The organism is Streptomyces sp. NPDC002144 (genome assembly GCF_053593695.1).
The window spans coordinates 1-57371 of the sequence record NZ_JBSFDB010000045.1 but is presented as its reverse complement, the minus strand read 5'-3'; the positions used below and the strand labels follow the sequence as shown (position 1 = coordinate 57371).

Here is a 57371-nt window from a genome sequence, read left to right as displayed (position 1 = left end):
GAGCCAGGGCCGTTCCGCGCAGAACCCGGGCAGGCCGATGTGCCTTTCATTTGCCTCGGATCAGTCGAATCGCGACGGCAGCGTGCCGGTGTGCGTCTGGGGCGACAACAGCACTCTGGGTGTCGTGATGCACGTCGAAACGGCGAGAGCGACGCTCGGCATGCCCGCCAACATGGAGTACGCGGCAGAGCAGACCGCCAGGTTCCGCAAGGACGTCCGCGTCAAGTCTGAGACCGAGCAGGGAGGAGCTCCTGCCCGACCTCGAAAGCCGCTACCCCAACGATCCGCACACCGAGCGAGCGCGGCACGTACTCGAAGCACACCACGCAGGCATGCAATCGCACCCCCAGCGGAGCGCCGCCTCGACTTGAGACATCAAGGAGGGGCTTCGGATCTCAACCGGTAGTGGCCGGCACGGTTCAGTCGGCCGCCGACCCAGCCGAGCAGGTGACGGCTGGGGACGTGGGTATTCGAGCCCTGGCCGACACGATCATCCCCGCCCGGGCTCATCAGGGCGATCTGGGCTCCGCCCCGCTCCGGGTCTGGTTCCTTCGATTATTTGTCGATGACCGCGCTCCGGTCGGCCACGGTACGTGGCCATCGACATGTCGACCACCTACCGGGCCGCGATCCGCACCGGCCTGCCGAACGCCGTTGTCGTGGTCGACTCTCGATGAGCACCCCCAGCTCAATCGCTCCCCAGGACGTAAGGGCGACCAGGTGCACAGCCGGTCAGAAGGTCGCGCGTGCGGGCGGTTTCGTGGGCTCGGGCGCGTCGTCCATGGTGCGGTTGGCGTTCAGTCCGACGGCGACTGTGAAGGAGATCCCGCAGCCGATCAGCATGTACATAGCGACCAGGTACCAGCCGCCGTCGGCCCACAGCACGAGGACGCCGGCGATGAGCGGAGTGAGGCCCCCGCCGATGGCGCTGGCGAGTTGATAGCCGACGCCTGCACCGCTGTAGCGGTATTCGGCGCCGAACATGTCGGTGAACAAGGACTGCTGGACCGAGACGGCCATGTCGTGCGCACCGTTGACCAGCAGAATCGAGGCCACCAGGATCAGGACCATGGAGCCGGACTGCAGTGCCGCGAAGAAGGGGAGGGAGCCCAGAACACCCAGCCCGGCGCCCCACGCGTATATGGTGCCGCGGCCGTAGCGGTCGGCGAGGTAGGCGAAGACGGGAATGGTGACGATGGCCGCTGCGCCCACCACGAGGTTGATGTTGAGCATGCTGTCGCGGTTCAGACCGAATTCCGCGGTGCCATAGCTCACGCCGAACGTGGTCACACCGTAGAAGGTGAAGAGTTCGACGAACCGCAGGCCGATGATGGCGAGGAATCCGCCGGGGTTGACCTTGATGGCCGCGAGCAGTGGCAGCCGCAGAGGTTGGTCTTTGGATCGGGCGGCGATCTGCTCGGTGAAGACGGTGGATTCCTCGACCGTGATACGCACGATCAGCCCGACGATGACGAGGGCCGCGCTGAAGACGAACGGGACGCGCCAGCCCCATTGCTGGAAGTCCGCTTCGGGCAGGCGTCCGGAAACGATTTTGATGGCCGCGGTAGCCAGCAAAAGCCCCACCGAGGCACCGACCTGGACGCCGCTGCCGTAGAGGCTGCGCCACTTTCGAGGAGCGCTCTCGACCGCCATCAGAGCTGCGCCGCCCCACTCACCGCCGACGGCGAAGCCCTGGACGGCACGTAGAGCGACGAGCAGGACCGGGGCCCAGATGCCCACTTCACCGTAGGTGGGCAGGACACCGATCAGGGTGGAGGCGAGCCCCATGATCACCATGGTGAGGACGAGCATCTTCTTGCGGCCCACCCGGTCGCCGAAGTGGCCGAAGACAATGCCGCCCAAGGGTCTGAAGAGGAATCCGACACCGAAGGTGGCCCATGCGGCGAGGGTTCCGAGGGTGGGACTCACTTCGGGGAAGAAGAGATCGTTGAACAGGAGCCCGGCCACGATGCCGTAAAGGAAGAAGTCGTACCAGTCGACGACCGCCCCCATCAAGCCGGCGACAGCCGCGCGCTTTGCATGAGGTGATGTCCGGCTCATTTCAACGTCCAGGTGTTGATGAGGAGGAGACGGCCGAAGGCCGTCTGTGGGGTTGATGATGGGAGAACTCGGGCAGCGCGCTGCCCGGTCTGGGGAACACGCAATGCCCCGAGCACAGGCCGTGAGTGCGTGATGGATCGTTTTGGCACTCCGTGAGCCGTTCAGCGGTCCGATGAGACCACTTGGTGACAAGGCGTTCCGACAAACACGGGCAATGGTCCGTGTGGCGGACCCGTAGATCCGCTGCGCAGAAGTTACGCCTCTCCAGGGATGCCAGCAAGGGGAGTCGTCGAATTGATCCCCACCGGTTCGTTCGCCACGTCTGCCGCGACGATGCCCGAGGTGGCAACTGCGATCACGGGCCTGCGATCGGCGTCCCGCGGCGAGGAGTGGTCGACGAGTCCGAGTGTTCGGGTGATGGCTTCACACCGTGCGTTCCCCCAACTCCCAGGTGATGTGGCCGAACGCTGGTCGCCGACCGCGGTCTCCGCGCTGGTGCGCGTCGCCGCGCGGATCGCGCTGGTGGACACCCCGAGGGCCGGGGCGCCCGTGTGAAGCGCGTTGGACGGACAGAAGCGGCCCCGGCCTCGACGCGACGGTCTGCAAGGCGTGCCCGTCCCCGCGCTGCTCGCCACGACCGAACAGCGATGCAGGGGCCGTGCCCCCGACTGCCGACAGGGCTTGAAACACAACTCGGACGAGGGTTGTGCAAAACGTTTTGGATCCTTAGCGTCCGGATTGAACGGAAGGGATTCCAGGATGCGGCGACTGATCGTGACGTCCTGCTCGGTGCTTGTGGTGCCCGAGCAGGGCCCGTGCCGGGTGGAAACGGACCAGGACATCCTGGTCGAGGACGGGGTGATCGTGTGGCTGGGTCCCGCGGGCACCCGGCCGGAGGCCGCCCGGGACGCGAGCTTCTCCGGAGCTGAGACGGTCGACGGGACCGGGCTGTTGGCCATGCCAGGGTTGGTGAACTCCCATACGCACAGCCCGATGGTGTTGATGCGGGGTGCCGCCGAGGACGTCAGTGTCGAGGCGTGGTTCAACGAGCGGGTGTGGCCGATGGAGGTCAACCTGACACCCGCCGACATCGGCCTCGGTGCCGAACTCGCCTGTGCGGAGATGCTGCTCAGCGGGGTGACCGCGTTCGCCGACCACTACTTCCACGCCGAACGGATCACCGAGACCGTGGTACGGACCGGGATCCGCGCCGACATCGCGCCCACATACTTCAGCAGCCGTGGCGGCAGGGCGCTGGAGGAGAGCATCGAGACCGCCGGAGCGCTGCACGGCGCGGGCGGCGGGCGGGTCACCGCGTCGCTCGGGCCGCACGCGCCGTACACCGTGGACGACGAGGACCTGGCCCGGATCGCGGAACGGGCCCGTGCCATGGGCGTACGGATCCACATCCACGCCGCCGAGCACCTGGAGCAGACGGAATCGAGTCTCGCGCGGCGCGGCATCACCCCCATCGGGGTGCTGGAGCGGACCGGCGTTCTGGACGCCGGGGCGTTGATCGCCCACGGATGCGGGATCACGGAACCGGATCTCGAGGTGCTGTCGCGGTACCGCGACCGGACGGCAGTGGCGTGCTGCCCGAAGGTGTACCTGAAGCACGCCCTGCACCCGCTCACCCCGGTACGGGGCCTGCTCGGAGCCGGGGTGACCGTCGCGGCGGGAACGGACGGTGCCGCCGGACACAACACACTCGACGTGTGGGAGGCCATGCGGCTGGTGGCACTGACCCAGAAGCAGGCGGAGCGGGACGCCACCTGGATGACGGTCTCCGACACCATTCGGCTGGCCACGCGCCGCGGGGCACTGGCGCTGGGGCTGGGCGACCGGATCGGTGCCCTGGAACCCGGCCGCCGGGCGGACATCGTGCTGGTCGATCTGTCCGGCCTCCACTGCCGGCCGCTGCACGACCCGGTGGCGGCTCTGGTCTACAGCACCCGGGCGAGTGATGTGCGCACGGTGGTCGTGGACGGGCGGGTCGTGGTGCGCGACGGGCGCCTGCTGACCGTGGACGTGCCTGGGCTGCTGGCCGAGATCGAGGCGCGGGTGCCCGCGCTGCTGGACACCTCGCACGGCAGGGTGGTTCAGCGCTATGACCCCTGACACAGACGCCGACGAGGGCAGACGCCGGGTGCGGCGGCCCGCGTCGATCAAGGACGTCGCGGCCGCTGCGCGGGTGAGCCCGACCACGGTCTCGCACGTGCTGAGCGGCAACCGGCCGGTCGCCCAGGAGACCGCGGACCGGGTGCGCGCGGTGGTCGCCAGGCTCGGCTTCGTGCCGGCCTCGACCGCCCGCAACCTGCAGGCGGGTTCCACGAACGTCATCGGCCTACTCGTTCCCGACATCACCAACCAGTTCTTCGCGGAGCTGGCCAAGGGCGTCGAGGACGCCGCCCACGACCTGGGTTACGGGGTCATCCTGTGCAACACCGAGTTCGACCCCGAGCGCGAGGACCGCTACCTGGAGCTGCTGCGGGGCCGGTTCATCGACGGGATGGTCTACGCGTCGGGTTCACCACCCTCCCGCGACCGGCTGGCATCGCTGCTCGGCCGCTTCCCCATAGCCCTGGCCGACGAGGTGGTCCCTGGGCTACTGGAGCAGACGATCCTCGTCACCGCCGACCACCGCGCGGGCGGCCGGCTGGTCGGGCAGCACCTGCGGGAGCTGGGCCACCGCAGGGCGCTGGCGGTGAGCGGCCCGGGGGACCTGGTCAGCAGTGTCGAGCGGATCGCGGGATTCCGGGAGGCGTTCGGCGACGAGGGCGTCACCGAGGTCGAGGGCGCCTTCGTCGAGCGGTCCGGTTACGACATGGTGGCCGCGGCTCTCAACGGGGGCGGCCCGCGCCGCTTCACCGCGGTGTTCGCGGCCAACGACCTCATGGCGCTCGGCGCGGTCGCCGCCCTGGAGGACGCGGGGCTGAGCGTCCCGCACGACGTGTCGGTAGCGGGCTTCGACGACATCATGCTCGCCGCCCGCGTCCACCCGTCGCTCACCACCGTCCACCAGCCCGCGTACGACATCGGCCGCACGGCCGCCGCCCAGTTGCTGCAGTACGTCCACCGGGGCGAGGTACCCCCCGCCTCACGTCACATCCTCCCGGTCCGGCTGAAAGCCCGCGCCAGCACGGCAGCCCCGCGCTGACACCGCCCGTAACCCAGAAGTCCCGTAACCCCATAACCCGAACTGAAAGGCACGGCGAAGCGATGACGCATGTCCTCGTCGTGGGTGAGTCCTGGTTCACCCACTCCATCCACCACAAGGGGTTCGACTCCTTCCACACCTCCGAGTACGTCGAGGGGGCGGGCGCCTTCCTGGGCGCGCTGCGCGATCGCGGCCACGAGGTGACGTACGTACCGGCGCACGAGATACCCCACCGGCTGCCCTCCTCGGTCGAGGGATTCGCCGCGTACGACGTGGTGGTGATCAGCGACGTCGGGGCCAACAGCTTCCAGCTCCCGCCGGAGACCTTCGCCCGCTCCGTTCCCGCGCCGGATCGCCCCGAACTGCTGCGGGCGTACGTCGAGGGCGGCGGTGGCCTGCTGATGGTCGGCGGCTACCTCACCTTCACCGGCATCGACGCCAAGGCCCGCTGGGGGCGCACCCCGCTGGCCGCCGCACTGCCGGTCGCTCTGCATGACCGCGACGACCGGGTGGAGCTGCCCGCCGGTGCCTCGCCCCGGGTCGTCGCCCGGCACCGGGTGGTCGACGGGCTGGGCGCGACCTGGCCGTCTCTGCTCGGTCTCAACGAGGTGCGGGTACGGGACGGGGCCGAGCTGCTCGCCGAGTGCGGCGGTCACCCGCTGCTGGTGGTCGGTGGGTACGGCGCCGGGCGGTCGGCGGCCTTCACCTCCGACCTCGCGCCGCACTGGGCGCCGCCGGACTTCCTCGCGTGGAAGGGATACCCGGAGCTCTGGGACCGACTGGTCTGCTGGCTGGCGGCGGCCGACACTGCTGCGGCAACCGACCCGGCAGGGGAGGAAGCCTGATGGTCACTCCGCACATTTCCGCCGCACCCGGCGACTTCGCCCCGGATGTGCTGATGCCCGGCGACCCACGCCGGGCCCGACGGATCGCTGAAACCTTCCTGCAAGACGCCCGCCTGGTCACCGAAGTACGCGGCATCGAGGGCTGGACAGGCTCCTACCGGGGCAGACCGCTGTCCGTCCTGGCCTCCGGCATGGGCATGCCGTCCGTGACCATCTACGCCACCGAGCTCTTCCGCTTCTACGGAGTACGCAGCATCGTCCGCGTCGGCACCGCCGGCGGGATACCACAGGCGGTGGGTCTGCGCGACGTCGTGGTGGCCACCGCCGCCCACACCGACTCGGCGATGAGCGACCATCGCGTCGACGGCGTGCATCTGAGTCACGCCGCATCGTTCGACCTGGCCAAAGCTGCCGCGGAGGCAGCGGCAGAGGCCGCCGAGACGGGTGCGCGTGACGGGCCGGGTGTGCACATCGGGCCGGTCTTCACCAGCGACCACTTCTACCTCGCCCGCCCCGGCCTGTTCGAGCAGCTGGAGGCCCACGGCACGCTGGCCGTCGAGATGGAGGCCGCCGGCCTGTACGCCACCGCCGCCGCCGAGGGCGGCCGGGCGCTGGCCGTGCTGACGGTCAGCGACCACATACGCCTGGCCCAGGCGCTCACGCCGGCCGAGCGCGAGGCCGATTTCGAGCGAGCCGTCACCATCGCAGCCACCACACTGGAAACAAGTTCCTAACACAAAGGCGTACGAAGACGTATGGCCAAAACGTTTTGCATTGCATAGCTTTCGGCCAACGCGAAGGAGAAAAGAACGATGAACAAGATCAAGACCCTCGGGGCCATAACAGCACTCTCCGCACTGCTCGCCGGATGTGGATCAGCAACGGGCTCTTCCGGATCCTCAAGCTCTTCCGGCTCTTCGGCCGGAAAACTGAGAATCAAGTTCGTGGTCAACGGAAACCTCGGCGATCGTTCGTTCTTCGACTCCGCCTACGCGGGCCTGAAGAAGACGGAAAAGGACCTCGGCTACAGCCTCAAGGTCGTCGAGCTGGGCGGCGACCGCACGAAGTGGCAGTCCGGCTTCGAGGACGCGGCCTCGGGCGACGACTACGACGTGCTCGCGGCGGGCACCGTGGACACCGCTGCCTTCATCTCCAAGCTGGCGCCCGAATACCCGAAGAAGAAGTTCTGGCTTTTCGACTCCACCGTCGACTACACGGGCAAGACCGGCTGTTCCAACAAGTGCGCCAATGTGTACTCCGTCACCTTCAAGCAGAACGAGGCCGCCTATCTGGCAGGATTCCTCGCCGACAAACTGGTCGCAGCCAATTCCCTCCCCGGCGCCTCCGGCAGCAAGAAGGTGGGCCTGATGGGCGGGGTGAAGATCCCGGTGATCGAGGACTTCGTCGTCGGATTCAAGGCCGGATTCAAGGCGGCCGGCGGAAATCCGTCGTCCGGTGTCCTCGTACAGTACGTGGGCGGCGACAACCCCTTCGGCGACCCCGCGAAGGGCAAGGAGATCGCCTCGTCCATGTACTCGCAGGGGGCGGCCCTGGTGTGGCCGGTGGCGGGCTCCTCCGGCCTCGGCGTGTTCGAGTCGGCCGTCACCGCCAAGCGCTACGCCTTCGGCGTCGACTCCGACCAGTACAAGACCCTGGGCGACCCCGCCCAGCAGCAGACCGTGGTCACCTCCATCCTCAAGAACGCCGGCAACGCCCTCTATCTGGCAGCCAAGGAGAACAAGGCCGGCACCCTGGCCTACGGCAAGTCCTCCGCGGTCGGCCTCGCCGAGGACGGCGTGGGCTACGTCGACAACACCAACTTCGACAAGCTCGTGCCTGCTGCCGTACGCGCCGAACTCAAGTCACAGGCGGCGAAGATCGCGTCCGGCGAGGTCCAGGTCCCGTCCGCCTTCTGACCTGCGGCCCTGGTACGGAAGGAGCCCCCGTGGACCAGCATCCCCCACCCCGCCCCGCCCTCGCCCTGCAGGTCACCGGCCTGGGGAAGACGTACCCCAACGGCACCCGCGCCGTCAGCGACGTCGACCTCGAGGTACCCGGCGGCGAGATCCGGGCGATCGTCGGACAGAACGGCGCCGGCAAGTCGACGCTGATGAAGCTGATGTACGGCCTGGAGCAGCCGTCCGCCGGACAGATCCGTGTCCAGGGCGAGACGGTCAGGCTCTCCGGACCCCAGGACGCCATCGCCCTCGGGGTGGGCATGGTCCACCAGAACCTCATGCTGGTGCCGTCCTTCACCATCGCCGAGAACGTCGTCCTCGGCGTGGAACCCGGCCCTGCCGCCCGGGTCGACCGGGCCGCCGCCGTCGAGCGCACCGCCGCGCTGGCAAAGGAGGCGGGCCTGGCCGTCGACCCGCAGGCCAGGGTCAGCGACGTCTCCGTGGGGATGCGGCAGCGAGCAGAGATCCTCAAGGCACTGCACCGCGGCGCCCGCATCCTCATCCTGGACGAGCCCACCGCCGTCCTCACCCCACAGGAGACCACCGACCTCTTCGAAGCCGTACGCGGACTCCGCGACCAGGGCATGACCGTGCTGTTCATCTCCCACAAGCTCAAAGAGGTGCGGGCGATCAGCGACCGCGTCACCGTCATGCGTGCCGGGTCCGTGGTCGGCACCGTACGCACCGAGGACGCGTCCCCCGCGCAGCTGGCGTCCATGATGGTCGGTCGGGAGATGTCCCTGGACGTCCCGAGGTCCCCCGCGCACCCCGGTGCGACCGTGCTCAAGGTGCGGAACCTGGCCTCCGGGGCGGACGCGGGACAACCCCTGCACGGTGTCTCCCTCGACATCGCCGCCGGGGAGATCATCGGCCTGGCGGGCATCGAAGGAAACGGCCAGACGGAACTGGTGGAGCTCCTCGCCGGGCTGCGCCGCCCGGCCGCCGGCTCCGTCACCGTCGACGGCACCGATGTCACCCACCTGGATGCGGCGGCGCACCGCGCGGCCGGTATCGCCCACGTCCCAGAGGACCGGCTGTCCAACGGGGCGGCCCTGGACCAGTCCATCGCCGACAACCTGATCGTCGACCGCTTCTCCAGGCCCCCGCTCGCCCGGCGCGGCGCGCTGCACATCCGCCGCATACGGGAGCTGGCCGAGGACCTGATCCGCCGTTACGCGATCCGGGCCCCGCACCCCGCCGTACCGGCCGGAGCGCTGTCCGGCGGCAACCTGCAGAAGGTCGTCGTCGCCCGCGAGCTGTCCTCCCAGCCGTGCCTGTTGCTGGCCGCCCAGCTCACCCGGGGCGTCGACATCGGCGCCATGCACTTCATGTACGAGCGACTCGTCGAAGCCCGCGACGCGGGCGCGGCAATCCTTCTGGTCTCCGCGGACCTCGGCGAACTGCTCGCGCTCTCCGACCGGCTTCTGGTGATCAAGGACGGCCGGCTGGTCGGTCGCTTCGACGATCCGGCCGGACTCACGGAGGAAGAGACCGGGCTGTACATGCTCGGCGTCGAACAGCACTCACAACAGCGGATCACGGCAGGTGCACGATGACGACCACCGTCGAGCTGGAAGGCCGCCGCGAGTTCCTCGCCGCCAGGCGCCAGTCCACCGCCGTCGAGCTGACGATGACCGTGCTCACCGTCGCCGTCGCCGTCCTCATCGCCTTCCTGGTGATCCTGGCGACCGGCAAAGACGCCCCCGGCGCCCTGAACGCGCTCCTCACCGGCCCCCTCGACCGCACCCCGCGCATCGGCCGCTGGCTCGCCGACGCCACGACGCTCTCCCTGCTCGGCCTGTCCGTCGCCATCCCCTTCCGGGCCCGGCAGATCAGCCTCGGCGCGGAAGGCCAGGTGTACGCGGGTGCCCTGGCGGGCGCGCTGGTGGCGATCAACGTCCCCCTGCCACCGGTCGCCGCCATGGTCGCACCACTGGGCGCAGCCGCTCTGGCGGGCGGCGCGCTGGGCGCGGTGCCCGGGGTGATGAAGGCCCGCCTCGGGGCCAACGAGATCGTCGCCACGCTCATGCTCAACGCCATCGTCGTACGGGTCTTCGACTGGCTGCTCACCGACCACCTCAAGGCCCCCGCCAGCGCCGCCGTGCAGTCGGCTCCCATCCGGCCCGACTCGGCGCTCCCGCTGCTCTCGGACTTCTTCGGCGTCCCCCTGGACCAGGCCAACATCGGACTGTTCGGCATGCTCGCGGTGACCGCCGCCGTGTGGTTCCTGCTCGCAAGGACGCCCCTGGGCTACCGCATCCGCATGACCGGCTCCAACCCCGAATTCGCCCGGTACGGCGGCATCGACGTGCCCCGCACCATCGAGTGGAGCTTCGTCATCGGCGGCGCGCTGGCCGGACTGGCCGGCGCTCACCTCGCCCTCGGCGTGTACGGCGGGCTCCAGCCCGACATGGCCGGCGGCCTCGCCTTCGAGGGCATCGTGGTCGCCCTGCTGGCCCGCAACAACCCGGTCGCCGTGGTCGCCGCCGCGCTCCTCTACTCGTACCTGCGCGTCGGCGGTGACGTGATGGAGCAGCAGACGGACGTCGGTTCCGAGGCCGTGACCATCATCCAGGCGGTCATCGTGCTGCTGGTGACGGCCCGGACGCTGCCCGAACTCGTCAAGCGCCAGCTCGCCAGAAGGCTTGCCCGAAGGGAGGCCCGCTGATGGGCCCCGTCCTCGACGTCGTGCTCAGCGCCGGCTTCCTCGCCGCGATCCTGCGGGTGTCGACCCCCTATGTCCTCGCCGCCCTCGGCGGACTGCTCGCCGAACGGGCCGGCGTGCCGAACATCGCCCTGGAGGGATCGATGCTGGCCGCCGCGTGCACCGGGGCCCTGGTCGCCGGATACAGCGGCTCGGTAGTGGCCGGGGCCGTCTGCGGGATCGCCGCCGGCGCGCTGCTCACCCTGCTGCTGGGCGTACTCCACCTGTACCTGGGCGCCGACGCGATCATCGCGGGCATCGGCCTCAACCTGCTGGCGTCCGGCGTGACCGCGTACGCCGTGTACGCCCTGCTCGGCGACAAGGGCGGCACCAGCCGACTGCACAGCGGAGCCCTCCCCGAGGTCCGCCTTCCGCTGATCGAGGACATCCCGGGCCTCGGCACAGTGGTGAGCGGGCAGAACCTGATGACCTGGCTCGCCCTCGCCGCGGCCCCGGCGGTCGCCTGGCTGCTGCACCGGACCCGGTTCGGCTTCCACCTGCGCGCCGTTGGCGAGTTCCCCGACGCGGCCCGCTCGGTCGGCATCCCCGTCCGCCGGGTCCAGTTCGCCACCCTGGCACTCAGCGGCGCGCTGGCCGGCGGAGCCGGGGTCTTCCTCAGCATGGGCGCCGTCTCCTTCTTCGTCACCGGTATGACGGCCGGCCGCGGCTACATCGCCCTGGCCGCCGTCTTTCTGGGCGCGCTGCGCCCCTGGGGCGTCTTCCTGGCAGCGCTCGGCTTCGGCGCGGCCGAGGCCCTGGCGGTGCAACTCGGCAACCTGAGCATCCCGTCACAGCTGGTCTCCGCCATTCCGTACGCCCTCACCCTGCTGGCCCTGGCGTTTTTCGCCCGGCGCCGCCGTCGCCCGGCCCGCCCGACTTCCCCGGTCTCCGGCGTGGCCGCGGATCCGACGACCAACTGAACCTCGCCCCCTGTTTCTTCGCCGTCCCGCCCTTGTTCCCTCCCGCATGCCCTGTCCCGCATGCCCTGCCAAGGAGCCTCCATGAGCATCCGTGCCACCCGCGCCCGGATCATCGCTTCTGCCATCGCCCTCGCGTCCGTGACGGCCGTCTCCGGCGCCTCACCGGCTGCCGGGCACGACAGCGCCGTACAACTGGACTTCATCGGCGAGCAAGAACTGCCGAACGCCATGGCGTTCCAGGGCACCACCGTCGGCGGGCTCTCCGCCATCAGCTACGACATCCGGACGGGTTTGTACTACCTGATCAGCGACGACCGGTCGCAGACCGGCCCGGCCCGCTTCTACAGCGCCCGTGTCACCTTCGGCGGCGGCCACCTCACCGGCGCCGAACTCATAGGCACCCACTCATGGTTGCGGCCGGACGGCACCACCTACCCGCCCACTTCCACCCCCGCCGGGCAGACCGCCACGGTGGCCCCGGATCCGGAGGGGATCGCCGTCGACCCGTCCGACGGCAGTCTGGTCTGGACGAGCGAGGGCGAGCGCATCGTGCCGTCCGACGGCCCCGCGGTTCTCGGTGACCCCTGGATCCGGCGTGCCACCACCACCGGCGAGTACAGCGGACAGCTCCCGCTGCCCCCACAGCTGCACATGAACTCCCAGGCCATCGGCCCCCGCCGGAACCAGACCCTGGAAGGCGTCACCTTCACCCCCGACGGCCGCCAACTCGTCACCGCCATGGAGGACCCCCTCTACCAGGACGGCGACGACCCCACCCCCGACCACGGCGCCCTCACCCGCATCACCGTCCACGACGCACGCACCGGTCTGCCCAGGGCGCAGTACGCGTACCTGCTGGAACCGCTGTTCTCCACGCCTCCCGCAGGCAGCACGGACACCAACGGCGTCAGCGACCTGGTCGCCCTCGGCGACGACCGCTTCCTGGTCCTCGAACGCGCCTCCGTCTTCAGCACCAACACCTGGAAGGCCCGCCTCTACCTGGTCGACCTCCACGGCGCCACCAACGTCCTCGGCCGCGACTCCCTGGCCGACGGCCCCGTCCGGCCGGTCCACAAGACACTCGTGTCGGACCTGTCCGACGTTCCCGGGCTGCCCAGGGTGGACAACGTCGAAGGCATCACCCTCGGCCCGCGCCTGCCCGACGGCCGTCGCACGGTCGTACTCGTCTCGGACGACAACTTCGCTTCACGGCAGGTGACCCAGTTCATCGCCTTCGCCGCCGACGGCATCTGAGGCCCGGTCGGCGGGTGGACCGGAGATTGATCGGTCAGCGTGCGCGCCGTTCCGGTCCTGCCAGGCCCCGCCGCGACACGACACACATGGGGCCCGGCGCAGAGGCCTGCTGGCAGCTGCACGGCCGTCCGGGCCGCCCGGCGGCGGTGGATCTCACTGTCCGCCCTGCCGTGGAACCCGACTGCGGCGCCTGCCGGTCCGTGGTGGAACCGCTCGCCCGGGCCGCCGACGTCGTCCAAAGGCCGGCGGCGAGGACCTGGGCGGGCCGGGGATGGCCGGTGCCCCGGGTCAGTGGGCCTGGCTGAGGGGGTGGTCGAAGCCCTGGGCCGAGAGGAGGGCGGCAGCTTCGGCGAGGTCGGTGGCGAAATGCTCGACGGCCTCGTACGGGAAACGGTGGCTGGGCCCGCTCAGGGAGAGGGAGGCGACGGCCTTGCCAGTGCGGCCGATGATGGGTACCGCCACGGCGGTCAGGCCCTCGTCGAACTCGCTGCTGCTGACGGCGTAGCCGCGCTCTGCCGCCTCCGCCGCCCAGGCCCGCAGGCGCTTGACGTGGGCCTCGCCGTGGGGCGAGGCGAGAGCGACTCGGCGAAGGAGCGCGTCGGAGGCGTCACGCAGCAGGATCTTGGAGGAGGCGCCGGCCCACAGTGGCTGCTCGTCGCCGACATCGACGACGTGGCGCAGTGGGCGGGGGCTTTCTTCGTGGGCGACGCAGATCCGGTAGAGGTCCCGGGCGACGAAGAGGTTGACGGTCTCCCCGAGCCGGTCGGCGAGGTCGCGCATGACCTTGCGGGTCTCCTGCGGCAGCTCCCATTGGCTGCGGGCGAGGTAGGCCCAGCGCCACAGGCCGGGTCCAGCTGCGTATCCGGAGGGGTGGGACCGCAGCAGGCCGGTCTCCTCCAGCGTCTGCAGCAGGCGCAGCACGGTGGTCTTCGCCAGACCAGTGCCCTCGGTGATTTCGCGCAGGGTGATGACGGGACGCTCCTCGCTGAGGAGGTTGAGGATCTCGAACGCCCGTCGCACGCTGCGCACGCCGGTGCCGTGCTGCTCCCGCTCGACTTCCTTTTGCGGTTCTCCGTCGCTCACCTGCTACCTCCCCGTCGTGACGGCCATGCCCAGTCCGCCGCGCTTGTCCGTCTGTGGCACCTCGACCATAGTCCGCTAGGCGGACCAAGGGAACTGTAATGCTGAAGCAATCTCGGAGTAACCCTTGATGCGGCTAATCCGCCCCCCTATGGTGCCGTCCATCGGTCTTTTTGATCCGCATTGTGGACCAAGTGATCGAGGGTCGCCGCCCGCACCTCCGTGGCGATGGCCCGGTACGCACGAGACGTGTGCTCGCACCCCAGGGCCCCTCGCCGTCGCGTCGCGTCTGTCCCCACCGCAGCCATCCCGGCGGTCCCGCCCCGCGTGACTCTCACGTGGCCAGCGGCCACCGGTCCAGCCCATACAACGGAGTGTGTGAGATGAGCAGTACCCAGCAGGCGACCCAGGCCGGCGGCGCCGGCCTGGCGAAGAGGGCGGCGATCGCGAGCTTCATGGGAGCCGTGGTCGACTGGTACGACTTCTTCCTCTACGGCATCGTCGCGGGCCTCCTCTTCCCCGACCTGTTCTTCCCCGGTTCCTCCCCGGCCGTGGGCACCCTGGCGGCCTGGGCCACCTTCGGCGTCGGCTTCCTCTTCCGTCCGCTGGGCGGCATCGTCTTCGGCCACTTCGGGGACCGGCTCGGCCGCAAGCGGATGCTGGTCCTCACCATGCTGATCATGGGTACGGCCAGCACCCTGATCGGCGTCCTGCCCACCTACGCGCAGGCCGGGGTCTGGGCGCCCGCGCTGCTCGTGCTGCTGCGCGCCACGCAGGGCTTCGCGGTCGGCGGCGAGTGGGGCGGCGCCGCGCTCATGGCGGTGGAGAACGCGCCCCGCAAGTGGCGCTCCCTCTACAGCAGCGGAGTCCAGGTCGGCGCGTCCGTCGGCCTGCTGCTCGCCACGCTGATCACCAAGGTCATGTCGGGCACTGTCTCGGACGCCGCCTTCCGCTCCTGGGGCTGGCGGGTGCCCTTCCTGGTCAGTGCCGCCCTGGTGATCGTCGGCCTGATCGTCCGGGCGAGGGTCGAGGAGTCCCCGGTCTTCACCGAGCGGGTCGCCACGATGGCAAAGACCGCGCGACCGCGCGTCCCGCTGCTCAGCGCGGTCCGCTCCAATCCGACCGGCTTCTTCGCCATCATCGGCCTGCGCCTCGTTGAGCTGTTCACCTTTTACGGCGTGACCACCTTCGGCATCGCCTACGGCACCGGCGAACTCGGCCTGAACCGAGACAGCCTGCTCAACGTCAACCTGGCCGTCGGCGGTCTGGCTGTCCTCACCATCCCGGCCTTCGCCTACCTCGCCGACCGTTTCGGCCGCCGCCGGGTGTACTGCTGGGGCGCGCTGATCGGCGCGTTGAGCGTGCTGCCGTACTTCTGGGCGATGGAGTCCGGCTCGATCGTGCTGATCATCCCCTGCGCGGTGCTGCTCGTGAACGGCGCGCACGACATGGCCGTGTCCGTCCAGCAGTCCCTGTTCACCGACATGTTTGGCCCCGAGTACCGCTACAGCGGCGCCGGCGTCGGCTACCAGCTCGCCAGCGCGATCGGCGGCGGCTTCACCCCGCTCATCGCCGCCTCCCTGGTCATCTGGGCGGGTGGCGGCTGGACGCTGGTCGCCGCGTACATGGCGCTGGGCTGCGCGGTCTCCTTCCTCGTAGCGCTGCGCATGCGGGGCGACGACGTGACGGCCGGTGCGCCGGAGGGCGTACGAGACCACGCGGCGGCGGACGCGACCGCCTGACCGTCAAAGGTGCCCCCAACTCTTGTTGGGGGCACCTTTCGCGCCGTACGCTGACCGCACAGTGGAATTCTTGAACCGTCTAGTGGACCGCTTGGAGTTCTGGTGAAAGCAGCTGTCCTCACGGCACCGGGCCGTATGGAGATCGTCTACGACCAGCCGGAGCCCCGCTGCGGACCGTACGACGTCGTCGTGGACATGGACGGTGTCGGGCTGTGCGGTACCGACCTCGCCGTCTTCCACGGCAGGCGGCGGCCGCCCGCGATGCCATGGGTCATGGGCCACGAGGGCTTCGGCCGAATCGCCGCCGTGGGCAGCGAAGTGCGGGACCGTCAGGTGGGCCAGAGCGTGGTCATCGAACCCAACTACGCCTGTCTGAAGTGCGCCGACTGCCTCACCGGCCTGACCTCGGCCTGCCCGCACCGGGCCATCGTCGGGCTGAACACCCCGGGCGTCCTCGCAGAACGCGTGGCCCTGCCCGCGCACTTCTCCCACCCCGTCCCCGACGGTCTGACCGGCGCCGACCTCGCCGCGACCGAACCGTACTCGGTGGCCCGGGCCGCTGTACGGCGCAGCGGCGTCACGGCAGCGGACCGCTGCCTAATCGTCGGCGCCGGCGCCCAGGGGCTGCTGGTCTGCCTGATCCTGTCCCGCCTGGGCATCGAGCCGGTCGTCACCGAACCGCATCCGCAACGGCTCGCCCGCGCCGAGCGGTTGGGCGCGACACACGACGACGGCCGCACCGGGTTCACCTATGTCTTCGAGACCTCCGGCCACGGATCCGCGCTGGGCCCGGCCGTGGAACGCGCCGCCCCCGGTGCCACCGTCGTCCTGATCGGTCTCAATGCCCAGCAGCTGCCGCTGACCACCGACGACGTGGTCCGCCGGCAGCTGGTGATCCAGGGGTCGATGATCTACGACCACCCTGGCGACTTCACCACCGCGATCGCCGAGCTGTCCGTGGCCCGGCCCGGAGCCGTCGTCGAGGCGTGCTTCCCCCTCGACGAGGCCCACCAGGCGTTCGCCGGCGCCGCCGAACGCGCCGGGAAGACGTGGATCACGATCAGGGGCGACCAGGATGCGTAAGTCCATCGCGACCGTCTGTCTGAACGGTTCGCTGACCGAGAAGCTGACCGCGGCCGCCCGCGCGGGCTTCGACGGCGTCGAGATCTTCGAGAACGACCTGCTGGCGAGCCCGCTTAGGCCCGAGGAGGTCCGCGCCCGCACCGCGGACCTGGGACTGGGCATCGACCTCTACCAGCCGATGCGGGACGTCGAGGCCGTTCCCGAGGAGGACTTCGTACGGAACCTGCGCCGCGCCGAGCGCAAGTTCGACGTGATGCGCAGGCTCGGGACCGACACGCTCTTGGTGTGCTCCAACGTCTCCCCGCATGCTCTGGACGACGACACCCTGGCGGCCGAGCAGCTTGGCCGACTGGCCGATCTGGCCCAGGAGTTCGGCGTCCGGGTCGCCTACGAGGCGCTCGCCTGGGGACGGCACGTCAGCACGTACGACCACGCCTGGCGCATCGTCGAACAGGCGGACCACCTCTCGCTCGGTGTCTGCCTGGACAGCTTCCACATCCTCTCCCGCGGCTCGGAACCGAAGGATCTCGAAGGGGTCGAGGACATCCCCGGCGAGAAGATCTTCTTCCTCCAGCTCGCCGACGCCCCGCTGATGGCCATGGACGTTTTGCAGTGGAGCCGCCACTACCGCTGCTTCCCCGGCCAGGGTGGCCTCGACGTGACCTCCCTCGTCCGCCATGTCGTGAACGCCGGGTACCGCGGCCCGCTCTCGCTGGAGGTCTTCAACGACGTGTTCCGCCAGGCGGACGCGGGCAGCACCGCCGTCGACGCGCTGCGCTCGCTGATCGCCCTGGAGGAGAGCGCGGGCATTTCCCCCCTCCCCGCCCTCGTCGTCCCGTCCGGCGTCGCCTTCGCCGAACTCGCCACCGCCGACCCGCAACCGGTGACCGAACTGCTGGCCGGGCTGGGCTTCCGACGGACCGGACGGGGCCTGCCGGGACTGGGACGCGGGCGATGTCGACCGGCGCGACTTGCGGCCGGTATCCGTTGCGGAGCTGCACGGCATGGGGCGGTGGATGTACGACCTCGCAGTCCGTGACGGCCAGGACCGACTGGCTGAGGGGATCACGTATCTCATGGGCCGCGCAGAGTGCCCACGTTGTGCCAGTGTGTTCCACGTGGCGGACGAGTACGCAGCCGCCAACCTCCCCCCAATGCTTTCTGTTTGACTTGTCCGTTCCAAGACCGGTTGAGAGACGGCTTCTCAAGAAGGTGGCAGCTCAGTGTTGAGCCTGTTGGCAGGCACTCGCTCGATGCGGGTCCAGCCGCTCCAGCCACGCTCCTTCAGAATCGACAACACCAGTTCGGCGCCCGGTGCGGACTCAAGCATGGTTGAGTCCATCAGGGCGACGAACTGATCGTCGAAGCCGTCGGCACCCACCTCGCCGGCCTCCACAGCGCGAATCATCAGGCGCTCCAGGATGTCGGCGACCTCGACGATCCGTGGATCGCCGGCCCGCCAGTCGGGCGCCCCGGTGAAGAAGCTGTAGAGCCTCACCATGTCGGGGTCGTCCAGCTCCTCGTGCTTCTTGGCGATCACGGAGTCGATCAGGTCCGGCACCTGCGCAGCGATCATGATCCAGGCATCCCGCTCCAGCTCGATGTACCGCTCCCCGACGCCGAGACCGCGCAACCGGTCGAGGTAGCCCACGACGCTCTGCGGGAGCGCCAGGTGCTCTCCAGCGGCGAGCCGGTCGAGTCGTCTGCGGGTCTCCTGCAGCCGCCGGATCTCAGCGCGCAGATCCTTGTCGATCTCCTGGACACCACCGGCGAACTCCTCCGGGCCGGCGTCGAGGAGTTCCTGCACCCTGGCCAGCGGCACGCCGGCATCAGCCAGGGTGCGGATCCGGATCAGTCGCACGACCGCGGCGGCATCGTAGGTCCGGTACCCGGACCGGTCGCGCTCAGGCTCGGGCAGCAGCCCGATCTTGTGGTAGTGGCGTACCGCCCGTACCGTCACCCCGGCGTACGTCGCCAGCTGGCTGATGGTGAGCATGGGTCCCAGCCTGCCTCAGGCGATCTTCCGGCGATAGGCGGCCATCGCGAAGACGTACGCCACGACGAGGATGCCCACACACCACGCGAGCGCGATCCAGATGTCGTCGCCGACCGGCTGCCCCGTGAACAGAGCACGGATCGTGTTGACGATCGACGTCACCGGCTGATGCTCGGCGAACCAGCGCACCGGGCCAGGCATCGTCTTTGTGGGCACGAACGCCGAGCTGACGAACGGCAGGAAGATGAGCGGGTAGGCGAACGCGCCCGCTCCCTCGACCGACGACGCGGAGAGCCCGGGGATCACGGCGAGCCAGGTCAGCGCCAGGGTGAACAAGAGCAGGATGCCAGCGACCGCGAGCCATGCCGACACTCCTGCCCCTGAGCGAAAGCCCATGAGCACAGCGACGCCCACCACCAGCACGAGCGCGATCAGGTTGGCAACCAGAGAGGTGACGACGTGAGCCCACAGCACACCCGACCTCGCGATCGGCATGGACTGGAATCGCTCGAAGATCCCGCTCTTCACATCGGTGAACAGCCGGTACGCGGTGTAGGAGATGCCCGATGCGATGGTCATGAGCAGGATGCCGGGCAGCATGTAGTTCACGTACGACACCGACCCTGCATCAATGGCGCCGCCGAACACGTAGACGAACATCAGCATCATGGCGACCGGCGTGATGGCGGTCGTGATGATGGTGTCCATGCTGCGTGTGACGTGGCGCAGGGTCCGCCCCGTGAGTGCGGCAGTGTCGCTGAAGAAGTACGCGGTCATCGTTGTCCCCCAGTTGTCGTGCCGGTGGCGTCGCTCTTGTCGCCGCCGCCGATGACCGCGAGGAAGATCTCCTCCAGGGTCGGCTGCTTCTCGACGTACTCAACCTTGGCGGGCGGCAAGAGCTGCTTGAGCTCGGCGAGGGTGCCGTTCACGATGATCCGACCCTGGCGGAGGATCGCGATCCGGTCGGCCAGCTGCTCGGCCTCGTCCAGATACTGCGTGGTGAGCAGCACCGTCGTCCCGTGGCCGGCGAGCTCCTTGACCGCATCCCACACCTCGATGCGCGCCTCGGGGTCGAGCCCGGCCGTCGGCTCGTCCAGGAAAATCACCGGCGAATTCCCGATGAGGCTCATCGCGATGTCCAGCCGACGGCGCATCCCACCCGAGTACGTGGACACTCGCCGCGCGCCCGCCTCGCTCAGCGAGAAACGCCTCAGCAGGTCATCCGCGATCGCGCCCGGGTCCTTGAGGTGGCGCAGCCTGGCGACGAGAACGAGGTTCTCCCGACCGCTGAGGATCTCGTCGACGGCCGCGAACTGCCCGGTGAGACTGATGGACTCCCGCACGTTCGCCGGTTGCGTGGCGACGTCGAAGCCATTGACGCTCACCATCCCCGCGTCGGCCTCAAGGAGCGTGGCGAGGATCCTCACGGTCGTGGTCTTGCCCGACCCGTTGGAGCCGAGCAGGGCGAAGATGCTGCCCCGCGCCACGTCGAAGTCCACACCGCGCAGTACTTCGAGCTTCCCGTACGACTTCTCCAGACCCCGCACGCGCATCGCCGGACCGGCGATCGTTTGGGCCGTCATGGTGATCTGCCTCCTTTGTGGAGCTGTTCCACGCGTCTGCGAGAACACCCCTGCCGGAAGCATGGAGGGTTGACCCAGCGTCAAGGTCAAGCCCGCTCCGACCACGGCATCCAGGTCTTGCCGGAGACGAACTCCTTGCGGCCCGGGCGGCCTGCACGCGGGCGGCGGACTTGCACCTCGGTGCCGTCGAGCCGCAGCTTCACGCCTTCGGCGTCGGCGTAGGCAAACAGGTCTTTCAGCGTGCGCTGAGTACGTCCCGGACGCTTACGCGACGCGTTGCTCCAGGTCAGCGTCAATGCCGCCGGTCTCCCGTTCGGAAATCAGGACCACGACGTGCTGATGCTGTTCGACGACTCCCTCGATGGCATCGAGCGGCCTGACAACGAGATCCACCGGTCACTGGGCATGGTCAATCTCGCTCCGCACGAATGGTTCGCCGCCTTCGACCCCGATCAGGCCCGCGACCCCGACCGCGGCTTCCATCACCTCTGACCACGGACCACGGCCGGATGTCCGGCGCACCTCACGCCGATGCGGCGCCGGACGCGTCCACGGGAGGCGGCAGGGTGCGCAGGCGTTCACGCAGATCGGCGACGTACTCGGCGGGGCGGGCGGCGAGCAGACCCTCCAGGCGCTCAAGCCGGGTGCGGGCGGTGGCACGCAGGCGGCTGGGTGGCACCCGGTCGAGGACGTCCAGGGCGCGCTGCGCGGCATCGGACGGCGTCTCGGAGGCCTCAGCCTGCGCGAGAACGAGGGTGGCGGCGGCCCATCCGGGGGTGCCGGTGGTGCAGGCGGCCGCGGAGGCCTCGGCGCGGGTGCGGGCCTGCTCGGTGCGGCCCAGCGTGAGGTGGGCTTCGGCCTGGTGCAGGGCGAGTTCGGGCTCGTCGAAGCCGAAACGCCCGGGCGCTTGGCCGGCCGGGTCTGCTTCGAGTTCGGTCAGGGCCACGTCGAGGGCGGCGGCCGCCTCCCGGTCGCGGCCCTGCTGGGCGAGGGTGGGCAGCAGCGCCCAGGCGTGGAGTTGGGCGCGGACCAGGCCGGCGGGGGCGGCGGCCGCGCCGCGTTCGGCGTACGTGTACGCGGCGGTCAGGTTGCCGGTGTGGCGGGCCACCATGCTCTGCGCCCCGTACGCCCAGGCCGCCAGCGCCGTGTCACCGCACCGGTTGGCGTAGGAGACGGCGGTACCCAGGTGGGTGCGCGCGCCGACCGGATCGTCGAGGTGAAAGGCCAGGTTGCCCAGCAGTCCGGAGAGACGGCCGAGCTGGCGGTGCAGTTCGGTGCCTTCCGTGCCGGCGGGGAGCACCCCGGCCAGCAGGGTGCGCGCGGCGCGGACCTCCCGAAACAGCACGGGGACGGGGTGCTTGCTGTAGTTGAGGTGGTAGTGGTCGGCGGCGGCTTCGGCGAGTTCGTCAACCAGCGGGCTGCCCTCGCCTTCTGCCAGGAGCGCAAGCTGGAGGGACTCTCTGACCGAGGGGAGCCCAGCGTCGGTGGTCATCGGATCCGCCCCTTCCTGCTATGCGGCAGCGAGCTGGAGGAGTTCCGGAACGCCCTGGGCGTCCTGATAGTGATGGAAGCGGGGGAGCAGGTCGTTGACCAGGCTGACGCAGCGGGGTGCGCCGATACGGCGGGCCAAGAGCAGGGACTGGGTGGCCGCGGTCGCGGCGGGCTCGGGTTCCTTCTGATCGAGGTAACTGGCCGCGCGATAGGCGAGGAACACGCCCTTCGTCTTGTCCCGGGCTGCAGGCAGCAGGCGCTCGCCGTCGGTGATGAGCTGATGGGCGCGTGCGGTGTCGCCGAGGTCGAGAAGAGCCTGCCCGGAGTCGACGGCGAGGTCGGCTTCGGACACCCAGGCGCACCAGGCGGGCCGGTCGGCTCCGGCGTCGGTGAGGTGTTTCTCGGCCGCTGCGAGGGCGCGCAGCACGGAGCGCCGTTCCCCGAGGTCGCCTCGCGCCGCGAGGGTCCGGGCGAGGCGCAGTTGGAGAAGGCAGCGGGCGGCGGGGTTGCGGGCGCGGGTCAGGGCGTGGTTGAGGATGCTGGCCGCGGTGGTGTGATCCCCCTGCCAGGCGGCCTGGTAGGCGAGGTCGCCCAGGAGCCCGGCCCCCATGTCGTGGTCGCCGGCGGCGTGGGCGTTGTGCAGGGCGGCGACCCAGTTCTGGCTGGCGTGGGTGTGGTTGCCCAGGTCGAAGCGGTGCCAGGCCACGGTCTGGGACAGGGAAGCGGCCAGGGTGTGCAGACGCAGCCCGACGGCCGGGCTGTAGCGGCCGTGTTCGAGCAGCTCGGTCACCGTGGACAGGTGGGCATCCAGCAGCACCGTCGTGTGCTGTCGCTGCTCGGTGGGGAGCGTGGCGAGGTGCTGGGCGGAGTCCTCGAGGAAGGCGACGAAGTCGTCGCCGATCGGTTTGCCGCCGTGGGCCCGGGCGAGGGCAGTGGAGGGGCCGACGGCCCAGTCCGCGGCCAGGCCGGACAGGGCGGCCCCGGAAATCGTGAAAAACGCGCGGCGGTCCATCGCTGTTCTCAGAGCCTCTCTCAGGGCGGACACAGAACTGTGGGGTCCGAGCGGGACCACGCCGTCGGCGGTGAGCGGCAGCCAGTTCGGCCAGTCGTCGGCGCGGACGATGTCTGCGGGCCAGCCGAGTGCTTCGGCGATGTAGATCTGGGATTCCTCGTTGGGCTTGACGCCCTTCTGCCATTTACGCACCCGCGCCTCGTCGGTGCCGGAACGCAGACCGCGCCGGGCGGCTGCGGCACGGATGCCGGAGACGAGCTCCTCCATCGTCATTCCGCACGCGAGACGTGCCACAACCAGGGGGTGACGGGTGGTGTCTTCCACACCTCCATCCAATCACTCAGTGCACCCGCCCGGTGACTTCTTCGCGGTACGGGACCCCCTCGGGACCCCCTCCAACCGGTCGACGAAGTCGAACAGTTGAGCCCATCCTCAGGAAGTCGCAGCAGACGGGGCAGCAGCAGACCACAGGAGGCGGCATGCAGTGTTCCCCATCTCTCCCCATCAGCAGTCAGAGTGCGCCCAACCGCGACCACAGCACCTGGCTGGTCACCCCGGCGTCCACTCCCGGCCGCTTCGAAGCAGCCGCCGGCTCGGGCGCGGACGTCGCCCTGCTGGACCTGGAGGACTCGGTCCCGGCTGACCGTAAGACCGCGGCCCGGGCGGCAGTGATCGGCCGTCTGTCCCCGAGCGCGGAGAGCGTTGGCTCCGGCCACACGGTGCTGGGGGTGCGGATCAACGCTCCGGGAACGGTGCACGGCCTGAAGGACCTGGTGGCGATAGCCGAGTCCGGTGTGCGGCCCTCCGTGCTGCTGGTGCCCAAGGTCGAGTCCGCACGGGACGTGGACATGGTCTCGAAGATCATCGGCGCCGAGGACGGGCAGCGTCGCGTCTGGGCACTGATCGAGACGCCCCTGGGCATCCGGCGTCTGAGCGCCATCCTGCAGGCCCCGGCGCTGGCGGGGGTGTTGTTCGGGGCCGCCGACTACGCGGCCGCCGCCCACTGCCGTCTCAACAGCCGGGCCCTGTGGCACCCTCGGTCCGTTCTTTCCGCTGAGGCCGCGGCCGCGGGCCTGCCCGCGATCGATTCGCCGTACTTCGACCTGCGTGATCCCGACGGGCTCAGGCGCGAGGCCGAAGAAGCCGTGGAACTCGGGTACCTCGGCAAGGTCGCCATACACCCTCGCCAACTCCCCGTCATTCAGGACGCGTTCCGGCCGACCATCCAGGAACTCGCCGCAGCGCAGGCGGTGGTGGCCGCTGCTGACGCCGCCCACGGACAGATCACCACCGTTGACGGTCACATGGTGGGCCCGCCGCTCGTCGCCGCGGCCCGCGCCGTGACCGCCCGGGCGGGCGCCGTCCCCGCAGCCGTCACGAAGGCGGAGGCACGCAGTGAGTAGGCTCCCGCAGGGCTTTCGCCGCATCAGCGAGAACCGGATCCGTGAATCGGTCGGTCTCGGTCTTGAGGACTTCGCCGGCATGGTGGGCACGGTCATCGAGCACCGGCCGGCCCGGACGGTGACGGAGACGGAACACGTCCAGATCCTCGCGCTCACCGGGAACGAGGCACCGGTCCATTCCGACATCGAGTTCTGCAACAGGACCGGCCGTGACCGGGTGCTGGTCTGCGGGATCCTCACCATGAACATCGTTTTGGGTCTCACCGTCCGCACCACGAGCGCTCTGACGACCGCGAACCTTGCCCTGGACGAGGTGCACTTCGAGCAGCCCGTGCACGTCGGCGACACCCTCCGCGCGCAGAGCGAGGTCCTCACCGCCCGCCGCTCCAAGAGCCATCCGGAAAACGGGATCGTCTCCTGCCGGATCTCCGGCTACAACCAGCACGACCAACGGGTCTTCAGCTGCACCCGCACCTTCCTCGTCCCCGCCGAAGCGAACGTCGTGCGCGACACGACCAACTACTGAGAGGAGGTGCACGGCATGACCACTGCGGCACTGGACATCGTGGAAGCTGACGACGAGCAGTGGCGGATGTACGACATGCTGGCCCGGCGCGCGTACGGCCACCCGGTGGAGGACATCCTGCGCCTTGGCGCGCACGCCGACCGCCGTGTCGCGGTCCGCGACGGGAAGGTTGTCGCCGGCGGCCTGGGACTGCTGATCCCGCAGTTTTTCGGTGGCCGGCCGGTGTCCGGGGCCAGCATGGTCTGCGGATGCGTGGCCCCGGAGGAACGCGGTGGCCGGATCGCGGGCGAACTGGTCGCCGAGCGGCTGCGGCCCCTGCAGGAGCAGGGCGCGGTGGTGGCCACCCTGTGGACCGCCTCCACCGGATACGTCCGCCGCCTGGGGTGGGAGGCGCCGGCCCAGGTGTACTCGTGGACCGTCCCCACCGACGAACTGCGGCGCAGCTTCCGCGAATCCGGTTTCGAGATCACTCACGGAACAGACGAACAGGTCCGCCTGCTGTGCAACGAGCTGGCCGCGCGGTGGAACGGACCGTGGGAGCGTCCGGCCTGGTGGGAGGCCTGGCAGCAGCGACAGCACCACGACCTCGCCACCTACCGGTTCAACCGGCCCGGCCAGGCGCCGACCGGGGTGCTGTCCGTGGGCAGCGAGCGACATCCGTCCGAGGGGCGGCGCCTGGTGGTCTACGACTTCTGGGCGGGCGACCAGGCGGCGGCCGCCGCCATGTTCGCCTTCCTCGGCCGGCACAACAGCCGTATCCCCAGCGTCTTCTTCCAGCGGACAGGGCTGCCGCCCACACCCGTGCTGCTGCACCACCTGCACCGCTCCAGCTCTCTCGCGGCACGTGCCTGGCATCCGTGGATGTTGCGCGTCCTGGATCCGGTGCAGGCCGTGCAGCTGCGTGGCTGGCCCGACGGGCTGGATCTCGCCCTGCCGATCGAGGTCGTCACCGAGGACGGCAACGCCACACAGCGGTTCGTCCTGCGGATCACCGGCGGCGAGGGGCAACTGGAACCCACCGCTCGGACAGGACAGCTCACCCTGACCAGGGGACAGCTCGCAGTCTGGTACGCCGGGGGATACCGCAGCGTGGCCGCCGCGGAGATCGCCGGAGTGCGCGGAGACCCGCGGGCGCTCGCCCAACTGCTGACGGCAACCGCAGAGCGCGAACCGTGGCTGGCGGACTACTTCTGACCCCCCACCGCGCCACCACCCCGCCCCTGCGGTGGATCAGGCGGCCCCGGACTCCATGCCCGCCTGATCACCAAGACGAGTGAACACGACCCTCGAGAGGAGAACAGCGTTGCCCAGTACGCAGCCCCCGGCACTGGCGACCCAGCCGGCACCGAGCCGGGTTCCCGAGGTCTCCGCCCTTCGGGCGACGCCTCGCCGGACCCGCCCGCCTATCGCGGGTGGGTACAGTCAAGGCGTCGCCGCGGCCACCACGCAGCTCACCCAGCCCTTGCGGGCTGCCGCTGCTCCCACGCGATCCGGAGAAGAACCCTTCATGACCCAGAACGCTCCTATCCCCTCTGACCTGCGGCGATGGGTATCCAGTCACCTGCCCGGCGCGGCGCAGGTCACGGACGTGTCCTGGCCCCGGGGCAGCTCCAGGGTCTGGCGGGTGGCGGTGGGTGCGGACTCCGTCTTCGTGAAGGTGAGCCCGAGCACGAGGGACTACGAGCGGGAGGTCCGCGGCTACGCGTACGCGGCGCGTGCACTCGCCGCCCACGAGGCACCCCGCCTCCTGGCCTCGGACCCCGACCTCCACGTGCTCATGACGTCGCGGCAGCCGGGCAACGTGGTACGGGGTCTGCCCCTGGACGTGGGGGAGGAGCGGCACGTGTATGAACTCGCCGGGCACCTGCTCCGGCGCTGGCACGATCACTCCCACCCCGCTTCGGACCAGGTCCGTGAGGACATCAGGACGTCCATGGCCAACCAGGCCGAGGAAGCCGCCGCCTGCCTGGAGAGCACCGCCGGACACCTCGACAACCAGCAGCGCGATCTGGTGCGGTGCGTGTCCCAAGAGCTGCCGGAGCTGGCCGAGGAACTTCCAGCCGTGGAAAGACACGGTGACTACGCCACCCGCAACTGGATGTGGCACCCGGAACACGGCCACGGAGTGATCGACTTCGAGATGTTCGCCCCCGGCATCGCGGTCGAGGAGTTCGTGTGGCTGTGCGGCGCGGTCTGGGCCGTGCGCCCCGACCTCAAGGCCGCCTACTTCTCCGGCTACGGCCGCCCGCTGTCCGACAGCGAGGAGCGAGTCCTGCGCCTGCTGACTGTGAGGCTCGGCGTTTCCTACCTGGACTCCGGCCTCACCAAGCAGCAGCCGGAGCTCGTCGAGCGCGGCCACCTCATCCTCACGCGCATGACGCACGAGTACCAGTAGCCGTCCCAGCCGGACACCCGTAACCGGGCTACAGACGTAGGGCGCCGGCCCGGCCCAACCCCCGTGATCTACGCGTCGACGTCATCCGTGTGACGCGCTCCGTCGGCGTACCCGCCGGCCCCTCGCGCATACCCGTGCGCATCCCCCTTCTCCACGACAGGAGAGCAGCATGCCCCTGCAACGCGGCATCATCCACACCCCCACCCCGCACTCGCGCGCAGGGCGGCCGAACCCACCCTGCGCAGCCCTCACGGACGTGTCGGCTCCCTTCGTTCCCCGGCGCCCGCAGGGAGAGCGCCGGTGAGAGTGACCATCGGATCCCTGCGTGACCTCATGGGCGAGGCCTGCCGGGCAGCATCCGTTCCCCGCGACAAGTCCGCGTTCGTCGTCGAGCACTACCTGGCCGGGGAGCTGCAGGGCAGGGCAGCGCACGGCGTCGCGAAATTCTGCTTCGAAGCCCAGTTCTTCCCGCAGCGCGAGGGCTCCCCGCAGATCGTGCGGGAGCACGGGGCACTGGCTGTCATCGACGCCCACCGGGAGATCGGACCGCTCAGCGCGGCCTACGCCGCCGAGGTCGCGGTGGGCAAAGCCGCAGACTTCGGCGCCGGAATCGCGGGAATGATCAACACGCAGCGGTACGGCATCCTCGCGCAGTGGAGCGAGCAGATCGCCGAACACGGCTACCTCGGCATCGTAATGAACACCTCCCGGGCCGAGGCGACGATCCACGGCGGCCAAAGCCCCGTTCTCGGGGTGAACCCGCTCTCCTTCGCCATCCCCACACTCAACGAGCCCCTCGTCGCAGACATGTCCACCACCCTGGCGCCCATGGGCACCCTGTGGGAGGCCCGGCGTAACGGCCGCCCGCTCCCGCACGGCTGCTTCGTGGACGACCGCGGGAACCCGACCGACGATCCCGACGCCGCAACCTCGGCGGTGGTGTTCGGCGAGCACCGCGGCTTCGCCCTCTCCCTGCTCGTGCAAATCCTCACCGGATCGCTCTTCGCCTTCCCCATGGGCGCGGACGTGGACTCCACCTGGAGCACCGGCTACACGTTCCTCGCCCTGGACCCGTCCTTCGGCGGGCACCTCGCGGGATTCCCCGAAAGGAACACCCCGCTCCTCGACGCCATGAGCAGCGCTGTGACACGGGACGGCACCCCCTTGCGCCTGCCCGGCCAGGTGAGCAGACAGCGGGCGGACCACACCCTCGCCACCGGCACCGTCGAGCTGGACGACGCCGTCTACCGCCGGCTGCAAGCACGCGCTGCCGGCGACTTCGCCTCCGACTGACTGCCCCGCACCACCTCCTGGACGGAGTACGGCATGCAGATCCACTGGTTCCTTCCCACCGCCGCCGACGGCCGGTCCCTGACCGTGGGCACCCGCGGAACGCACGGCCCGGAAAGCGAAGCCGCCGCATCCTTCGCCCCCACGGCGGACCGGTTCCGGGCGCCGACCATCCGCTACATGACGCAGGTCGCCAGGGCCGCCGAAGAGGCCGGTTTCGACGCCGTGCTCACCCCGACCGGCACCTGGTGCGAGGACGCCTGGCTGACCTGCGCCGCGCTCGCGCAGGAGACCGAGCGGCTGAAGTTCCTGGTCGCCTTCCGGCCGGGCTTCATCTCGCCGACCCTCGCCGCGCAGCAGGCCAGCACCTTCCAGCGGCTGTCCGGCGGCCGGCTGCTCCTCAACGTGGTCACCGGCGGCGAACGCGACGAGCAGGCCCGCTTCGGCGACCACCTGGCCAAGGCCGAACGCTACGCCCGCACCGACGAGTTCCTCACCGTGCTGCGCGGCGCCTTAAGCGGCGAGCCCTACGACTTCCACGGCGCGCACTACGACGTCCGCGGCGCGACCGTGCTCGCCCCGCCCGCCCCCCTGCCCCGGCTGTACTTCGGCGGATCCTCCCCGCAGGCGGGCCCGGTCGCCGCCCGCCACGTGGACACGTACCTCACCTGGGGCGAGCCGCCCGACCAGGTCGCGCAGAAACTCGCCTGGATACGCCGCCTTGCCCATGAGCACGGACGGCAGATGCGGTTCGGGATCCGCTTCCACGTTGTGGCCCGGGACACAACCGCAGAAGCCTGGGCGGCGGCCGAACGCCTCATCAAGGGCATCGATCCGGCCCATGTCAGCAAGGTCCACCGTGTCCTGGCGGCCAGCGAATCGACGGGACAGGCCCGGATGAGCGCGCTGAACGAACGCTTCCGCGACGGCTGGAAACCCACCGATCTGGAGGTCTACCCCAACGTCTGGGCCGGGGTGGGCCTGCTGCGCGGCGGCGCCGGCACCGCGCTCGTCGGCAGCCACACCGACGTCGCCGACCGCATCGCCGAGTACGCGGACCTGGGCATCGACGAGTTCATCCTGTCCGGATTCCCGCACCTGGAAGAGGCGTACATGGTCGGCGAAGGCGTTCTGCCCGAACTACGCCGACGCGGCCTGACAGCCGCCGAACGCCACTGACTGCGTCAACCACCGCGCGCCCGGTCCCGCCTGCACGAGAGGACGAATCTATGAACAACTTCCTGGTGGTCGGCGTTGGCCCCCACGCCCGCAGGAGTCACCTGCCGGCACTGGCGGCCGGGCAGAGTGCCGGCCTCGTCGGCACGGTCTGCGGCGTTGACCTCCTGGGGGCAACGGACGTGCTGGTGCCCTACGACGCCGACGACGGGCCCAGGTCGGTGCCGGTGACGCTGATCGAACCGTTCGACTCCCGTCTCCCCGCCCTGCCCGAGGCGGTCCGCCGCGCCCTGGACGCAGTCGTGGAGCGCCGCGGCATCAACGCCGTCGTGGTGTCCACCGAACCCACGTATCACATGGTCTACGTGCAATGGGCGCTGGAGCGAGGCCTGAGCGTGCTGCTGGACAAGCCGCTCAGCGTCCACGCCGGCTGCTCGGTGAACCCGCAGAAGGCCGAAGCCATCCTCACTGACTTCGACGTCCTGCTGGAGTGCTACAGAACGGCCCGGCGCAGATTCCCTCAGATCATGGTCAGCGTCCAGAGCCAGCGCCGCTACCACCCGGCCTTCTGGCGGATGCGGCAGTGCATCGCCGAGGTCACGGCCGAGACCAACTGCCCGGTCACCAGCGTCCAGTCCTTTCACAGCGACGGGCAGTGGCGACTGCCGGACGAACTGCTCGACATCTCCTACCACGGCTTCAACCAGGGGCACGGCAAGGCTGCCCACAGCGGATACCACTTCTTCGACATCGTGCCGTGGCTCTTACAGGCCGGCGAGACGCACGGCAAGCACCTCGACGCCGTCGACATCCACGCCCACGTCAGCCGTCCCGCCGACTTCCTCGCCCAGCTGGGGGTCCAGGACCACGAACGGCTCTTCCCCGGCTTCGCGGCGCGCAACCCGTACACCGCGGGCGAACTGAGCGCGGTGACACGGCTGTTCGGGGAAGTCGACGCCTTCATTTCCATGGCCTACAAGAGCAGCGGCCGGACGATGACCCTGGGCACCATCAACCTCGTGCACAACGGCTTCTCCCAGCGCGGCAGCCTGGCCCCCGCCCACGCCAGCCTCTACAAGGGCAACGGCCGGGTCCGTCACGAGAGCCACATCATCATGCAAGGCCCCTTCCAGGCACTCCACTTCCACTCCCTGCAGACGCTCCACGACGGGACACCCAGCACGGACGCCTACGCACCGGGGGGCGAACGCCACGTCCAGGTGCACGTCTTTCGCAACAGCGCGTTCCACCCCGGCTGGAGCAAGTACGCCAGCCTCAACTTCGGGACACTCACCGCGTCCTCCGACTCCCAGGTGGCGCTGCCGACGCAGGAATCCTCCCGACGGCGCGCGACATGGGAGTTCCTTGAATACCTGGCCGGGCGACGCACCCGGGACGCGATGTCCTCCGAGCTCACCAGCCACCGCCGGGGAGCCACGCTGATGGCGGGTGCCTATCTCTCGATGGCACAGCAGTGGATCGGCGCGTCCCCCGTAAGCCAACTGGACTTCCGACCCACACCTCAGTCCACACCGGCAGTCCGGACCCGGATCGAGGCGGCACGGTGAACCTCCGCCCACCGACACCAGCGCAGCCGCTGCCGACGCTGTCGGACCTGCTGGGTCCTGCCCTGCCCGGCCTCCTCACCTCCTGCGAGCGGCACGTCGGGCCGATCACCGGGACCGAACGCGTCCATGGCGGCAACATCAGCCACGTCTTCCGGGTCCGTGGCACGCACACGGACGTGATCGTCAAGATCCGTGGTGACCACTACGCCCGCATGCCGACGCTGAGCACCGATCCAACCGTCATCGACGACGAACGCCGGGCCCTGAACGTCTACGGACGCATCGCACCAGCAGTCTTCCCGCAGGTCCTCGGCTTCCACGCCGAGGCCCACGCCATGATCCTGTCCGACATCTTCCCCAGCGGCCGCAACTACCACGACCACCTCACCGAACACCCCGCCTCCGCCACGGAGATGACCCTGCTGGGCAGGACCCTCCGCCGCATCCACCACGCCACCCAGGACACCCACACCACGTTCCGAACCCGCAGCAACCAGTGGTTCCAGGAACGCTCCTTCCTCTTCTGCCTGCGCGCCACCGGCCACGACCTGCTCGAGCAGACGTGCGAGGAACTGACCGCCCTACCCCGCCAGCAGCTGGTCCTCGGCGATCTCGCCCCCAAGAATCTCCACCTCACCGCCAGGTCCGTGGCGATCTGCGACCTCGACAACGTCCACGCGGGCTGGCCGCCGTACGACACTGCCTATTTCCTGGCCCACCTGCTGATCCACCACCTCGGCCGGCCCGCCCACTTGCGGACACTCGTACCCGCCCTGCTCACCGCATACTTCGACGCCCCGCCGCTGCACCTGACGGCCACGGAGGCACTGCTCATGGCCAAGGTCACGGCCGGCGTGGTCCTGTACCGGCTGGACGAAACCGTCCCCTACCCCCTGCCAAGCCCGACCCCCGTGGCCGACCGGTACCGGACACGGGTACTGCGGCTCCTCGACACGAGAGCGTTCACCGTGCACGACCTGGTGCAGGCCGCAGGAAGCGCCCAGGAGGAAGCGGCATGATCCCACTCGGCCCCGGGCCCATCGAAGAGGCAGAGGATGCGAGGTCCCTCGCCGTCCTGCGCGCCCACGGCTACCGCGTTAAGGACATCCAGTCCCTCGCCAGAAACCAGCAGGCCTTCGCGGTCCGCATCCCCGAGCGCAGGTGTCAGATCGCCCCGGGGGTCAGCTTCCAGGCCATGTCCGTGGACCTGGGGCAGGGATCCTTCACCAACGCTTACACGCTCAGGATCGCCATGGAGCAGGTCCGGACCCAGGCGATCTCCCGAACGGACGGCTTTCACCTCCGCGATCTCCTCGGCGCAGATGGTGTGTTCGCGGCCGTCAGCGGCTCGTTCTCCTTCATCAGCGACGACCCGTCCTACCAGCCAGCCGAGCCCTGCCTGGACTTCTGCTGCAGGAACGGAGCAGTCATGAGCCTGCCCACCGTCTCCAAGCCCGCCTTCCTCGTCCACCACGGCCAGGCGACGATCGGCATGCTGAAGGCCGCCGGGACACTGCGCGTGCAAGGCCAGGCCTTCCGGTGGGTTGGCTCGAAGGAGCCACACCCCCAGGGCCGCCGCGACCCCGCCGTCCTCACCGTCTTCGGCGCTGCGAACTGCCGGGTCCGCTACACCGACGATCCGCGCACCGGCTTCGTACGCGACGTGGACGCGGCCACCAACATCACCCCACCCGATTCCGCGGCCGTCGACGCCGTCGTGTCGTGGATCCCGCATGACGGCCACCGTGTGACCGCGGTGCACCCGGGCGGCGGGGCCGACCTGTTCGCCGGCAACTTCGTGCTGCGCGCAGGCCGTGCCCAAGCCGCACCCCTCCGGGTGGGCGCGACCGTCGAAATCACGCAGATCGGCGCGCTGGACGTGCGCGCCCTCGCCAGCGGCCTCTCGATCGGCCCCAGCGTCGCCGTGGCGGCGGCCGGCCGATGCCGCGGATACGACCAGTGCCTGGGCACCGACCCGTTCCGCGACACGCGCTACGCCCGCACCCTGATCGCTCTGCACGGACGGGAGCTGCGGTTCCAGGTCCTCGACGGCGCCCCGCTGTCGACGACCTTCCGCGGCGTCACCCCCGCGGAGACCGCCGAGCTGTGTGCCCGCGAGGGACTCGATCCCCGACACGTCTACCACCTGGACGGCGGGGCGTCGTCGAAAGTCGCCTTCACCAGCGCAGACACGGCCGAAGTGGCCGGCAGCATGCACTACCTTCGATGGCCCCGCAGCTCAGACGAGCCCTTCCGTTGGCAGGGCCTGGACGGCCGCGTCCTGCGCAGCGCCTTCACCATCAGCACCGGTCGCCCGGAAGGAACAAAATGACGACCGTCCTCGTCGTGGGAGCCCATCCCGACGACCCCGAAATCGCCATGGCCATGCGCATGCGCTGGTACGCCCTCAACGGCGCCCGGGTCCGGGTGCACTGCCTGACCACCGGAGCCGTGAACCCGGACGGCACAACACCGCGACAGAAGGAGTCACAAGCCGCCGGCCGCCTCCTGGGCGTGGAGGAGTACACCTTCTCCGACGTCCCCGACACCCGGTTCGTCGAGCACCGAGGAGAGATCAACGCCGAGTTGTTCAGGGTCTTCCGTGAGACACGCCCCGACGTCGTCTACACCCACTTCCCCCACGACCAGCACCTCGACCACAGCATCACCGCGCAGGAGGTCACCACGGTCGCCCTGCGCGAAGCCAACAACCTCACCTACTTCCGCTCTCCCTACAGCACCAACTTCGAACCCACCAACGTCTTCATCGGAACCCAAGAGCTCCTCGCCACGAAGGAAGCCGCCCTGAAGTGCTTCGCCTCCCAGCGCCAACTCGACATGCAGGTCTTCCGGAAACTGGCTGAGGTCGGCTACCGCCAACATGTACATCACCGGGTCGTCGAACGATTCCCACCCGGCTTGACCTACGCCGAGCTCTTCCGCACCGCGCGACAGATCGAGTTCGCAGCTCCGGCGAACTGAGCCAACATCCAACAACCCAGCCTGTCCCTGGCTCCAGGGCAGCAGCGAGATCGGACCACCGCCGACGCCGACGCCCTCAACTGCAGGATCAAGCACCGCGAGTCATTCCAGCACTTCAGCCGGTCCCGCGTGTCCGCCCCGACAAGATCGCCGGAGTCGTCCACGTCGACGGCACCACGCGCGTCCAGCATTTTCAACTGGGCGGAAGACTGATCGGCGAGAGAGACGACTGACGCCTTCAGTGCTCCCACGCGTCGGGGCCACCGGCCCGCCACTCGATCAGCGCCGACTGCTGCACCCACACGCCGTCCACGTCATCCAGGCCGACGAGCCGCAGGAACTCGACAATGTCCAGCACCCCGTACGCCAGCCCCACGAAGCGGTCGTCGACGCGGACACGGCGGCCGCCGTCCTCTGCAGGCGGGTAGATCACGACGGGCTGGGGGCTGGCCATGGCACCAGCGTGCGGCCCGAGGCAGCCGCGCGCATGCGGGGCAGCAGTGGCGCTCATAGGCTGTTGCTGCTCGGGGCTCGTCGCGGAGGTCCCCCATGCCCCGAACCATATGGTCAGGCGCTATCTCGTTCGGCCTAGTGACCGTACCTATCCACGTTGTGAGCGCAACCGAGAACCACAGCATCCAGTTCCACCAGTACCACCTGGCAGACATGGGCCGCGTCCGGGTGAAAAAGGTCTGCGAGATCGAGGACCGTGAAGTCTCGAACGCGGAGATCGGCAAGGGCTACGAGTACGCACGCGACCAGGTCGTCCCGATCAGCGACGAGGAACTGAGCAACCTGCCGCTGCCCACCGCGAAAGCCATCGAGATCGCCGCCTTCGTACCGCTCGAATCGATCGACCCGCTCCGGATCGCAGACGGCTACTACCTCACCCCCGACGGCGCCGTCGCCGCGAAGCCGTACAAGCTGCTCGTCCAGGCGCTCGGCCGCTCCTCGAAGGTGGCCGTCGCCAAGTACGCCTGGTCCGGCCGTGAACGCCTGGGCCTGCTGCGGGTACGCGACGACGTCCTCGTGCTGCACGCCATGCGCTGGCCGGACGAGATCCGCTCACCGGCCGAGCTGTTCCCTCCGCCCGTCGACCTGGACGAGGACGAGATCGACGGCGCCCTGGCGCTCATGGACACGATGACCCGCGACGACCTCGAGGGCGCCGACTTCCGCGACACCTACACCGACGCCCTGGCGAAGATCATCGAGGCTAAGCGGGAGGACAAGCCGCTGCCCGAGCCCGAGCAGGAAGAGCCGGCAGGCCAGGTGCTGGACCTGATGGCCGCGCTGACCGAGTCCGTGCAGAAGGCGAAGGCCTCCCGCGGTGAGGATGCCGAGGTTCACGACCTGCCGAAGAAGGCCACAGCCAAGAAGACCGCGAAGAAGCGGCCCGCCAAGAAGACGGCCGGGAAGAAGACGGCCGGCCGGAAGCCTCGGAGCGCGTAGCGGCTCAGCCGATCGTCTGGCAGAGCTGGGCCGCAGCCATCCAAGTGGTCGACCAGGAACTGTAGATGTGAGCGGCGTCGTCATACCCCAGATCCGTGCACGCATCCGCGGCGGCATTGGCAGCCTGTGCCGCTGCCTGGTACCCGTCGGGACAGTTCGGATCGCTGTCCGTGAATTCACTGCCAGGTGAGAACGCCTTCGCTTCCTCCGTCCCCGGCGCATCCGGCAGGAGCGGCTTCGTCTTCTCCCACAGGGCGAAGTAGGTCTGAAGTGTCTGTGCGGCCATCTCGCTCAGTGACGTCGCCATTTCCACCTCACCGGACTGGGGTCTTCGGGCCGCCAGTCTCCCCGCGACACGGTCCCAGCACATCGAGCCAGGGCAAAATTCACCAGAAAAGGTCAATGTCCGTATGAATGCGATCACGACCAGTCCACCTACTCGCAGATCCCGATCGCTTCCGGGCCACTTCGAGCCGAGGCCTGGTCGTGGCAGTGCAGGATGCTGAGGTGCACGGGTGCCGGCGCCGGTGGGCGCCCTGCGGGCAGGCCGATTCGCCGCTGACCGGCCCTCCCGTACGGTGCCGCCGCCGGGTGGCTCGCTGGTACCGTCACTCTTATGGACCAGACCGGACCCCAGGTGCCGCCCTTCGCCCCGGAAGAGTACAAGCGCGTCGCGGCCGCCGCTGACCTCGTCGGCAAGTCTCCCGAGGTCTTCGTCCGCGAGGCCGCACTCAAGGCCGCCGACGACCCGTTCCTCCAGGCGCTGAGCAAGACCCGCGACCGCATCCCGCGACTTGCCGATACCTTCGCAACCCAGGACACGCCCGCGGCCGAGGCCGCGACGGGCTCCTGGCCGGACCCGGCGCCCATGGGCAGCCGCGACCTGCGGGACAGCCAGCACGGTCACGCCGCGTGACCCGTTTCCTCACTCCGCAAGAGCTGCTGCAGATCGCCCAGACCCTCCCCGGCGATCCCGCCTGCCTCGACCTGGGGGTTCTCGACGCAGTCTGCGCTCGCGTCCAGGCCCATTACATGGGGCGCGACGTGTATGCGACTGGCTCAAGGCCTCGGCCATGCTGGAGACCATCGCCCTGCACGAACCGCTCGAGGCGAAGAACGAGTTCTTCGCCTGGCTGGTCGCGGAGACCTTCCTCAACACCAACGGTCAGTACCTGCACTACGAGCCCGAAGAGGCACTTGCACTCGTGATGCGCGCCAAGCACAAGGGCGCCCGGGTCCAGGAGATCGCCGCGCAACTGCGCGCCTGGTCCGCCGACTGAGGCCTCTCCAGCCGATCTCTCGCCAGCCGCGCTGTCAGTGAGAAACGCAGGCTGCCCGGATCTCGGCGCGCACCACCTTCAGCGGGGTTTTGCCCTGTTGCTGTGCGGGGCGGGTTTCGTGCTCGCTAGCCTGGCTGGGCGCCGTCACGGGCGGCTGCACGCGAGAGGAAGCCGATGAACGACCAGGCCGTCACGTCCCCCGCCACGGCGGATCCCAGCACCCTGACGATTGAGTTCCGGCACGGTCACCAGCTGATCGATCCCGGCGCGGAGGGCGTCCATGTCTGGCAGGTCTCCCTACTCGCCGACGGCGAGACGATCGCCCGAGTGCGGGCAACGCGCGGCCTGTACTGGCAGGCCCACAACCTGGGCGAGCGCCTGGCCGACGAGCAGTCTCTTCCCGCCATCGCCGCGGAACAACTCTTCGCCGGCGACGGCCAGTTCACGCCCGAGTACGAGGCCTTCGTCGACCTGCCGGGCAGCGTCCTCGTCATCGACGATCTCCACATCGATCCGCCCTGGGACAGCCCGTTCATCGTCGCCGCGCTGACCTCGAGCATCATCGACCGGCTGACCGACAACCAGTACGCCGTGGTACTGCCCCGTGCCACCAACGGCACCGCGGCCCTTCTGACGGAGGCAGGCGTCCTGTTGAGTGCCGAGCCGTTCTCCGACGAGCTGCTGATCATCGACACGTCGCTGGCCGCACCGGAAGAGGCCGCGCACCGTGTACGCGACCACTTGCGCTCGAGCGCCCGCTACGGCGGAGCCGATCCCTTCAGCGAAGACTGGGACGAAGACGACGATGAGGAAGGGGAGGAAGTCCTCACGGCGCGCACACGGGCAGTGCTGCAGCTGGCCCTGCAGCAGCTGTCGGAGCAGGCATGGCAGGAGGTAGCCGCACTGGGAGACCAGCCCGTCGAGCGAAATGCCGGGGGCCTGTTTGGCGCACTGCCGCGGCTGACCTGGCACCAGAGCAGTACGTGGCGGCGGCAGATGGCGCGGACTTTCGACGACCTGGCCGCCGACTGCACCTCCGGCGGTGCGGTGGAACCGCGCTGTACGGGCGAGGAGATGGCCCTGCACCTCGGCATCGCCCGCGCCCAGGAGCTGACGCGCAACCGGCCGCGGCTCGTGGCGGACACGGTGGCCGACCTGCCCGTCGACCGTGCGGACTTCGACTGGGACGCCTGCTCCGACCTCCTCTTCCAGGACCATGACGTGCTGATGCTGTTCGACGAATCCCTCGACGGCATCGAGCAGCCCGACAACGAGATCCACCAGTCACTGGGCATGGTCAATCTCGCCCCGCAGGAATGGTTCGCCGCCTTCGACCCCGATCAGGCCCGCGACCCCGACCGCGGCTTCCACCACCTCTGACCGCGGACCACGGCCGGACGGCCGGTGCACCTCACGCCGAAGCGGCGCCGGACGCGTCCACGGGAGGCGGCAGGGTGCGCAGGCGTTCGTCCTCTTTGCAGTCGGCTGGTCGAGGCCACGCACGGCGCCGTACGACCCTGAGCAGATACCTAGTTCAGGTAGTCGGCGACCAGCGCAGCGAATTCGGCCGGGGCGGCCAGACGGATACCAAGATCCTCGGCCTTGGCCCGCTTGGACCCCGCACCCTCCCCGGCGACAACGAGCGTGGTCCTCTTCGACACGCTGGAGGAGGAACGGCCGCCAGCACGTTCGATGAGCTCGTTCATCTGGTTGCGGCTGAGATTCTCCAGGGGGCCGGTCATGGCACCGGTGACGACCACGGTCATCCCGGCCAGCGGCCCGCCTGCATGCTCGGCGTTGCCGTCGGCCTCGCCGGTGTCGCCGTCCGAGGTGGGCGGTGTCGCGCCGGGTTCGGTCATGTTCACCCCGGCGGCGGCGAGTTTGTCGATGAGCGGGGCGAGTTCGGCGAGCTCGGCCACGATCGACGGGGCCTTCTCCGTGCCGATGCCCTCGACCTGCTGCATCGCTTCCGCGTCGGCAGCACGGATGTGGTCCATGGTGGCGAAATGCCGGGCGATGCGGCGGGACATGGACCGGCCGGTGCCGCGCACCCCGAGCGCGCACAGCACCCGCGACAGCGGCTGCGCCTTGGCCGCGGCGATGGCGGCCAGCAGGTTGTCGGTGCTGGTCTCACCCATCCGCTCCAGGCCGAGGAGCTGGTCGCGGGTGAGGGCGAACAGGTCGGCGAGATCGGCCACGAGGCCGGCGCCGACGAGCTGGACGATGCGGGTGTGCCCGAGGCCTTCGATGTCGAGCTGGTCGCGGCCGGCCGCGTAGGACAGGGCAGCCACCAGGTGACAGCTGCGGCCCTGCTCGCACCGCCAGCGCTGCTCGCTGGTGTCGATGGCGGAACCGCAGCGCGGGCACACCTCGGGGAAGACGATGGGTTGTTCGTCGCCGGTGCGCAGGTGGGCGACCGGGGCTTCGATGCGGGGGATGACATCCCCGGCCCGGTGGACCATGACGTGATCGCCCAGGCGCAGGTCGCGGCGGGTGATGTCGGCCGGATTGTGCAAGGTGGCATAGGTGACGGTGACGCCGTCGATCTCGACCGGCTCCAGGACCGCGCGCGGGGCGATGATGCCGGTGCGGCCGACGTTCCACTCCACATCGAGCAGCCGGGTGATCTTCTCGACGGCCGGCAGCTTGTAGGCGATCGCCCACCGCGGCGCGCGGCTCCCGGTTCCTGCCGCCTGCTGGTCGGCGGCCAGGTCGGCCTTGATGACGATCCCGTCGATCCCGAACGGCAACTCCGCCCGCGCCGCGGCGATCTCCTCAACCCTGGCCAGTACCTGCTCGACGGTGTCGGCGGTGATGCCGGGCACCGCGGTCCCAGCGGTGGTGTTGATCCCGTACGCGGCGGCCTGCACCATGAGGTCGCTGTGGGCGAGCTCGCCCAGCCGCGCGGCGAGCTCGTTCTCAGTGTCGGGCAGGGGAAGCAGGCCGTAGCCGAAGAACGTCATCGGCACGGTGTAGGCGCGCTCCTTGGCGCGCAGGGTGCCCGCCGCGGCGCCGCGCGGGTTGGCGAACGGCTGCCCGCCGTGCGTGGTGCGCACCTCGTTGCCGTGCTCGAACTGCGCGGTCGTCATCAGGACTTCGCCGCGAACCTCGACGGTGACCGGCTCGGCGAGTTGGTCGGGCAGGCCCTCGATGGTGCCGATCGCGTGCGAGACGTCCTCCCCGGCCGTCCCGTCCCCGCGGGTGATCAGCTGTCTCAGGCGGCCGCCCGTGTAGCGGGCGGCGACCGCGAGACCGTCCAGCTTCGGCTCGACGCTGAACCGCTCGACCTCGTGTCCGATCCTCCGCGTGAGGGAGGCTGTCCAGGCGGTGAACTCCTCCGCCGAGAACACGTTGTCCAGACTCAGCATCGCCACCGTGTGCGGGACATCGCCCTCCACGGCGCCGCCGGCGACCTTCCCCGTCGGAGAGTCTGGCAGCACCTGGTCAGGGTGATCGGCCTCCCACGCGGCGATGCCGCGTACCAGCCGGTCGTACGCGTCATCGTCCAGCACGGACGTGCCGCCCGTGTAGTAGGCGGCGGACGCCTTCACCGCGTCCTCGACCGCCTGCGCGTAGGCGGCGGAATCCGTGATCACAGCTGCAGGTGTTGTCATGCCCGTCATCCTGCACGCCGCCACTGACAATGCCCGATGCCGCGCACGGCGGGCGCATGAGGGTCATGTCAAGAGGGTGGCGAAGACGCTGGCCAGAGCGGCGGCGAGGGTGAGGACCGCGGCGAAGGCGGTGGCGGCGCGGGTGATGGCGGCAGGGTAGGTGGCGCCATCCATGCGCGCGAGTTTGCCCGCGCCGGCGGCAGCCAGCAGTGCGACGACGATCACGAGTGCGGTGGTGAGGAGGACGACAGCGACGTTCACGGCAGACTCCCGTCAAGCGGTGGGGTGTTGACGTGGACGAAGCTCGCCGAAGTGGTGTTCGCCGGGGTTCGCCGCGACGAAGATGAACACCGGCGAACACTTCACGGCCCGGGGGCGAGCACGTGCACGACGAGGACAGCGGCCGCAATGAGGCCCTCACCGAACTGCGCAGGAGGCTGGAAGCCGGACTGGCCCGCATCCGGCTGAACAAGACGGAACTCGCTGGCCGGGCGAGGCTGGGGCGCACGACAGTGTCGGAGGCGTTCCAGGCCGACGGGCCAGTGCCCTCACGCCAGACGGTGGCGGCACTGGCCGGCGCGCTGAAACTGCCAGTTGAAGACCTGCTGGAGCTGCAGCGAGTCGCTGCCGGTGGCGGCAAGAACAAACCGCTGGGGCTGGGCCGGCCGATCGGGCAGTGGGATCCGCACGCGTTGGAGGTCCATCCAGCCGGTATCGCCCAAGACGGCTCCGACTCGCCGGTGCAGCACATGCTGCCCGGCTATGTGGTCCGCGAGCACGACCGGATCCTCGCGGAGGCTGTGCAAGAGGTCCAGCAGGGCGACAGCCGGATGCTGGCTTTGGTGGGTGAGTCGTCGACGGGCAAGACGCGGGCGTGCTGGGAAGCCGTGCAGCCCCTCGCTGGCACGGAGTGGCGACTGTGGCATCCCTTCGATCCCACGCGGGCGGAGGCCGCATTGGAGGACCTGCACCGTGTCGGCCCACGGACGGTGGTGTGGCTGAATGAAGCCCAGCACTACCTCGGTCACCCGACGGCCGGTGAGCGGATCGCAGCGGCCGTGCACCACCTGCTGACCAGCCCGCAACGGGGGCCGGTCCTCGTGCTGTGCACACTCTGGCCCGACTACGTCAAGCAGTACACCGCCCTGCCGGCAGTCGGCACCCAGGACCCACACAGCCGGGTGCGGGAACTACTGGCCGGACGCACCGTGAACGTCCCCAATGCCTTCGACGCTCGAGCCCTGACCGCGGCGACCGTCTTGGCCGAGGACGGTGACCGGCTGCTGGCCGACGCCCTCAGCCGAGCCCACACTGACGGACGCCTGACACAGGACCTTGCCGGAGGCCCCGCACTCCTGAACCGATACCACGCCGGAAGCCCGGCAGCCAGAGCACTCCTGGAAGCGGCAATGGACGCCCGCCGCCTCGGCGTCGGCCTGCACCTGCCGCAGGCCTTCCTCACCGACGCCGCCACCGATTACCTCAATCAAATCGACTACGACCAGCTCGCCGACGACTGGGCCGAAGCCGCCTACGCCGAACTCGCCGAACTCGTCCATGGCAAACAAGCCCCCTTGCGGCGCACCAGCCCCCGATCCCTGCGCCGCCCGCCCACTCCCCCCACAGCTGCGGCTCCGCCGTCGCCACGGTCTGCGGGGCCGGTGTTCCGACTCGCCGACTACCTCGAACAACACGGCCGCACCACCCGCGCACAGCTGTGCCCGCCCTCCTCCTTCTGGTACGCCGCCCACCAACATCTCACCCACCCAGATGACCTGGACAATCTCACCTATGCAGCCAGAAGCCGACACCGCCTGCAATGGGCGCACCACCTTCAAGTGCGCGCCGCCGATCATGGCAGCACCTCCGCCCTCTACGACCTGGCTGTGCGGCGGGAGGAGGCCGGGGATCGGGAGGGCGCCGATACCCTGGCACGGCAGGCCATCGACTACGGCGACGCTCAGCCCATGTACCGCCTCGCCAGGCTGCGGGAGGAGGCCGGGGAGCAGGAGAGCGCCATGTCCCTCTACCGGCAAGCCGCCGACAATGGGGACGCCGAGGCCCTGTACCGTCTGGTCGAGTTGCAAGAGGACGCCGGGGACCGGGAAGGCGCCGAAACCCTGGCACGGCAGGCCGCCGACCACGGCAAGGCCGCCCTCTACCGCATAGCCAAGAGACGAGAGAGATCCGGGGACAGGGAAGGCGCCGAGAGTCTATATCGGCAGGCTGCCAACATCGACGCCAGTACCGGCCCGGCTCGGCAGGAAGAAGACGCTGGGGACCGCGAGAGCATCCAGGTCCTGGGCCGGCATGAAGCCGACAACCACACCACCCGGGCCCTGTACCGCCTGGCACTGCGGCGGGAAAGGGCCGGGGACCGGGAAGGCGCCGAAACCCTGGCACAGCAGGCCGCCAAGCACGGCGACACCAACGCCCTGGACCGTCTGGCACTGCGGCGGGAGAAGGCCGGGGACCGGGAAGGCGCCGAAACCCTGGCACAGCAGGCCGCCAAGCACGGCGACACCAACGCCCTGGACCGACTCGTCGTGCGGCGAGAGAGGGTCGGGGATCAGGAAGGCGCCGAAACCCTGGCCCGGCAGGCGATCGACTACGGCGTCGCGCAGCCCCTGTACCGTCTGGCACTGCTACGGGAGGAGGCTGGGGACCGGGAGAGCGCCGAAACCCTGGCACAGCACGCCGCCGATCACGGCAGCACCTCCGCCCTGCACAGCCTGGCACTGCTACGGGAACAGGCCGGCGACCGGGAAGGCGCCGAAACCCTGGCACAGCAGGCCATCCACTACGGCGACGCCCAGCCCATGTACCACCTCGCCAGGCTGCGGGAGGAGGCCGGGGACCGGGAGAGCGCCGAAACCCTGGCACAGCACGCCGCCAACAACGGCAGGTACGACATCACCGAGGTGTTGAAGAGACTGTGGCCGTACGGCCTGGACCCGGACGGTACGCCGACACCCCGATGGCAATGATCCACCGCTCACGGCCAGGACAGCGAGTCCGGCGTTGGGGCACCGGAGGCGGACACAGGAACCTGTTCTGCGATGCGCGGGCATTCACTCTTCGCTGCGGCAGGCCACCCGTTGCAGGACGCGCACCGAATACCGGTTATCCCGGATACAGAAATTCGACAAGGTGTTCCATTTATGGGAGGTGGCGGGTTAGGGTCGTTCCGAATGATCTTGCGCGGAGGTGTCCGGATGGAGAACAACGTGCCTGTCCGCCGGGGCCGACCGCCGGGCCCTCGGACCGCGGAGGGAGAGCTGACGAGCCGCCAGACAGCCATCGTCCGCTTCATCACGGAAACCGTCGACCGGCAGGGCTACCCCCCGTCCATGAGGGAGATTGGCCAAGCCGTCGACCTCGCCAGCACGTCCTCGGTCGCCCACCAGCTGATGGCCCTCGAGCGCAAGGGCGTCCTCTACCGCGACCCGCACACCCCCGCGCCTACCAGGTGAGGCCCTCGTGGGCACCCGACCTGGGAAACAGGGGCGAGACGCCGGTTGATGTACCGCTCGTTGGACGGATCGCGGCCGGTATGGTCGAAGACGTCTACTCGATGCCTCGGAAAGTTGTGGGGGACGGTGACCTGTTCGCCTTGACTGTGGTCGGCGGCTCCATGATCGACGCGGCGATCTGTGACGGCGACATCGTCACCGTACGCAGGATGGACAGCGCCGACCACGGCGACATCGTCGCCGCACTCCTGGACGACGAGGCCACCGTGAAAGTGCTGCGCCGGCAGGACGGCCAGGTGTGGTTGATGCCCCGCAACCCTGCCTACGACCCGATTCCCGGCGACGAAGCCCACATTCTCGGCAAGGTCGTCGGTGTCATGCGCCTTCTCTGATCCTAAGGGAAGAAACCTCTGCACGTCGCTCTGAGGGCGCGGCCACCAGCGTTGCGGTGATGGATTCGTTCGGTGATCAGCTCATCGAATTCGATGGGAAGTAGACCATCGTAGGGGCAGGAATCCGCGATGGCAAATTTTCTTCACATCTGTTGTCGGGCTTGCTCTGCGATGGTTGCTGCCTGTGAACCGGCGACGAAGCCAACGGTGGCGATGAGCACCCTGGGATCGGTTGTCTCCCCCCAGTCCTCCACTGCAACGGTGCCTGCGGGGTGGCGATTGCTGTCGCTCACAAGACGTCCAGTAGGCCCGCCTGGTTCGCCCAGGGCTTCGCCGCCGTCTTCAACATCTCCCACGAGAATGCGGCCGAGTTCGGCGGGATCGATGCCTTCGCCGAAGCCGTTGCCGCCGTTGCGGTTACCGCCGAGCCCGGGACGGAAGGGGCTGCCGAATCCGTCGCCAAAAACGGACTGTGACTTTCCGAAACCAATGGAGGGAGGGCCTTCGTCTGTGCCGTCGCCCGATGGCATTTCTCCGCCTGTCTCCCCACTTTCACCACCTCCCGGTCCGCCACTTTCATCACCGCTGGTTCCGGTGCCGTCGCTTCCGCTGGTTCCGGTGCTGTCGCTTCCACTGCTTCCGCCCTCGGGGCTGGACGACACTGGATTTCCATCTTTGTCGATATCACCTGACTCAACGGATACTTCACCGTCGGAATCCTTAGAGACGGTTGTAATCGTGGCCCCGCCGTCCGCATGCCAGGTCACGGTAGTCATCGATTCGTTACCGTTCCCGTCGGCGACACCAGATCTCTCAAAATCTTCGCCTGCGGAATTGATACCTGTCGTATCAGAAACGCTCAGACCGGTGGCATTGTCCTTGGCCTCGATCGTCTGAAACCCAGTTCCCCCTGCTGGCGTGAACTCGCCAGCTGCCGACACTGTGACAGTTGTTCCCGCGCCTGCGGGTGATTTGGAGATTTGACTGAAGGCGCCACTGCCATCCGACCTGATGGTCTGGTCCGACGCCAAAGTACTCCCGGCCGGGTCGCTACCATTCATCGTGATGTGCACTGTCCTGTCACTTTGAACTTCGACTCGAATATCAATCTTACTGGAACCGACCTGAACCGTCCCGGTGGTTGTCGTCGAACTTGGACCGGGTGAATCGTCAGATGCAGCCACTACCATGCCGCCAGGGAGGAATTGACTCTTCGTGGTACGACGTAGGTCCATATCAGCGTCGAACGCTGACGCCATAAGAGTCCCATCGGATGCACATTCGAAACGGATCGTCTCCTCGATCTCTCCAAGGCGATCAACTCGGACGAATTCTCCGGATTCAGCCGTGTTCCAAATGGCACGAGCGCTGTGGCCGCCGCTGAATGCCCAAGAAGTGGCGCGTTCGAAATTACCGTCAGCCAAGCGAAGGCTATCTTCTCGTACCGTGCCAGAAGGGTACGCGGTTACGGATCGCCCTCACGCCGACTCGGTACTGCCGGAAAATGCGACGGTTCGTGAGGCTGACTCCGGTGAGAAATCGATTGGACCGGTGACACACTCTTTCCAGTATTCGCCTTGCACTTGAACGATCCGCGCCCGCGATTGCGACCCTTCAATCATCGTGAAATTTCCGCTTTCACGGTCGATTACGGAGATCGCGTAGCTACCATCGTGAAATCGCTTCACTCGGATTGGCGTCGGATCCTGCGCTGTGCGGCTGGTCATTGTTCATCCACCTCAATACACGAGTTACACACTCACTATTTAGTGCGACCCGACGCTCGGTCCGATCGCCGACTTCCTGCCAGTCACCACCTCAGACGCCATGGGACTCGTTTGAATGTTGCCTGTCGTTGCGGCCATACGAGGTACTGGGTTGCCGTTCATTGTGTCCTTATAGACGCCATCCACATTCCGAGCGTGATTGTTTGGCTCGAGGTCTGGGCGCGTGAACTCCGGTCGCTGGCGACAGAGATGGGTGTGGTTTGGCCGCTCGTCTCACTCGTGGAGGTGGCTGGTGGCGTCGGTGCTCCGTGTGCTGAAGGCTCGGGAGACGCTCGTTGCGGCGGAGCTGACGCTTCAGCGTCTGGCCCAGGCTCGTGAGACGGTGGCCGAGGTGCTGGGCCGGCGCCGTCAGACTGCCGTGCGAAAGCCGGTGTACGCGGCTGGTGTTTCGAGGATGGGGACGGCCATCGTGCCGTAGGTGGCGATGGCGGCCGCACGGCCGCGGATGCGGGCGGTGGCGAGGACGAGAGTCGGGTCGCTCTTGGCGTGCGCAGGGACGGGAACCGGGCGAACAACTGCTGCAGGCCGATGCGGGCCTCGATGCGGGCGAGTTCGGCGCCGACGCACAGGTGGGCGCCGTAGCCGAACGCCAGATGCTGCGGGGCGGTGCGGCGGGTGACGTCGAAGGGCGCAGGGCGGCGGCCTCGCCCTGGATGTCGGAGCCGGTGGCATCGAGGCGGTAGGGGCAGCGTAGGCACGGCCGCGGGGCCACGCCGGCAGCCTGCCGCTCACGGCTGGGCTGCGGCCAGCCGTACAGTCTCGGGTCTCACGAACGGGGTTGCCGCCCACACCTGCTCTTGGCGGACCTGACCCTGCTCGGAGACGATCGCCGCCAGGCCCTGGTGACCCGGCTGCCCAGCAGCGCCGACCCGGCGGCCGCGGGAACGGTCCAGATAGTGGCGGCCATCCGCTGGCCAGGACGCGTCGCCCGCCGCAACTCCCTCTGGGCTTCCCGAGGCCGCCCGACATGGTTGAGGACGAAGTTGCGATCACGGCTTCGAACTCGTCGTCAGCGAACGGCAGGCGGGGCAGAGCGGCGAGCCATACGGCAGCTTCCGGAGCTGCCAGCGCGGGCCTGGGAGACCATGCCGCGTTCGGCGTCCACCGCCGCCACCTTCATCCGACAGGCAGTACCTCTGACGGAATAGCCCGGATTGTCATCAGATTCCATCATGATCTTGTAATGGTCTCTCGGCCTTTCATTGGCACCCCCTTGGTCATCCGCTGGAAGACCACCCAATTTGATCACGGAGCGTTACACCCGACGGGCCGTTTCAGGCCAAGCGGATCACGAAGGGTGACTTGCTGACGATATATCAGATCAGCAGGACCTGCGCGGCTTTGATGGTTTTTAGAGCCAGCCGTCGGACCGGTGAGGGGATGGCATGATCACGCAGCTTGTATGTGCGACATAAGGATCTTGCGCACGTCTTCGGCGGTGAAAGGGAATCGAAATGAGATCGCGCAGACGCGCGGGGCGACTGAGACCCCCGCATGGGAGTAGTGGCATAGCGGTGGTGGTGACCGGTGCCATGGTCTCAACGCTGCTGGGGGCCACTGTCGGTGCTTCGACGGCCGAGGCCGCACCCAGAACTCACAAGAAGGTACAACCGGTGGCTTCACGGCCGGACGCACTGGCGGCACTGATGGCGGCGAAGGCCCAGCACTCGCCGGTAGAGGTGTTGAACGACCGCACGGACGCGTCACAGACCTTCGCCAACCCCAACGGGACATTCAGCTACAAGGTGTCGGCGCAGCCACGCTGGGTCAAACGCGACGGCAGATGGGCTGCGCTGGACGCCCGGTTGGAGCGAACGCAGTCCGGCGCGGTCGTTCCGGTCCGGGCGGAGTCGCCTCTGACGCTTTCCGGCGGCGGCGAGGGTCCACTGGCAACGATGACGGTAGATGGCCGGAAGCTGTCGCTGTCGTGGCCTTTCGTACTCCCGAAGCCGGTGCTCTCGGGTGACACCGCGACCTACCCGAACGTACTGCCTAACGGGGTGGACCTGCGGGTTGCGGTCACAGTTGCAGGCGGCGTCGAAGAGACCTTGGTCGTCAAGAACGCGAAGGCGGCAGCTGATCCGCAACTCGCCACCCTCGCGCTGAACACTGTGAACGGCGCGGGGACATCGCTGTCGCAGGATGCCGGCGGCAACCTCAAGATGAAGGACAAGCACGGCCGGGAGCTGGTCACTTCGCCAGCGCCGCTGATGTGGGACTCCGCCACCGACGCAGCCACGACCACGCCCGCAAGCGCCGGCTCTGGTCAGCGAAGCGCTCACACGCAGAGCGACACGGTCTCGACTGTCTCGACGGCGGCAGCCCCCGGCTCCCGGGCGCACACCGGCCGAGTGAAGTCCGCGCTGAAGGGCCGACGCCTGACCTTTTCCCCTGACCCATCCGTGCTGAAGGGGGGTTCTACCGCCTACCCGGTCTACATCGACCCGGCGTTCACTCCGCACCCGGCCTCAGGTTCCACGCTGCACTACGACGAGGTGCAGCAGGCATATCCGACGGTCTCCAACTACGACACCGGCGGCAGCGGCGGCCTGGCGACGGGGAACCAGGGCTTCTCATCCCCGACAGGGATCGAACGCACCTTCTACAACTTGAGCGTTCCATCGGCGATCTACGGCGCGACCATCATTTCGGCAACGCTGAACTCCAAGGTCGTGTACGCGGCGGCGTCAGGGTCGAACTCGACCACTGTGAACGTGTTCTCGATGGCGTCGATCAGTTCCTCAACAACGTGGAACAACCAGCCGGCGAAGGCGACGGGTTCCACGAACCCGAACTACCCGAGCCCGAACGTGTCGAAGGCGTTCACCACGACAAGTTCCAGCCCGAACCTGTCGGTGGCCTTCGACCTGACGGCGGGGATGCAGACCATCGCCAACATCCACAACGACCATTGGACGCTGGGGCTGTACAACGCGACCGAGACCAACGATGTCGACTTCGTCCGGTTCTCGGACAACCCGACGTTCTCCATCACGTACAACAACCCGCCGGCCACCCCAACGAACCTGTCGATGACGCCGTCCGACCTCTCCGGCTCCACCACCTACACCTCGACGGGCACGCCGACGTTGTCGTCCTCGGCCACCGACGCCAACGGCGACACGGTGCAGCTCGCCTACCAGATCCTGGCTGGGTCCACGGTCAAGGCGTCCGGGACCACGGGCTTCGTCACCTCAGGCTCGGCCGCGACCTGGAAGCCGTCCACGGCGCTTTCCGACGGGGCCTACACCTGGCAGGTGCGGGCCTACGACGGCCAGAACTACTCGGCCTGGTCCACGGCCCAGGCCCTCACCATCGACACCACGACCCCCGCCGCACCCTCCGTCAACTGCACGGGCTACCCCAGCGGGCAGTGGACGGCTGCCATCAGCGGCGGAACCACCTGCGCGCTCAGCGACACCTCCAGCAATGTCGCCGGCTACGCCTGGAGCCTGGACGGCGGCACATCGACCTACGTCTCCGGCACCGCCCCCAGCATCCCGATCAACCCTGCGGCCGGCTATCACACCCTGTCGGTGCACGCCGTGAGCAAGGCCAACAAAAACGGCACCACCACGAACTACTCCTTCGGCGTCGGCAGCGCGGGCATGACCAGCCCCGCCGACCAGTCCGCCACCTCCACCACCCTGCCCCTGAAAGCCACCGCACCGCCGGGGGCCACCACGGTGACCTTCAAGTACCGGGTGGGCACCAGCGGCACGTTCACCACCATCCCCGCCTCTGCGGTCACCAACAACGGCACGACCATTTCCTCCTGGCCGATCAACACCACCGCCGAGACCAACGACGTCACCACGCCCACGCTGACCTGGAACCTGGCCCGGACCGTCAACGACGACGGCCTGCTCCAAGTTGAGGCAGTCTTCTCCGCCAGCGACGGCAGTACGACCCTCACCCCCGCGGTCAACGTCACCCTCGACCGCCTCGGCACCGGCACCGACTTCGGCACCACCCAAGCCGGTCCCGTCACCATCGGCCTGCAGTCCGGCAATGCCTCCGTGACCTCTACCGACGTCAGCATCGCCAGCTATGGCTCCGGCCTGTCCGTCGACCGCACCTTCAGCTCCCTCAAACCCGCTGCGACCAGCAGCGGCTTCGGACCCGGCTGGACCACCAGCCTGCCCGTCGCCGGAACCAGCGCCTCCTGGGCCTCGGTCACCGACAAGGGCACCTACGCCCTGCTCACCGGACACGACGGCTCGGAACTGACCTTCGCCGCCGGAACCGCGAGCAACGGCACCACCCCCTACACGGGCCAAGGCCCCGCCGCAGCCAGCGGCCTGACCCTGACGAAGGGCTCCGCCGGATTCACGCTCGCCGACACCACGGGCACCGTGGTCACCTTCATCGCCCCCACCGGCGGCACCAGCGCACTGTACCTGCCCGCAACGGTCAACCAGCCGGGCAGCGCCAAAGCGACCGGGTTCATCTACGACCCCAACAGCGGTGCCACGCAGGGCAAACTGATGCTCATGGTCGCCCCGAACGCGGCCAGCAGCCAGGCCGCCACCACCGCCTGCCCCTACCCGGCCACCAGCAGCAGCTGGGCAACCGGCTGCCGCGGGCTGCAGTTCACCTACGACAGCACCACCGGCAACATCTCGGAGATCGACTTCCTTACCTCCGACGGCACCACCCTGACCAAGACCGCGATCGCCAAGTACACCTACGACGCCTCCGGGCGCCTGTCCACCGAGTGGGACCCGCGCGTCAGCCCCGCCCTTGTGACCACCTACACCTATGACGAGAACAGCAGCGACGCCGACTACGGGCGCCTGACGCAGATCAGCCCCGCCCAGTCCGCCGCCGGCTCTCTTGCGCCCTGGGTGCTCGCCTACAACGACACCAGCAGCAGCGCGGACTACGGAAAGCTCGCCTCCGTCTCACGCACCCACAACAGCGCCAACGGCGGCGGCATCGCCAAAACCGCCATCGCCTACAGCGTGCCGCTGACCACCGCCGCAGGCGGTCCGGCCGACATGAACGCCTCCACCACCGCCGGCTGGGCGCAGACCGACACCCCTGTCTCCGCCGTCGCCGTCTTCCCGCCCGACCATGCCCCCCTCACCAACCCGCCCACGGACTGGACCTACGCCCAGATCCTCTACTACGACGCCCAGGGCCGGGAGGTGAACACCGCCACCTACAACAACGGCTGGAACATCACCACCACCGAATACGACCAGAACGGCAACACCGTCCGCGAGCTGACCGCCGCCAACCGCGCCACAGCCCTCGCAGCAGGCAGCACCTCGGCCGCCGTCGCCACCCAGCTCGACACCGAGAACCTCTACAGCAGCGACGGCACCGAACTGACCGACAGCTACGGACCCGCTCACCAGGCCAGTGCAGCAGGCAGCATCCAGACCATCCGCACCCATACCCATGACGTCTACGACCAAGGCGCCCCAAACAGCGACAAGGACGCCAACGGCAACCCCTACCAGCTCGTCACCAGCCAGACCATAAGCGCCAGCCTGGACACCTCCGTGCCGGGCAGCGACGACGTCGACAGCCGAACCACCAGCTCGCTCTACACCAAAGGCAGCGACAACGAGGGCTGGACCCTCCACACCCCCCTGCAGACCGTCACCGATCCCGGCACCGGCCACCTGAACATCACCAACACCGTCGCCTTCAACGAAGACTCCTCGCTGTACGGGGGCGAACCACTGCAGATCTCCAGCAGCCAGCCCAGCGACACCGCCCAGACCGGCACCGGCACCACCAAGACCATCTACTACACCGCCGGCACAAACAGTGCCGACGCCGCCTGCGGCAACCAGCCCACCTGGGCCGACCTCATCTGCAAGACCAAGCCCGCCGCCCAGCCGAACACTTCCGGCCTTGCAAGCCTTCCAACCACCACCTACACCTACAACACCTACCTGCAACCACTGACCACGACCGAGACCTACACCGCGGCGGACAGCACTACCTCCACCCGCACCACGACCACCGCCTACGACGCAGCCGGGCGCACGACCCGCAGCACCGTCTCCACGACGGGAAGCGGCATGGGAACCGCAGTGCCTCCGGCCAAGACCGTCTACAGCTCCACGACGGGCCTGCCCACCGACCTGCAGTCCCTGGACTCCTCCGGGAACGCAACGGCCGACCTGGCAACCGCCTACGACGACTTCGGCAACCCCAGCAGCTACACAGACGCGACGGGCAGAGTCACCAACTACACCTACGACCTGGCCGAACGCGTCGTCAGCCGGAACGACAGCGGTGACACCACAACCTACGCCTACAACGGCGGAAGCGTGCACGACGGCAGTCTCACCAGCGAAACGGACTCACTTGCCGGCACCTTCAGCGTCGGCTATGACCCGGACGGTAATCTCGTCACCCAGACCTATCCCGGCGGCACCACGGCGAACTACACCTTCGACGCGGCAGGCGCCGCATCCTCGTTGGCTTACACCAACAGCAACTGGTCCGGTTCATTGACGGATACCGTGCAAACCAACGCCGCCGGCGACTGGACCAACCGCTCCGTGCTGTCCACCACCAAGACCTACACCTTCGACGCCGCAGACCGACTGTCCGCCGTAGCCGACACACAGTCAGGCCAATGCACCACCCGTGCCTACGGCTATGACGCTGATTCCAATCGCACGCACCTGACGACGAGCGCTCCGAACACGGACGGCACCTGCCAGACCAGCACCAGCTCCACCGAAAACCACGCGTACGACGCGGCAGACCGGGTCACTGATGCAGGATTCACCTACGACACGCTCGGGGACATCACAACCACCCCGTCCGTCAACGCTGGGGGTTCTGGTGACCTGACTGCCACGTACTACGCCAACGGAATGCTCGCGAGCCAGACCCAGGCCGGCAGCACCAGCAGCTGGACGCTCGACCCGACGGGCACTCGCGTATCCACCACGGCCGTCACCGGCAGCGGCATCACCCTCACCAACGACTTCGCAAACCAATCCGACAAACCGGATCTGATCACCGCGTCCAACGGCGCCTGGACACGCAACGTGCTGGGACCGGACGATCATCTGGTAGCCACCGTCACAGCCTCCGGCGTCTCACTGCAACTGATGGATCTGCACGGCGATCTCATGGCCACAGAGGACCTTGCCAGCAACTCCATCACCTCCACCGACACCTACACCGAATTCGGACTGGTGGAAGCCGGCACGACGCCCTCATACGGATGGGCGGCCAGCGCTCAGCGCGAGAGCGCCGGCCAAGCCGGTCAGATCCTCATGGGCGTGCGCGGCTACAACCCCTACCTGGGCCGCTTCGACCAACACGACCCCGTCCCCGGAGGCAGTGCGAACGCCTACGACTTCGCTGACCAAAACCCCGTCAACAACAGCGACATCTCCGGGCATTTCACCTTCCCGCACGGCCACTCCACGTGCGGCTACATCACCTGCACCTTCTATCTGAGCCACTGGGGAAGCAACCATCTGTACAATCTGATGGCCGACTGGGGCTGGACCACCGCGGCGGTAGGCGCAGCGATCGGCACCCTACTGGGACTGGCCTTGTGCGACGGAAATCCCTACTGCGCAGCGGCCATCGGCATCTACTTCGCCGTCATGACGTCAGCCATCATCGACGCGGCGGACCGTGCACACAATCACCACATATGCTTCGCGATGAAAACCACGTTGCCGTCGTACCACTGGATCGCGCAGCGCTGGGTGACGTTCTACACCCCGCTCTATCCCGAAGCGGTCGGAGGAAGAAATTGCTGGTGACCAGAGAAGACGAGGGGGAGAGAAGCGCGGCGATGTTCGCAATCGCCATGCTGGCCGCGCAGTTCGCGTTCTTCTTCCTCTGCCTGGCTGTCCTTCTGTTCCTTGAAGGGGTGTTCTTCTACCCCGCTTCTCAGGCTGGAGCACACGCTCTGGAAAGAGCCCCGATCGGAGCAGCCGCCATCGCCGCAGTGATCACCGGAGCGCACCTCATACGACTACGCCGGACGCGCGGGATCACAGCAGCCTCGCTGCGGTCAATACACCGCCTCACGTTCAACTCAGCCGATGCCACCGAACACGGTGATCACGCCGCCGAAGCCATCCGGTCCGTGCCCGGTGTACGAGAACTGAGGCCCAGCGGCCCCGACTGCTGGGAAGTCGACCTGGGTGCACGTGCTAGATGGTTGGCCCGCATCACTGTCAGCTTCAACCGGGAGGAAATCACTCTTGAAGCCGCACCACGGCATCCGCTGCTCTTCCCAGGTAACCCCCTCCGGATGAAAAAGATCGCTCCACTGATCTCCAGCATCCAAGCCAGCATGTCGCAGCGATACTGAACAACTCGTTCGCCCTCGAGCCGGAGACTGCTCGAGGGCGAACGAACGATAGTGGCACACCCAAGGACCGGGCCCAGTTCAGACCCGGCCCTGGTCGACCATCCAGGCAAACATCCGCTCTGCAAGCGGCCCCGCCGCCTGACTGGTCGCTTCAACGTCGATGATCCGCTCGAAGAAGTCACCCATCGCAAGCCCCTCGCAGGTCGCGAGTACGCCCCAGTGCTGGCAGGCTTCCCGCCACCCTGCCAGCTTGGAACCAGTTCGCTAGGTTCTGTCCGCTGCACCAGCGGCGCCCAGCCGCACCCGGTGACGCTGGAGATCGACCTCGGCGACCTTCACAATGATCAGCTCGCCTTCATTGACAAGCTGATCCGGAGTCTCGACCGGCTCGTCGGTCAGCTCATAGAGATGAAGGAAGCCCACAACGTCGGGAGCAAGCTGCACGAACACACCAAAAGGAACGATCTTGGTGACCGGCCCGGTGAGAACCCGGCCGACCTGATCCGCGAACCGAATGAGTGGATCTTCCTGCAGAGCCTTCAAGGAGAGCGTGACCTGTCCGGAGCGCGTCTCCGCAATGATCACCTCAGCGGTGATCCGCTGGCCGGCTTCGACTGCCTCGGAGGGGTGGTTGATCCAGCCCCACGTCAGGTCCGGCACCCGGATGAAGCCGGTGCACAGGCCGTCCGGTTCGCCATCGACATGAACGAAGACCCCGAAGTTGTGAACCTCGGAGACCGTCCCGGTGACGACCTGCCCTCGTTCGAACGCGAGGAGGAAGGCCCGCAAGGCCGGAATCTCGCACGCCCTGGCAGAAAGGTGAAGCTGACCCTCGCGCCAGCGCCCAATCTCTTCGGCATTGATCTCCTGGCCGACTTCAAACACCTCGGATGGATGCTCCATCCGACGCATCGACGCTTCCTGCCGAGGAATCCGACCGATCTCAGTCCCCCCTCCTTCGGCATCTACGAGCTGCACCAGGACGTCCGCTCCGTCGAACCCGGTGACCTTCACCGTTCTCACAGCCCCCGGCCGAAGACAGTTGATCAGGGACTGCATGCGAGGGTCGGGCGCCGGCGCGGGCATGGAGCTGAGCCTAGTACTCCAGCCGGACTTCTGTATTTCTCCTGGTCAACGGCTTGGCGGTGGGGAGTGGAGCGGGAGTTGGGCAGGGCTGGGGCGGCGTGCCCAGTCACCCTCCCGCAGCGGTCGCACCACCTCTCCTCTCTACTCGCGGTAGAATGCTTTTCATGGGAGAGCAGGACACCAGCATCAAGACCACCAAGGACGTCCGCGACCGCCTCAAGGTCCTGGCAAGCGAACGCGGCACGACCATGAACGACCTCCTGGCCGAACTGGTGGGCCGCGAACTCACCGAGGAAGAAAAGGAACAACGCGCCCAACAGGCCCTGGACGAAGTCCGACAGGCGACCGGCGTGACCGTCTCCGACGAGGCACGCAACCGGGCCCGCGCATTCCTGCAGAACCTCGGTCAGGAGCACCACGCCGCGTGATCCGTGTCCTGCTCGACCACACCTGCATCCGCGCGCTCGCCGAGGGCGACGAATTCCTCAACGGCCTCTACATCGAAGCCAGCTACGGCTATGCCGAGATAGTGATCCCCGTACTGTCCGCCACAGCCGCCGAGCGCGAGAAACCCGGCGCCGGCCAGCACATCCTCAACCGCCGCTTCACCACCACCACCGACTTCACCCAGGTACACGCCCTGGTCGCCGGAGCCTGGCCACAGGCCGACTGGCGAATCCTGCACCCCGCAGCCGCCGTCCTCGTAGACCAGCAGAATGGTGACGACACCACGCTGCTCTCTCTGGCCCCCCGCCTGTACACCGGCACAGGGGTAAGCCCCCTCAACCCGCTCGAGCCGTAACCGCAGGAACGAAGAACGGAGCCAGCCATTCCCGCAATACGGGGAGCAGGCCGCGGGCTCCGAGACGGCCTAGGCAGCGCCAGGATAATCCCCGCTGATGCGAGGAGCGTGACGGCCCAGAGCCGGATGTAGGCAGGCTTCCCGAGCCCTGCCACCTGCCACGCGGTCAGCTGGATCACGTTGTGCTCGCCGTAGCCGTCGCCGGCTGCTTCGGCGAACCGGGATGGCGGCCTGCTGCATTGAGGCGCCGCGCGGGAGCCGTTCTCCGGGGGCCAGGTCCTCGGGGATGGCTGTGTCGTGGGCGGCTTGGCGGTGCAGGGCGGCGGCGAGGTCTCGGTGCGGCGCCCAGGGCACCATCGACCCGCAGGGGCGCGTGCGTACCACTTCGATGCCCGTGGAGTGCTGCATGCATTCGCCCGATACCAGCCGGTAAGTCACAAGAGCGGCGATAAGATCCGCTGCACTTGCTTGATCTAAAAGGGGGATTTTGTTGCGTCCACGTCTTGCTGCTTCAGCCGTTGCTGTTGCTCTCGCGGGAGTCTTGTTCAGCGCGCCAGCCGCGTCGGCGGCGACGTTGCCGTCCACCAACACCGCGCACCACTGTGTCCATCACACCACCGGGGTGTGCGGCTGGACGCATCACCAGAAGCCAGTGGACAAGTACGAGACGGCGAAGTGCAAGGACGCCAGCGTGTCCTACTCGCGGCACTCGCAGGGCACCTGCTCCCGCCACCGCGGCGTCCGCTACTGGTTCAAGTAGTCGGTCCAACTGACGTCACCAGTAACTGGCGAAGCATCAGGGGCCGCCGGCAAACAGACCGTTCTCAGAGCGGACTGATCATCACCGACTTCGGGGTGTGTCAACTTAACGGCTGATCTTGGTTGTTGAGTTATCGCTGGTTGGTGGGGGTCAGGCGGCCGTCGAAGGCGATCTGGAAGGCGTTGAGG

At 68.4% G+C, this 57371-nt stretch carries 49 protein-coding genes and 3 pseudogenes; 36 read left to right on the top strand and 16 right to left on the bottom strand.

The genetic code is table 11. From position 1 onward, the window contains the following. Nucleotides 1-593: 593 nt before the first annotated feature. Nucleotides 594-677, top strand: coding sequence for a hypothetical protein (locus tag ACWCQ1_RS41375; protein ID WP_390700040.1), 84 nt, complete (start codon nucleotides 594-596; stop codon nucleotides 675-677). Nucleotides 678-732: 55 nt separating this feature from the next. On the opposite strand, the gene shiA (ACWCQ1_RS41370) is transcribed toward ACWCQ1_RS41375, so the two are convergent. Beyond that, nucleotides 733-2061, bottom strand: coding sequence for a shikimate transporter (gene shiA / locus ACWCQ1_RS41370; protein WP_451028786.1), 1329 nt, complete (start codon nucleotides 2059-2061; stop codon nucleotides 733-735). Nucleotides 2062-2478: 417 nt separating this feature from the next. Between shiA (ACWCQ1_RS41370) and ACWCQ1_RS41365 the strand changes: the two genes are divergently transcribed. The 10 genes from ACWCQ1_RS41365 to ACWCQ1_RS41320 all read left to right on the top strand — a co-directional run bounded on the left by ACWCQ1_RS41365 (nucleotide 2479) and on the right by ACWCQ1_RS41320 (nucleotide 12899). Beyond that, entirely contained in the window at nucleotides 2479-2616 is a 138-nt protein-coding gene (locus ACWCQ1_RS41365) for a hypothetical protein (RefSeq protein ID WP_451028785.1), read from the top strand. 204 nt (nucleotides 2617-2820) lie between these two features. Then, on the top strand, nucleotides 2821-4179 hold the full coding sequence (locus ACWCQ1_RS41360) for an amidohydrolase (RefSeq protein WP_451028784.1): 1359 nt from the start codon (nucleotides 2821-2823) through the stop codon (nucleotides 4177-4179). Continuing rightward, complete coding sequence (locus tag ACWCQ1_RS41355; protein ID WP_390699952.1) at nucleotides 4169-5218, top strand: LacI family DNA-binding transcriptional regulator; 1050 nt, start codon at nucleotides 4169-4171, stop codon at nucleotides 5216-5218. Before ACWCQ1_RS41360 ends, ACWCQ1_RS41355 begins: the two co-directional genes overlap by 11 nt. A gap of 62 nt (nucleotides 5219-5280) precedes the next feature. Next, on the top strand, nucleotides 5281-6063 hold the full coding sequence (locus ACWCQ1_RS41350) for a glutamine amidotransferase (protein ID WP_123969434.1): 783 nt from the start codon (nucleotides 5281-5283) through the stop codon (nucleotides 6061-6063). Continuing rightward, nucleotides 6063-6797 (top strand): purine-nucleoside phosphorylase, encoded by a 735-nt coding sequence (gene deoD / locus ACWCQ1_RS41345; protein ID WP_390699954.1) that lies wholly within the window; start codon nucleotides 6063-6065, stop codon nucleotides 6795-6797. The genes ACWCQ1_RS41350 and deoD overlap by 1 nt, the downstream gene beginning before the upstream one ends. A gap of 210 nt (nucleotides 6798-7007) precedes the next feature. Further along, nucleotides 7008-7979: a BMP family ABC transporter substrate-binding protein gene (locus tag ACWCQ1_RS41340; protein WP_451028783.1), complete on the top strand. Its 972-nt coding sequence runs from the start codon at nucleotides 7008-7010 to the stop codon at nucleotides 7977-7979. A gap of 29 nt (nucleotides 7980-8008) precedes the next feature. After that, nucleotides 8009-9577: an ABC transporter ATP-binding protein gene (locus ACWCQ1_RS41335; RefSeq protein ID WP_451028782.1), complete on the top strand. Its 1569-nt coding sequence runs from the start codon at nucleotides 8009-8011 to the stop codon at nucleotides 9575-9577. Then, on the top strand, nucleotides 9574-10689 hold the full coding sequence (locus tag ACWCQ1_RS41330; RefSeq protein ID WP_451028781.1) for an ABC transporter permease: 1116 nt from the start codon (nucleotides 9574-9576) through the stop codon (nucleotides 10687-10689). Before ACWCQ1_RS41335 ends, ACWCQ1_RS41330 begins: the two co-directional genes overlap by 4 nt. Further along, the gene (locus ACWCQ1_RS41325) at nucleotides 10689-11645 is read left to right on the top strand and encodes an ABC transporter permease (RefSeq protein ID WP_451028780.1); all 957 of its coding nucleotides are present in this window, start codon (nucleotides 10689-10691) and stop codon (nucleotides 11643-11645) included. The genes ACWCQ1_RS41330 and ACWCQ1_RS41325 overlap by 1 nt, the downstream gene beginning before the upstream one ends. A gap of 81 nt (nucleotides 11646-11726) precedes the next feature. Next, complete coding sequence (locus tag ACWCQ1_RS41320) at nucleotides 11727-12899, top strand: esterase-like activity of phytase family protein (protein WP_451028779.1); 1173 nt, start codon at nucleotides 11727-11729, stop codon at nucleotides 12897-12899. 288 nt (nucleotides 12900-13187) lie between these two features. Here ACWCQ1_RS41320 and ACWCQ1_RS41315 read toward each other — a convergent pair whose 3' ends face one another. After that, nucleotides 13188-13982, bottom strand: a complete 795-nt coding sequence (locus tag ACWCQ1_RS41315) for an IclR family transcriptional regulator (RefSeq protein WP_451028778.1) — start codon at nucleotides 13980-13982, stop codon at nucleotides 13188-13190. 380 nt (nucleotides 13983-14362) lie between these two features. Between ACWCQ1_RS41315 and shiA (ACWCQ1_RS41310) the strand changes: the two genes are divergently transcribed. The 3 genes and pseudogenes from shiA (ACWCQ1_RS41310) to ACWCQ1_RS41300 all read left to right on the top strand — a co-directional run. Then, a complete protein-coding gene (gene shiA / locus ACWCQ1_RS41310; protein WP_451028777.1) occupies nucleotides 14363-15721 on the top strand; it encodes a shikimate transporter in 1359 nt (452 codons plus the stop codon). Nucleotides 15722-15823: 102 nt separating this feature from the next. Next, complete coding sequence (locus tag ACWCQ1_RS41305; protein ID WP_451028776.1) at nucleotides 15824-16804, top strand: zinc-dependent alcohol dehydrogenase; 981 nt, start codon at nucleotides 15824-15826, stop codon at nucleotides 16802-16804. Beyond that, nucleotides 16797-17732, top strand: a pseudogene (locus tag ACWCQ1_RS41300) (sugar phosphate isomerase/epimerase family protein); the annotation flags it as partial. The gene ACWCQ1_RS41305 and the pseudogene ACWCQ1_RS41300, both read left to right, overlap by 8 nt. Before the next feature lie 276 nt (nucleotides 17733-18008). On the opposite strand, the gene ACWCQ1_RS41295 reads toward ACWCQ1_RS41300, so the two are convergent. From ACWCQ1_RS41295 to ACWCQ1_RS41280, 4 genes and pseudogenes are all read right to left on the bottom strand, one after another. After that, nucleotides 18009-18800: a MerR family transcriptional regulator gene (locus tag ACWCQ1_RS41295; RefSeq protein WP_451028775.1), complete on the bottom strand. Its 792-nt coding sequence runs from the start codon at nucleotides 18798-18800 to the stop codon at nucleotides 18009-18011. A gap of 15 nt (nucleotides 18801-18815) precedes the next feature. Then, the gene (locus ACWCQ1_RS41290; protein ID WP_133047979.1) at nucleotides 18816-19577 is read right to left on the bottom strand and encodes an ABC transporter permease; all 762 of its coding nucleotides are present in this window, start codon (nucleotides 19575-19577) and stop codon (nucleotides 18816-18818) included. Then, on the bottom strand, nucleotides 19574-20383 hold the full coding sequence (locus ACWCQ1_RS41285; protein WP_451028774.1) for an ABC transporter ATP-binding protein: 810 nt from the start codon (nucleotides 20381-20383) through the stop codon (nucleotides 19574-19576). The genes ACWCQ1_RS41290 and ACWCQ1_RS41285 overlap by 4 nt, the downstream gene beginning before the upstream one ends. 116 nt (nucleotides 20384-20499) lie before the next feature. Beyond that, nucleotides 20500-20646 (bottom strand): annotated as a pseudogene (locus tag ACWCQ1_RS41280) (transposase family protein); the annotation flags it as partial. A gap of 70 nt (nucleotides 20647-20716) precedes the next feature. On the opposite strand from ACWCQ1_RS41280, the gene ACWCQ1_RS41275 reads away from it, so the two are divergent. Continuing rightward, nucleotides 20717-20875 carry a hypothetical protein gene (locus ACWCQ1_RS41275; protein ID WP_451028773.1) on the top strand — a complete coding sequence of 53 codons (159 nt, stop codon included), beginning with the start codon at nucleotides 20717-20719 and terminating at the stop codon, nucleotides 20873-20875. Between the two features lie 31 nt (nucleotides 20876-20906). On the opposite strand, the gene ACWCQ1_RS41270 is transcribed toward ACWCQ1_RS41275, so the two are convergent. Both ACWCQ1_RS41270 and ACWCQ1_RS41265 read right to left on the bottom strand, forming a co-directional pair. After that, nucleotides 20907-21875 (bottom strand): Twin-arginine translocation pathway signal, encoded by a 969-nt coding sequence (locus ACWCQ1_RS41270; RefSeq protein ID WP_451028772.1) that lies wholly within the window; start codon nucleotides 21873-21875, stop codon nucleotides 20907-20909. A gap of 18 nt (nucleotides 21876-21893) precedes the next feature. Beyond that, complete coding sequence (locus ACWCQ1_RS41265; protein WP_451028771.1) at nucleotides 21894-23153, bottom strand: XRE family transcriptional regulator; 1260 nt, start codon at nucleotides 23151-23153, stop codon at nucleotides 21894-21896. A 212-nt stretch (nucleotides 23154-23365) separates the two neighbouring features. On the opposite strand from ACWCQ1_RS41265, the gene ACWCQ1_RS41260 reads away from it, so the two are divergent. The 10 genes from ACWCQ1_RS41260 to ACWCQ1_RS41215 all read left to right on the top strand — a co-directional run bounded on the left by ACWCQ1_RS41260 (nucleotide 23366) and on the right by ACWCQ1_RS41215 (nucleotide 34226). Beyond that, complete coding sequence (locus tag ACWCQ1_RS41260) at nucleotides 23366-24289, top strand: HpcH/HpaI aldolase/citrate lyase family protein (protein WP_451028770.1); 924 nt, start codon at nucleotides 23366-23368, stop codon at nucleotides 24287-24289. Next, complete coding sequence (locus ACWCQ1_RS41255; protein WP_451028769.1) at nucleotides 24282-24815, top strand: MaoC family dehydratase; 534 nt, start codon at nucleotides 24282-24284, stop codon at nucleotides 24813-24815. Before ACWCQ1_RS41260 ends, ACWCQ1_RS41255 begins: the two co-directional genes overlap by 8 nt. A gap of 15 nt (nucleotides 24816-24830) precedes the next feature. Next, entirely contained in the window at nucleotides 24831-26009 is a 1179-nt protein-coding gene (locus tag ACWCQ1_RS41250) for a GNAT family N-acetyltransferase (protein WP_451028768.1), read from the top strand. 313 nt (nucleotides 26010-26322) lie between these two features. Beyond that, entirely contained in the window at nucleotides 26323-27210 is an 888-nt protein-coding gene (locus ACWCQ1_RS41245) for an aminoglycoside phosphotransferase family protein (protein WP_451028767.1), read from the top strand. A 306-nt stretch (nucleotides 27211-27516) separates the two neighbouring features. Then, entirely contained in the window at nucleotides 27517-28503 is a 987-nt protein-coding gene (locus ACWCQ1_RS41240) for an Ldh family oxidoreductase (RefSeq protein WP_451028766.1), read from the top strand. Nucleotides 28504-28536: 33 nt separating this feature from the next. Beyond that, entirely contained in the window at nucleotides 28537-29679 is a 1143-nt protein-coding gene (locus ACWCQ1_RS41235) for an LLM class flavin-dependent oxidoreductase (RefSeq protein ID WP_451028765.1), read from the top strand. A 50-nt stretch (nucleotides 29680-29729) separates the two neighbouring features. Next, entirely contained in the window at nucleotides 29730-31244 is a 1515-nt protein-coding gene (locus ACWCQ1_RS41230; protein WP_451028764.1) for a Gfo/Idh/MocA family oxidoreductase, read from the top strand. Further along, the gene (locus ACWCQ1_RS41225; RefSeq protein WP_451028763.1) at nucleotides 31241-32263 is read left to right on the top strand and encodes a hypothetical protein; all 1023 of its coding nucleotides are present in this window, start codon (nucleotides 31241-31243) and stop codon (nucleotides 32261-32263) included. Before ACWCQ1_RS41230 ends, ACWCQ1_RS41225 begins: the two co-directional genes overlap by 4 nt. Further along, complete coding sequence (locus ACWCQ1_RS41220; protein ID WP_451028762.1) at nucleotides 32260-33576, top strand: phosphodiester glycosidase family protein; 1317 nt, start codon at nucleotides 32260-32262, stop codon at nucleotides 33574-33576. The genes ACWCQ1_RS41225 and ACWCQ1_RS41220 overlap by 4 nt, the downstream gene beginning before the upstream one ends. Further along, on the top strand, nucleotides 33573-34226 hold the full coding sequence (locus tag ACWCQ1_RS41215) for a PIG-L deacetylase family protein (protein ID WP_451028761.1): 654 nt from the start codon (nucleotides 33573-33575) through the stop codon (nucleotides 34224-34226). Before ACWCQ1_RS41220 ends, ACWCQ1_RS41215 begins: the two co-directional genes overlap by 4 nt. A gap of 238 nt (nucleotides 34227-34464) precedes the next feature. Here ACWCQ1_RS41215 and ACWCQ1_RS41210 read toward each other — a convergent pair whose 3' ends face one another. After that, nucleotides 34465-34680, bottom strand: coding sequence for a hypothetical protein (locus ACWCQ1_RS41210; RefSeq protein WP_451028760.1), 216 nt, complete (start codon nucleotides 34678-34680; stop codon nucleotides 34465-34467). Nucleotides 34681-34775: 95 nt separating this feature from the next. On the opposite strand from ACWCQ1_RS41210, the gene ku reads away from it, so the two are divergent. Next, nucleotides 34776-35678: a non-homologous end joining protein Ku gene (gene ku / locus ACWCQ1_RS41205; RefSeq protein ID WP_451028759.1), complete on the top strand. Its 903-nt coding sequence runs from the start codon at nucleotides 34776-34778 to the stop codon at nucleotides 35676-35678. 4 nt (nucleotides 35679-35682) lie between these two features. Here ku and ACWCQ1_RS41200 read toward each other — a convergent pair whose 3' ends face one another. Next, nucleotides 35683-35985: a hypothetical protein gene (locus ACWCQ1_RS41200; RefSeq protein ID WP_451028758.1), complete on the bottom strand. Its 303-nt coding sequence runs from the start codon at nucleotides 35983-35985 to the stop codon at nucleotides 35683-35685. A 309-nt stretch (nucleotides 35986-36294) separates the two neighbouring features. Here ACWCQ1_RS41200 and ACWCQ1_RS41195 point away from each other — a divergent pair, with 309 nt between their 5' ends. The 3 genes from ACWCQ1_RS41195 (at nucleotide 36295) to ACWCQ1_RS41185 (ending at nucleotide 38338) form a co-directional block, all read left to right on the top strand. Continuing rightward, complete coding sequence (locus tag ACWCQ1_RS41195; RefSeq protein WP_451028757.1) at nucleotides 36295-36594, top strand: hypothetical protein; 300 nt, start codon at nucleotides 36295-36297, stop codon at nucleotides 36592-36594. Nucleotides 36595-36751: 157 nt separating this feature from the next. Beyond that, complete coding sequence (locus ACWCQ1_RS41190) at nucleotides 36752-36958, top strand: hypothetical protein (protein WP_451028756.1); 207 nt, start codon at nucleotides 36752-36754, stop codon at nucleotides 36956-36958. A 174-nt stretch (nucleotides 36959-37132) separates the two neighbouring features. Next, nucleotides 37133-38338 (top strand): hypothetical protein, encoded by a 1206-nt coding sequence (locus ACWCQ1_RS41185; RefSeq protein ID WP_451028755.1) that lies wholly within the window; start codon nucleotides 37133-37135, stop codon nucleotides 38336-38338. Between the two features lie 149 nt (nucleotides 38339-38487). On the opposite strand, the gene ligA is transcribed toward ACWCQ1_RS41185, so the two are convergent. Then, nucleotides 38488-40572, bottom strand: coding sequence for an NAD-dependent DNA ligase LigA (gene ligA / locus ACWCQ1_RS41180; protein ID WP_451028754.1), 2085 nt, complete (start codon nucleotides 40570-40572; stop codon nucleotides 38488-38490). A gap of 63 nt (nucleotides 40573-40635) precedes the next feature. Next, entirely contained in the window at nucleotides 40636-40833 is a 198-nt protein-coding gene (locus ACWCQ1_RS41175; RefSeq protein WP_451028753.1) for a hypothetical protein, read from the bottom strand. A 122-nt stretch (nucleotides 40834-40955) separates the two neighbouring features. Between ACWCQ1_RS41175 and ACWCQ1_RS41170 the strand changes: the two genes are divergently transcribed. Together ACWCQ1_RS41170 and lexA are read left to right on the top strand one after the other, a co-directional pair. Continuing rightward, complete coding sequence (locus ACWCQ1_RS41170) at nucleotides 40956-43559, top strand: hypothetical protein (RefSeq protein ID WP_451028752.1); 2604 nt, start codon at nucleotides 40956-40958, stop codon at nucleotides 43557-43559. A gap of 204 nt (nucleotides 43560-43763) precedes the next feature. Continuing rightward, nucleotides 43764-44437, top strand: a pseudogene (gene lexA / locus ACWCQ1_RS41165) (transcriptional repressor LexA). 143 nt (nucleotides 44438-44580) lie between these two features. Here lexA and ACWCQ1_RS41160 read toward each other — a convergent pair. The 3 genes from ACWCQ1_RS41160 to ACWCQ1_RS41150 form a co-directional block, all read right to left on the bottom strand. Further along, the gene (locus ACWCQ1_RS41160; RefSeq protein WP_451028751.1) at nucleotides 44581-45861 is read right to left on the bottom strand and encodes a hypothetical protein; all 1281 of its coding nucleotides are present in this window, start codon (nucleotides 45859-45861) and stop codon (nucleotides 44581-44583) included. Nucleotides 45862-45915: 54 nt separating this feature from the next. Next, entirely contained in the window at nucleotides 45916-46164 is a 249-nt protein-coding gene (locus tag ACWCQ1_RS41155) for a hypothetical protein (protein WP_451028750.1), read from the bottom strand. A 158-nt stretch (nucleotides 46165-46322) separates the two neighbouring features. Then, nucleotides 46323-46922, bottom strand: coding sequence for a cytochrome P450 (locus ACWCQ1_RS41150; RefSeq protein WP_451028749.1), 600 nt, complete (start codon nucleotides 46920-46922; stop codon nucleotides 46323-46325). A 1350-nt stretch (nucleotides 46923-48272) separates the two neighbouring features. Here ACWCQ1_RS41150 and ACWCQ1_RS41145 point away from each other — a divergent pair. Together ACWCQ1_RS41145 and ACWCQ1_RS41140 are read left to right on the top strand one after the other, a co-directional pair. Then, a complete protein-coding gene (locus ACWCQ1_RS41145) occupies nucleotides 48273-53978 on the top strand; it encodes an RHS repeat-associated core domain-containing protein (RefSeq protein ID WP_451028748.1) in 5706 nt (1901 codons plus the stop codon). Continuing rightward, complete coding sequence (locus tag ACWCQ1_RS41140) at nucleotides 53975-54535, top strand: hypothetical protein (RefSeq protein WP_451028747.1); 561 nt, start codon at nucleotides 53975-53977, stop codon at nucleotides 54533-54535. Before ACWCQ1_RS41145 ends, ACWCQ1_RS41140 begins: the two co-directional genes overlap by 4 nt. A gap of 264 nt (nucleotides 54536-54799) precedes the next feature. Here the strand turns inward: ACWCQ1_RS41140 and ACWCQ1_RS41135 are convergent, their stop codons facing one another. Next, nucleotides 54800-55621: a S1 RNA-binding domain-containing protein gene (locus ACWCQ1_RS41135; protein ID WP_451028746.1), complete on the bottom strand. Its 822-nt coding sequence runs from the start codon at nucleotides 55619-55621 to the stop codon at nucleotides 54800-54802. Between the two features lie 164 nt (nucleotides 55622-55785). Here ACWCQ1_RS41135 and ACWCQ1_RS41130 point away from each other — a divergent pair, with 164 nt between their 5' ends. The 3 genes from ACWCQ1_RS41130 to ACWCQ1_RS41120 all read left to right on the top strand — a co-directional run bounded on the left by ACWCQ1_RS41130 (nucleotide 55786) and on the right by ACWCQ1_RS41120 (nucleotide 57183). After that, nucleotides 55786-56049, top strand: coding sequence for a ribbon-helix-helix protein (locus ACWCQ1_RS41130; RefSeq protein ID WP_451028745.1), 264 nt, complete (start codon nucleotides 55786-55788; stop codon nucleotides 56047-56049). Then, nucleotides 56046-56423 carry a PIN domain-containing protein gene (locus ACWCQ1_RS41125; protein ID WP_451028744.1) on the top strand — a complete coding sequence of 126 codons (378 nt, stop codon included), beginning with the start codon at nucleotides 56046-56048 and terminating at the stop codon, nucleotides 56421-56423. Before ACWCQ1_RS41130 ends, ACWCQ1_RS41125 begins: the two co-directional genes overlap by 4 nt. A gap of 487 nt (nucleotides 56424-56910) precedes the next feature. Beyond that, nucleotides 56911-57183, top strand: a complete 273-nt coding sequence (locus ACWCQ1_RS41120) for a DUF3761 domain-containing protein (protein ID WP_451028743.1) — start codon at nucleotides 56911-56913, stop codon at nucleotides 57181-57183. Nucleotides 57184-57371 lie beyond the last annotated feature (188 nt).

Coding starts and splice junctions, on each gene's coding strand:
- ACWCQ1_RS41195 (WP_451028757.1), top strand. CDS start 36,295: ATGGACCAGACCGGACCCCAGGTGCCGCCCTTCGCCCCGGAAGAGTAC.
- ACWCQ1_RS41295 (WP_451028775.1), bottom strand. CDS start 18,800: ATGCTCACCATCAGCCAGCTGGCGACGTACGCCGGGGTGACGGTACGG.
- ACWCQ1_RS41155 (WP_451028750.1), bottom strand. CDS start 46,164: ATGACCAGCCGCACAGCGCAGGATCCGACGCCAATCCGAGTGAAGCGA.
- ACWCQ1_RS41130 (WP_451028745.1), top strand. CDS start 55,786: ATGGGAGAGCAGGACACCAGCATCAAGACCACCAAGGACGTCCGCGAC.
- ACWCQ1_RS41365 (WP_451028785.1), top strand. CDS start 2,479: ATGGCTTCACACCGTGCGTTCCCCCAACTCCCAGGTGATGTGGCCGAA.
- ACWCQ1_RS41290 (WP_133047979.1), bottom strand. CDS start 19,577: ATGACCGCGTACTTCTTCAGCGACACTGCCGCACTCACGGGGCGGACC.
- ACWCQ1_RS41230 (WP_451028764.1), top strand. CDS start 29,730: ATGAACAACTTCCTGGTGGTCGGCGTTGGCCCCCACGCCCGCAGGAGT.
- ACWCQ1_RS41220 (WP_451028762.1), top strand. CDS start 32,260: ATGATCCCACTCGGCCCCGGGCCCATCGAAGAGGCAGAGGATGCGAGG.
- ACWCQ1_RS41350 (WP_123969434.1), top strand. CDS start 5,281: ATGACGCATGTCCTCGTCGTGGGTGAGTCCTGGTTCACCCACTCCATC.
- ACWCQ1_RS41210 (WP_451028760.1), bottom strand. CDS start 34,680: ATGGCCAGCCCCCAGCCCGTCGTGATCTACCCGCCTGCAGAGGACGGC.
- ACWCQ1_RS41185 (WP_451028755.1), top strand. CDS start 37,133: ATGAACGACCAGGCCGTCACGTCCCCCGCCACGGCGGATCCCAGCACC.
- ACWCQ1_RS41135 (WP_451028746.1), bottom strand. CDS start 55,621: ATGCCCGCGCCGGCGCCCGACCCTCGCATGCAGTCCCTGATCAACTGT.
- ACWCQ1_RS41325 (WP_451028780.1), top strand. CDS start 10,689: ATGGGCCCCGTCCTCGACGTCGTGCTCAGCGCCGGCTTCCTCGCCGCG.
- ACWCQ1_RS41250 (WP_451028768.1), top strand. CDS start 24,831: ATGACCACTGCGGCACTGGACATCGTGGAAGCTGACGACGAGCAGTGG.
- ligA (WP_451028754.1), bottom strand. CDS start 40,572: ATGACAACACCTGCAGCTGTGATCACGGATTCCGCCGCCTACGCGCAG.
- ACWCQ1_RS41330 (WP_451028781.1), top strand. CDS start 9,574: ATGACGACCACCGTCGAGCTGGAAGGCCGCCGCGAGTTCCTCGCCGCC.
- ku (WP_451028759.1), top strand. CDS start 34,776: ATGCCCCGAACCATATGGTCAGGCGCTATCTCGTTCGGCCTAGTGACC.
- ACWCQ1_RS41360 (WP_451028784.1), top strand. CDS start 2,821: ATGCGGCGACTGATCGTGACGTCCTGCTCGGTGCTTGTGGTGCCCGAG.
- ACWCQ1_RS41320 (WP_451028779.1), top strand. CDS start 11,727: ATGAGCATCCGTGCCACCCGCGCCCGGATCATCGCTTCTGCCATCGCC.
- ACWCQ1_RS41235 (WP_451028765.1), top strand. CDS start 28,537: ATGCAGATCCACTGGTTCCTTCCCACCGCCGCCGACGGCCGGTCCCTG.
- ACWCQ1_RS41190 (WP_451028756.1), top strand. CDS start 36,752: ATGCTGGAGACCATCGCCCTGCACGAACCGCTCGAGGCGAAGAACGAG.
- ACWCQ1_RS41270 (WP_451028772.1), bottom strand. CDS start 21,875: ATGACCACCGACGCTGGGCTCCCCTCGGTCAGAGAGTCCCTCCAGCTT.
- ACWCQ1_RS41355 (WP_390699952.1), top strand. CDS start 4,169: ATGACCCCTGACACAGACGCCGACGAGGGCAGACGCCGGGTGCGGCGG.
- ACWCQ1_RS41265 (WP_451028771.1), bottom strand. CDS start 23,153: ATGGAGGAGCTCGTCTCCGGCATCCGTGCCGCAGCCGCCCGGCGCGGT.
- ACWCQ1_RS41285 (WP_451028774.1), bottom strand. CDS start 20,383: ATGACGGCCCAAACGATCGCCGGTCCGGCGATGCGCGTGCGGGGTCTG.
- ACWCQ1_RS41260 (WP_451028770.1), top strand. CDS start 23,366: ATGCAGTGTTCCCCATCTCTCCCCATCAGCAGTCAGAGTGCGCCCAAC.
- shiA (WP_451028786.1), bottom strand. CDS start 2,061: ATGAGCCGGACATCACCTCATGCAAAGCGCGCGGCTGTCGCCGGCTTG.
- deoD (WP_390699954.1), top strand. CDS start 6,063: ATGGTCACTCCGCACATTTCCGCCGCACCCGGCGACTTCGCCCCGGAT.
- ACWCQ1_RS41200 (WP_451028758.1), bottom strand. CDS start 35,985: ATGGCGACGTCACTGAGCGAGATGGCCGCACAGACACTTCAGACCTAC.
- ACWCQ1_RS41245 (WP_451028767.1), top strand. CDS start 26,323: ATGACCCAGAACGCTCCTATCCCCTCTGACCTGCGGCGATGGGTATCC.
- shiA (WP_451028777.1), top strand. CDS start 14,363: ATGAGCAGTACCCAGCAGGCGACCCAGGCCGGCGGCGCCGGCCTGGCG.
- ACWCQ1_RS41215 (WP_451028761.1), top strand. CDS start 33,573: ATGACGACCGTCCTCGTCGTGGGAGCCCATCCCGACGACCCCGAAATC.